Source organism: Candidatus Schekmanbacteria bacterium RIFCSPLOWO2_02_FULL_38_14 (genome assembly GCA_001790855.1).
Taxonomy (GTDB): Bacteria; Schekmanbacteria; GWA2-38-11; order GWA2-38-11; family GWA2-38-11; genus 2-02-FULL-38-14-A.
The window spans coordinates 13530-71200 of record MGDH01000015.1 but is presented as its reverse complement, the minus strand read 5'-3'; the positions used below and the strand labels follow the sequence as shown (position 1 = coordinate 71200).

Annotated in this window: 49 protein-coding genes, 2 tRNA genes and 1 pseudogene (2 of these 52 cut by a window edge); 24 read left to right on the top strand and 28 right to left on the bottom strand. The window is 37.7% G+C overall.

All coding sequences use genetic code 11. The annotated features are described in order from the left end of the window. Nucleotides 1–1165, top strand: the 3' portion of a protein-coding gene (locus tag A3H37_02130) for a glycosyl transferase family 1 (GenBank protein OGL50623.1). It extends 50 nt beyond the left edge of the window; only the last 1165 of its 1215 coding nucleotides appear in the window; its start codon lies beyond the left edge, outside the window; the stop codon is at nucleotides 1163–1165. An 83-nt stretch (nucleotides 1166–1248) separates the two neighbouring features. Here A3H37_02130 and A3H37_02125 read toward each other — a convergent pair whose 3' ends face one another. Both A3H37_02125 and A3H37_02120 read right to left on the bottom strand, forming a co-directional pair. Continuing rightward, nucleotides 1249–2535: a sodium:proton antiporter gene (locus tag A3H37_02125; GenBank protein ID OGL50622.1), complete on the bottom strand. Its 1287-nt coding sequence runs from the start codon at nucleotides 2533–2535 to the stop codon at nucleotides 1249–1251. Nucleotides 2536–2613: 78 nt separating this feature from the next. Continuing rightward, nucleotides 2614–2934 (bottom strand): hypothetical protein, encoded by a 321-nt coding sequence (locus A3H37_02120; protein OGL50621.1) that lies wholly within the window; start codon nucleotides 2932–2934, stop codon nucleotides 2614–2616. Nucleotides 2935–3144: 210 nt separating this feature from the next. Between A3H37_02120 and A3H37_02115 the strand changes: the two genes are divergently transcribed. Then, nucleotides 3145–3543 carry a hypothetical protein gene (locus A3H37_02115; protein OGL50620.1) on the top strand — a complete coding sequence of 133 codons (399 nt, stop codon included), beginning with the start codon at nucleotides 3145–3147 and terminating at the stop codon, nucleotides 3541–3543. 225 nt (nucleotides 3544–3768) lie between these two features. Then, nucleotides 3769–4428, top strand: a complete 660-nt coding sequence (locus A3H37_02110) for a hypothetical protein (protein OGL50619.1) — start codon at nucleotides 3769–3771, stop codon at nucleotides 4426–4428. Nucleotides 4429–4446: 18 nt separating this feature from the next. Here A3H37_02110 and A3H37_02105 read toward each other — a convergent pair whose 3' ends face one another. Further along, a complete protein-coding gene (locus tag A3H37_02105; GenBank protein ID OGL50618.1) occupies nucleotides 4447–5295 on the bottom strand; it encodes a hypothetical protein in 849 nt (282 codons plus the stop codon). A 258-nt stretch (nucleotides 5296–5553) separates the two neighbouring features. Between A3H37_02105 and A3H37_02100 the strand changes: the two genes are divergently transcribed. The 3 genes from A3H37_02100 to A3H37_02090 all read left to right on the top strand — a co-directional run bounded on the left by A3H37_02100 (nucleotide 5554) and on the right by A3H37_02090 (nucleotide 9743). Then, nucleotides 5554–7929: a DNA internalization-related competence protein ComEC/Rec2 gene (locus A3H37_02100; protein OGL50617.1), complete on the top strand. Its 2376-nt coding sequence runs from the start codon at nucleotides 5554–5556 to the stop codon at nucleotides 7927–7929. Nucleotides 7930–8107: 178 nt separating this feature from the next. Further along, a complete protein-coding gene (locus tag A3H37_02095; protein ID OGL50616.1) occupies nucleotides 8108–8944 on the top strand; it encodes a hypothetical protein in 837 nt (278 codons plus the stop codon). Between the two features lie 49 nt (nucleotides 8945–8993). Continuing rightward, nucleotides 8994–9743, top strand: a complete 750-nt coding sequence (locus A3H37_02090; protein ID OGL50615.1) for an NAD-dependent deacylase — start codon at nucleotides 8994–8996, stop codon at nucleotides 9741–9743. Nucleotides 9744–9891: 148 nt separating this feature from the next. Here the strand turns inward: A3H37_02090 and A3H37_02085 are convergent, their stop codons facing one another. The 3 genes from A3H37_02085 to A3H37_02075 form a co-directional block, all read right to left on the bottom strand. Continuing rightward, nucleotides 9892–10644, bottom strand: coding sequence for a hypothetical protein (locus A3H37_02085; protein OGL50614.1), 753 nt, complete (start codon nucleotides 10642–10644; stop codon nucleotides 9892–9894). A gap of 36 nt (nucleotides 10645–10680) precedes the next feature. Continuing rightward, nucleotides 10681–11967, bottom strand: a complete 1287-nt coding sequence (locus tag A3H37_02080) for a serine protease (GenBank protein OGL50613.1) — start codon at nucleotides 11965–11967, stop codon at nucleotides 10681–10683. A 74-nt stretch (nucleotides 11968–12041) separates the two neighbouring features. Next, nucleotides 12042–13019 (bottom strand): family 2 glycosyl transferase, encoded by a 978-nt coding sequence (locus tag A3H37_02075; protein ID OGL50612.1) that lies wholly within the window; start codon nucleotides 13017–13019, stop codon nucleotides 12042–12044. A gap of 127 nt (nucleotides 13020–13146) precedes the next feature. Here A3H37_02075 and A3H37_02070 point away from each other — a divergent pair, with 127 nt between their 5' ends. Further along, a complete protein-coding gene (locus A3H37_02070) occupies nucleotides 13147–13341 on the top strand; it encodes a hypothetical protein (protein OGL50611.1) in 195 nt (64 codons plus the stop codon). Continuing rightward, complete coding sequence (locus A3H37_02065; protein ID OGL50610.1) at nucleotides 13338–14105, top strand: hypothetical protein; 768 nt, start codon at nucleotides 13338–13340, stop codon at nucleotides 14103–14105. Before A3H37_02070 ends, A3H37_02065 begins: the two co-directional genes overlap by 4 nt. Before the next feature lie 8 nt (nucleotides 14106–14113). Here A3H37_02065 and A3H37_02060 read toward each other — a convergent pair whose 3' ends face one another. Both A3H37_02060 and A3H37_02055 read right to left on the bottom strand, forming a co-directional pair. Continuing rightward, a complete protein-coding gene (locus A3H37_02060) occupies nucleotides 14114–14386 on the bottom strand; it encodes a hypothetical protein (protein OGL50609.1) in 273 nt (90 codons plus the stop codon). 140 nt (nucleotides 14387–14526) lie between these two features. Next, nucleotides 14527–14919 (bottom strand): RNA polymerase-binding protein DksA, encoded by a 393-nt coding sequence (locus tag A3H37_02055; protein OGL50640.1) that lies wholly within the window; start codon nucleotides 14917–14919, stop codon nucleotides 14527–14529. 276 nt (nucleotides 14920–15195) lie between these two features. On the opposite strand from A3H37_02055, the gene A3H37_02050 reads away from it, so the two are divergent. The 7 genes from A3H37_02050 (at nucleotide 15196) to A3H37_02020 (ending at nucleotide 23549) form a co-directional block, all read left to right on the top strand. Beyond that, the gene (locus A3H37_02050; GenBank protein ID OGL50608.1) at nucleotides 15196–15438 is read left to right on the top strand and encodes a hypothetical protein; all 243 of its coding nucleotides are present in this window, start codon (nucleotides 15196–15198) and stop codon (nucleotides 15436–15438) included. A 51-nt stretch (nucleotides 15439–15489) separates the two neighbouring features. Then, nucleotides 15490–17646 (top strand): GTP pyrophosphokinase, encoded by a 2157-nt coding sequence (locus A3H37_02045; protein ID OGL50607.1) that lies wholly within the window; start codon nucleotides 15490–15492, stop codon nucleotides 17644–17646. A gap of 189 nt (nucleotides 17647–17835) precedes the next feature. After that, nucleotides 17836–18219, top strand: coding sequence for a hypothetical protein (locus A3H37_02040; GenBank protein ID OGL50606.1), 384 nt, complete (start codon nucleotides 17836–17838; stop codon nucleotides 18217–18219). A gap of 210 nt (nucleotides 18220–18429) precedes the next feature. Continuing rightward, nucleotides 18430–20013, top strand: a complete 1584-nt coding sequence (locus A3H37_02035) for a hypothetical protein (GenBank protein OGL50605.1) — start codon at nucleotides 18430–18432, stop codon at nucleotides 20011–20013. Nucleotides 20014–20437: 424 nt separating this feature from the next. Continuing rightward, nucleotides 20438–21685, top strand: a complete 1248-nt coding sequence (locus tag A3H37_02030; protein OGL50639.1) for a magnesium transporter MgtE — start codon at nucleotides 20438–20440, stop codon at nucleotides 21683–21685. Nucleotides 21686–21734: 49 nt separating this feature from the next. Continuing rightward, complete coding sequence (locus A3H37_02025) at nucleotides 21735–22991, top strand: Mn transporter (GenBank protein OGL50604.1); 1257 nt, start codon at nucleotides 21735–21737, stop codon at nucleotides 22989–22991. Between the two features lie 3 nt (nucleotides 22992–22994). Continuing rightward, a complete protein-coding gene (locus A3H37_02020) occupies nucleotides 22995–23549 on the top strand; it encodes a hypothetical protein (protein ID OGL50603.1) in 555 nt (184 codons plus the stop codon). On the opposite strand, the gene A3H37_02015 is transcribed toward A3H37_02020, so the two are convergent. Continuing rightward, complete coding sequence (locus A3H37_02015) at nucleotides 23536–24498, bottom strand: tRNA dihydrouridine synthase DusB (GenBank protein OGL50638.1); 963 nt, start codon at nucleotides 24496–24498, stop codon at nucleotides 23536–23538. The two genes, A3H37_02020 and A3H37_02015, sit on opposite strands and share 14 nt — an antisense overlap. A 156-nt stretch (nucleotides 24499–24654) precedes the next feature. On the opposite strand from A3H37_02015, the gene A3H37_02010 reads away from it, so the two are divergent. Beyond that, nucleotides 24655–26136, top strand: coding sequence for a hypothetical protein (locus A3H37_02010; GenBank protein ID OGL50602.1), 1482 nt, complete (start codon nucleotides 24655–24657; stop codon nucleotides 26134–26136). Here A3H37_02010 and A3H37_02005 read toward each other — a convergent pair. From A3H37_02005 to A3H37_01975, 7 genes are all read right to left on the bottom strand, one after another. Further along, nucleotides 26133–27299 carry an 8-amino-7-oxononanoate synthase gene (locus A3H37_02005; GenBank protein ID OGL50637.1) on the bottom strand — a complete coding sequence of 389 codons (1167 nt, stop codon included), beginning with the start codon at nucleotides 27297–27299 and terminating at the stop codon, nucleotides 26133–26135. The genes A3H37_02010 and A3H37_02005 overlap by 4 nt on opposite strands. 390 nt (nucleotides 27300–27689) lie before the next feature. Then, nucleotides 27690–28220, bottom strand: coding sequence for a hypothetical protein (locus A3H37_02000; GenBank protein OGL50636.1), 531 nt, complete (start codon nucleotides 28218–28220; stop codon nucleotides 27690–27692). A gap of 58 nt (nucleotides 28221–28278) precedes the next feature. Further along, on the bottom strand, nucleotides 28279–29223 hold the full coding sequence (locus tag A3H37_01995) for a tRNA (adenosine(37)-N6)-dimethylallyltransferase MiaA (GenBank protein ID OGL50601.1): 945 nt from the start codon (nucleotides 29221–29223) through the stop codon (nucleotides 28279–28281). Between the two features lie 83 nt (nucleotides 29224–29306). Next, nucleotides 29307–30422, bottom strand: a complete 1116-nt coding sequence (locus A3H37_01990) for a hypothetical protein (GenBank protein ID OGL50600.1) — start codon at nucleotides 30420–30422, stop codon at nucleotides 29307–29309. Between the two features lie 130 nt (nucleotides 30423–30552). Next, complete coding sequence (locus A3H37_01985) at nucleotides 30553–30927, bottom strand: hypothetical protein (protein OGL50599.1); 375 nt, start codon at nucleotides 30925–30927, stop codon at nucleotides 30553–30555. 84 nt (nucleotides 30928–31011) lie between these two features. Next, nucleotides 31012–31515, bottom strand: a complete 504-nt coding sequence (locus A3H37_01980; protein OGL50598.1) for a molybdenum cofactor biosynthesis protein — start codon at nucleotides 31513–31515, stop codon at nucleotides 31012–31014. A gap of 179 nt (nucleotides 31516–31694) precedes the next feature. Continuing rightward, a complete protein-coding gene (locus A3H37_01975; GenBank protein ID OGL50597.1) occupies nucleotides 31695–33542 on the bottom strand; it encodes a hypothetical protein in 1848 nt (615 codons plus the stop codon). Nucleotides 33543–33678: 136 nt separating this feature from the next. On the opposite strand from A3H37_01975, the gene A3H37_01970 reads away from it, so the two are divergent. Beyond that, nucleotides 33679–34887 (top strand): threonine ammonia-lyase, encoded by a 1209-nt coding sequence (locus tag A3H37_01970; protein ID OGL50596.1) that lies wholly within the window; start codon nucleotides 33679–33681, stop codon nucleotides 34885–34887. A 222-nt stretch (nucleotides 34888–35109) separates the two neighbouring features. Then, nucleotides 35110–40515, top strand: a complete 5406-nt coding sequence (locus A3H37_01965) for a hypothetical protein (GenBank protein ID OGL50595.1) — start codon at nucleotides 35110–35112, stop codon at nucleotides 40513–40515. 88 nt (nucleotides 40516–40603) lie between these two features. Here A3H37_01965 and A3H37_01960 read toward each other — a convergent pair whose 3' ends face one another. From A3H37_01960 to A3H37_01940, 5 genes are all read right to left on the bottom strand, one after another. Further along, a complete protein-coding gene (locus A3H37_01960; GenBank protein OGL50594.1) occupies nucleotides 40604–41593 on the bottom strand; it encodes a peptide ABC transporter ATP-binding protein in 990 nt (329 codons plus the stop codon). Further along, nucleotides 41590–42462 (bottom strand): 5,10-methylenetetrahydrofolate reductase, encoded by an 873-nt coding sequence (locus A3H37_01955; GenBank protein ID OGL50593.1) that lies wholly within the window; start codon nucleotides 42460–42462, stop codon nucleotides 41590–41592. The genes A3H37_01960 and A3H37_01955 overlap by 4 nt, the downstream gene beginning before the upstream one ends. Nucleotides 42463–42497: 35 nt before the next feature. Beyond that, on the bottom strand, nucleotides 42498–43166 hold the full coding sequence (locus tag A3H37_01950; protein OGL50592.1) for a hypothetical protein: 669 nt from the start codon (nucleotides 43164–43166) through the stop codon (nucleotides 42498–42500). 159 nt (nucleotides 43167–43325) lie between these two features. Further along, on the bottom strand, nucleotides 43326–44093 hold the full coding sequence (locus A3H37_01945) for a hypothetical protein (GenBank protein ID OGL50591.1): 768 nt from the start codon (nucleotides 44091–44093) through the stop codon (nucleotides 43326–43328). A gap of 316 nt (nucleotides 44094–44409) precedes the next feature. Next, nucleotides 44410–45114 (bottom strand): hypothetical protein, encoded by a 705-nt coding sequence (locus tag A3H37_01940; protein OGL50590.1) that lies wholly within the window; start codon nucleotides 45112–45114, stop codon nucleotides 44410–44412. A 177-nt stretch (nucleotides 45115–45291) separates the two neighbouring features. On the opposite strand from A3H37_01940, the gene A3H37_01935 reads away from it, so the two are divergent. Further along, entirely contained in the window at nucleotides 45292–45960 is a 669-nt protein-coding gene (locus A3H37_01935) for a hypothetical protein (GenBank protein OGL50589.1), read from the top strand. 29 nt (nucleotides 45961–45989) lie between these two features. Here the strand turns inward: A3H37_01935 and A3H37_01930 are convergent, their stop codons facing one another. Beyond that, a complete protein-coding gene (locus tag A3H37_01930) occupies nucleotides 45990–47069 on the bottom strand; it encodes a hypothetical protein (GenBank protein OGL50588.1) in 1080 nt (359 codons plus the stop codon). 463 nt (nucleotides 47070–47532) lie between these two features. Here A3H37_01930 and A3H37_01925 point away from each other — a divergent pair, with 463 nt between their 5' ends. Both A3H37_01925 and A3H37_01920 read left to right on the top strand, forming a co-directional pair. After that, nucleotides 47533–48576, top strand: coding sequence for a hypothetical protein (locus A3H37_01925; protein ID OGL50587.1), 1044 nt, complete (start codon nucleotides 47533–47535; stop codon nucleotides 48574–48576). A 64-nt stretch (nucleotides 48577–48640) separates the two neighbouring features. Then, nucleotides 48641–48961 carry a thioredoxin gene (locus tag A3H37_01920; GenBank protein OGL50586.1) on the top strand — a complete coding sequence of 107 codons (321 nt, stop codon included), beginning with the start codon at nucleotides 48641–48643 and terminating at the stop codon, nucleotides 48959–48961. A 121-nt stretch (nucleotides 48962–49082) separates the two neighbouring features. On the opposite strand, the gene A3H37_01915 is transcribed toward A3H37_01920, so the two are convergent. The 6 genes from A3H37_01915 to A3H37_01890 all read right to left on the bottom strand — a co-directional run bounded on the left by A3H37_01915 (nucleotide 49083) and on the right by A3H37_01890 (nucleotide 56022). After that, nucleotides 49083–50339, bottom strand: a complete 1257-nt coding sequence (locus tag A3H37_01915) for an adenosylhomocysteinase (GenBank protein ID OGL50585.1) — start codon at nucleotides 50337–50339, stop codon at nucleotides 49083–49085. Between the two features lie 41 nt (nucleotides 50340–50380). Then, nucleotides 50381–51547: a methionine adenosyltransferase gene (locus A3H37_01910; GenBank protein ID OGL50584.1), complete on the bottom strand. Its 1167-nt coding sequence runs from the start codon at nucleotides 51545–51547 to the stop codon at nucleotides 50381–50383. Nucleotides 51548–51586: 39 nt separating this feature from the next. Next, complete coding sequence (locus A3H37_01905) at nucleotides 51587–53341, bottom strand: phosphoenolpyruvate--protein phosphotransferase (protein ID OGL50583.1); 1755 nt, start codon at nucleotides 53339–53341, stop codon at nucleotides 51587–51589. A gap of 124 nt (nucleotides 53342–53465) precedes the next feature. Then, the gene (locus A3H37_01900; GenBank protein OGL50582.1) at nucleotides 53466–53978 is read right to left on the bottom strand and encodes a translation initiation factor IF-3; all 513 of its coding nucleotides are present in this window, start codon (nucleotides 53976–53978) and stop codon (nucleotides 53466–53468) included. Further along, a complete protein-coding gene (locus tag A3H37_01895; protein OGL50581.1) occupies nucleotides 53975–55909 on the bottom strand; it encodes a threonine--tRNA ligase in 1935 nt (644 codons plus the stop codon). Before A3H37_01895 ends, A3H37_01900 begins: the two co-directional genes overlap by 4 nt. Before the next feature lie 41 nt (nucleotides 55910–55950). Further along, nucleotides 55951–56022, bottom strand: a tRNA-Val gene (locus tag A3H37_01890). A gap of 174 nt (nucleotides 56023–56196) precedes the next feature. On the opposite strand from A3H37_01890, the gene A3H37_01885 reads away from it, so the two are divergent. The 3 genes and pseudogenes from A3H37_01885 to A3H37_01875 all read left to right on the top strand — a co-directional run. Beyond that, a tRNA-Leu gene (locus A3H37_01885) sits at nucleotides 56197–56281 on the top strand. A 379-nt stretch (nucleotides 56282–56660) separates the two neighbouring features. Beyond that, nucleotides 56661–57293 carry a hypothetical protein gene (locus tag A3H37_01880; protein ID OGL50580.1) on the top strand — a complete coding sequence of 211 codons (633 nt, stop codon included), beginning with the start codon at nucleotides 56661–56663 and terminating at the stop codon, nucleotides 57291–57293. A 24-nt stretch (nucleotides 57294–57317) separates the two neighbouring features. Then, nucleotides 57318–57671 (top strand): annotated as a pseudogene (locus A3H37_01875) (hypothetical protein); it runs 189 nt beyond the window's last position.

Below are 57671 nucleotides of genomic sequence, written 5' to 3'. Positions count from 1 at the left end.
TGATTTAAGACTTCTTGCGCAGAGGTTGGAGGGTAAGATTATTCAACACATCAATTCTACATCTGTTGGTGGGGGTGTCGCAGAAATATTAAACCGCATGGTTCCGCTATTAAAAGAACTCGGCATTGATTCAAGATGGGATGTGATAAAAGGCGGAGAGCAGTTTTTTGAGGTAACCAAAAAATTCCACAACGCCCTGCATGGCAGGGTTGAAGAAATAACGCAGCGCGATTTTGATATCTTTATGGAAACGAGCCAAAAAAATATAGAGGAAGTAAACACTTATGGTGAAATTGTTTTTGTGCATGACCCACAGCCGATAGCCTTGATAAGGAAGAAATCCAATAACAAGTGGATCTGGCGTTGTCATGTAGATGTATCAAATCCTAATCAAAAGGTATGGAAATTTTTAATGGATTTTATTGTTAATTACGATTCAGCAGTATTTTCCGTTCCAACTTTTTCACAAGCGGTCCTACCAATAAGACAATTTTTGATTTCTCCTTCTATTGATCCATTGAGTGATAAAAATAAGGAATTATCTCCTGAAATTATAGACTCAGTATTGAAAAAGTATGGGATCCTCAAGAATAAACCTATACTTACGCAAATCTCTCGCTTTGATCACTTAAAAGATCCTGTTGGAGTCATAGAGGCTTATAGACAGGTTAAAAAATATATTGATTGCCAGCTTGTATTGGCCGGCGGCACTGCAGAAGATGACCCCGAAGGGATAAAAGTCCTTGAAGAAGTGCGGGAAAAGGCTGAGCAAGACAAAGATATACACGTTTTACTCTTGTTTCATAGCGATATTGAAGTAAACGCGTTACAGAGAGCATCAACTATTATTATACAGAAATCTCTGAAAGAAGGCTTTGGCTTAACTGTTGCCGAAGCCCTTTGGAAGGCAAAGCCAGTGGTTGCCTCCAATGTCGGAGGGATTCCTTTACAGATAAAACATAAATATTCTGGATTACTTTGTCATTCAATTGAGGGAGCTGCTTTTGCCATTAAACAATTACTCAATAGCTCAGAATATTCTAAGAAATTAGGCGAAAATGGCAAGGAGCATATAAAAAATAACTTTTTGCTTACGCGCCACCTTAGAGAGTATATGCTTTTGTTTCTTTCGCTGTATCATCCAGAAGACGTGGTTCATTTATAATTAAAAGGGATTGTTAGGTGAAAATAAGCGGATGGATATTTATGATTTTATCTTGGGCAAAATATTTAACTGTATCTAATTTTTTAGTTAACCCTGAAAAATAGAAGCCATATAAATGCAAAAATCGGTACCAAAATTGGCAAAGAATATTTTATGATATATCCAAAAAAGCTTGGACAATGAACACCTTCCTGCTCAGAGATTGATTTAACCATAAAATTAGGTCCGTTACCTATGTATGTAATTGCGCCAAAGAAGACAGCAGCCACTGAAATAGCCTGAAGATATTTCCAGTGCTGTTCAAGAAATATTACCATATGTGTCTGGTTATCAAGTTGAAGGTCATGCAACCCAAATGATGCACTTAAAAAATTAAGATATGTAGGAGCATTGTCTAAAACACCTGACAAAATACCTGTCCCCCAGAAAAATTGCCCGGGAGTTTCTATCCCAAGTTTTCCTGCATTAATCTGAAGCCAGTCAAGGCAGGGGACCATTGTTGCAAAAATTCCAGCAAAAAGAATTGCAACTTCCTTTATGGGAATAAAATTAAACTTATTCCTTTCGTGTATTTCTTTTCTTGTTGTAAAATATGAACAAATTGCAGCGCCTGCCATAATAGATTCCCTTAATAATACGGGTTTATTAATAAAAACTGCTATGAGGATGAGAATGAGGAATAAGATATTATAAAGACCTAAAACATGGGTTTCTTCGCCTTTAAATTCGACCTCTTCTCTAAGTTTTTCTTTAACTCTTATATAATAGCGATAATCAATTAAGTAAAAAATTATAAGTAGTAAACTTATAGCCAAAAGCCAGGCAGACCAAACCTTATTAATTACCCAAAAGAAAGGGACCCCCTTTAAGTATCCAAGAAATAAAGGAGGGTCGCCTATTGGGGTAAGGGCTCCTCCAATGTTACTCACAATAAAAATGAAAAAAACAACATGGTAACTTGTAAGACGATACTTATTTACCTTTAGATATGGCCTTATAAGGAGCACTGATGCTCCTGTTGTTCCCAAAACATTTGAAACGAGCGCACCAATAGATAACATAATTACATTTGCGTGTGGTGTTGACTGTCCCTTTATATTAATATGGATACCACCTGCGACAACAAAAAGAGAGCCAATTAGGGTGATAAAACTGATATACTCCAGTCCTGTGTGTACCATTCTGGCACTATTTTTTAGAAAAAAAATATAATAAATAATTGCAACAAACCCCAATCCAAAAGAAAAAACAGGATAATTCCTTTCCCACCAGTGCTTATTGATTAAAGGAATAACTGCTATGGAAAGGAGGAGAAAAACAAAAGGGAAAATCATCAAAGGATTAACAGGAATTATTGTAACATTTTCCATTATATTTATCTTTTTTACTAAAAAGAGATTGTCAAAAAATTCATTTTTTGAAATATAATATCAGGTGGCTATCAACTACTAATGAATTACTCTTATTAACGAATGGTTAAATCCGTAGTTTTTCGAAAGCTGATTTAAGACGTCTAATAGTTTGGAGGTTGCCTCTTCTATTTTTTTAACCTGTTCTTCGTTAACACCTAAAAAGTGGATTTCGTCAAGTCTTTCTCTTGCATACTGGATTTCATTCAGGACCTCTTCATCAAAACCTTCATTACCCAATACTTCGTGAATGTCTAAAACAGTTTCAATACAGGAAGTAACTCTTTTTCTTAATTTGTCATCCATGTTTGTTTTCAGTGTTAAAATAAATAGGTCAGGCATCCTGCCTGCCTGAGGCAAGATGCCTCAGCCAAGATTCTTTTGAAATTTCTCTAAAAATAAATGATTTTAAGCTCAGAGTCAAGGGAAAATGAAGTTTGGTGTTTTGAGTAAAATCGTCGTCAGTGAATAGTATTCAGCAGGGGCAAATCTCTGGCAACTTAAATTATAGGCTTTGACTTTAAATAGACTGGCAATTATATTTAAAAAATAAATCTCTTGAAAACGATTATGAGCAGAGAAGAAAAAGAGCAGATAATAACAGCAATAATTATTTTTATTTTGATTGGAACAGGTCTTTACAGATTCTATGCAACGAATAAAGTTAATGATAATGTCGTAAAAGAAAACAGGACAAAAATAGAAGTAATTTATTTAGATGAGATAGAAGAGAACAAAATAGAAGAGAACAGAGAAGCTGGTTTCAAGCCTTTAAAATTAATTAATATAAACGAAGCTTCTCAGGATGAATTGGAGAAACTTCCTGGAATCGGTGAAACGTTTGCAAAAAGAATAATTTCTTACAGGATGACTAATGGGATATTTGCAAGGAAAGAAGAGATAATGAAGGTTAAGGGAATAGGGGAGAAAAGGTACGGGAAGATGAAGGATTTTATTGCAGTGAGGTGATAAGAATTAAGGATTAAGTTGTAAGTATTAAGTAAGGAGTTAATTAGCAGATTGATTCCGGAATAACATTAGAATACAAAGCGTCATTGCGAGGAGTGAAACGACGAAGCAATCTCATTATCAGTGCAAAACTGACAGAAAATCAGTGGGTAGGAATGTCCTGCCTATCGATAGGCAGGGTTTCTAACCCCTCATTATAGGTGCGATTTGAGAGATAGAAGGCTGATGGTTTTAACCGATTTTGACGGAACTGTTACAAAGCGGGATGTCTGCTATCTGCTTCTGGATGAATTTGCTAAATTTAATTGGCAGGAAACAGACAGGCAGTGGGTTGACGGAAGACTAAGCACAGAAGAAGCATATAAAAAACTTCTTAAAAGCATAGATATTACTAAAGAGAAGTTTGACAGGTTTATTGAGACAGTTGAAATAGATGAAGGCTTCAAAGCCTTTTTTTTCGGTTGCAAAAAAAATAATGTCAGAGTTGAAATAGTCAGCGACGGGCTTGATTATTATATCAGGAGGATTCTTGAAAGAGAAGGGCTTGGGGAAATACCTTTTCATTCAAACAGGCTTAACTTTAAAGGCAATGAATGGGTGCTCGAGTTTGATAAAAAAAGCCACAAGCTTTGCCCGAGAAAGGATAATCCCTGCGGCTTCTGCAAGAGAATGGTGGTTGAGGCAAGAAAGAATGAAGGTTATAAGATTATCTTTATAGGTGATGGTCCCTCAGACCGCTGTCCTGCATCCTGCGCAGATATTGTGTTTGCTAAGGGATTTCTGAAAGAATTTTGTGTGGAAAATAAAATTTCTCATTATGAATTTATGGATTTTAATGATGTTAGAAGGCTATTTGAATCTCATAAATTTTTTGTTAAAAGGTGATGTAATATTATTCCCTTTTTACCCTTTCTTTAGGGGTTTTTTAAGGGACAACCCTGCAACTTCCCCGTATATTTCCTCTCTCCTATCTCTCATAAATGTCCAAAGCCTCCTGGCTTCAGTTATTTGGTCTAAATCTATGTCTGCAATTAATATGCTGTTCTTTTCATTGCTGGGACCACAGATAAAATTTCCCTCAGGATTCACGCAGAAACTCTTGCCGTAAAACTGCTGGTGCTTTTCCTTGCCGACGCGGTTTACGCGGAAAATAAAAACATTGTTTGCAATGGCGTTTGAGGAAATTACTTTTTCCCACTTCTGTATTGCAGAAACTGAGTCAGATGCTGTTGGAGAAAAAATGACTTCAGCGCCTTTTACTGCAAGAATTCTTGATACTTCAGGAAAGAAAACATCCCAGCATATCTGAACCCCGATTTTTGCATATCTGGTTGCAAATACAGGAAAACCGAGGTTGCCGGGCTTGAAATAATATTTTTCTTCCCAGTAAGGATGTTCAGGTATGTGGTTTTTGCGGTATTTGCCTGCTATGCTTCCGTCAGCGTCGATTACAACAGCAGTATTGTAATATACGCCGCTTATGTCCTGCTCAAAAAAGGGGCATATGAGGACAATCTCCTTTTCCTTTGCCAGAGCCTGCAGGGTTTTGATTGTTTTCCCGTCTTCTTTTTCAGCAAGGGCAAAGTTATTTTCATTTATCTCATAAGGAAACCATTGGATGTTGAATAGTTCCTGTAATCCGACAATTTTTGCTCCACGCTCTGCTGCCATACGGATCAGACTGATGGTGTTTTCTAAATTTTTGTCTTTATCTTCACTGCATGCAGCCTGAATGCCTGCAATTTTAAACATTAGTTTCTCCTGAAAATTATTATTTGATTACACAGATTAAATTTAAAAATTAGTTTTCTTATATCATCAAAATCTGTTAAAGTCTACTTAAAAGGCTGATGGCTGTGAAATTGCTGTTTCTGAACAAGTTGGAAGTGATGGGTCAGGAATCGTTGGGAGTGATGGATTCGGAATCAGTGAAGTGAATAGTGAAAAGTAGATGCCTGCCTGCGGTAGGCAGGCAAAGCAAAGCTTTGCTATTATAGACTTAAGAAAATTATGCAGAAACTAAGAAGACCAATAACAATAACATTTTTTCCTTTTCTATCCGGGCTTATTTTTAGCCGCATATTTCCAGTGTTCAATGATTTATTCTCATATACCTGTATCCTGTCAGTTATTTTTCTTTCAGGAATCCTTGGCTTAAAGTACAAAAAATCAGTAAAAATATTTTTAATGCTTCTCGCTTTTGCTGTTGGCTGTTTTTATAGTTTTCTTTCAAACGATTTAATTCCAATAAATCATATAGTTCACAAGATTACCTCTGGAGAAGATGCTTTACTTTCCGGAACAGTTGTTTCTATCCCGGAAGAACACAAGGACAGGACTTCCTTTATCCTTGAAGCAGAAAGACTGGAGAAAAAAGATAAAATATTTGCTGTTACAGGCATGGTTCAAGCAAATATATACAAAGGCGGGGGCAATGTAGATTACGGAGACAGGCTGAAGGTCTATGCAAGGCTGGTAGTTCCAAGAGGGTACAAAAATCCGGGAGGATTTGATTACCAGAAGTTTTTAAAATCCAAAGGAATACTTGTTATTGCAAGAATAAAAAATGACCTTTTCATAGCTGATAAAATCAAAGGCGCCGGAAATCCTTTCCTTGAGTGGGTTTATGACTGGAGAAAATTTTTAATAGATAGAATCAATGGGAATTTTGTTACTCCCAATTCCTCAATGCTTGTTGCAACACTTTTTGGAGAAAGAAGCAGCTTAACTGAAGAAATAGAAAAGACATTCAAGCGCTCAGGAACATACCATATTTTTGCCATTTCAGGCTTCAATATCGGGCTTGTGGGCTTTATATTCTATATGCTTTTCAGAATAATTGGCTTTAAACCCTCAATTGCATCATTTCCATCAATAATTGCTGTTGTGTTTTATTCTGTATTAGCAGGAATGCAGCCTTCTGTTAAAAGGGCAATGATAATGACAGCAGTTTATTTTGTTTCAGTAATCATAAGGAGAGAAAATGAAATTTATAACACGCTCTGCATTGCTGCTTTTGTAATCCTTGTGATTGAACCAAATGCAGTTTTTGATGTTGGATTCATCCTTACCTTTGCTGCTACTTTTTTTATAATCTACCTCACACCAAAGTTTAATAATGTTCTGAAATTCATACCCTTCAGGTATATGAGAGGGCTTGTTTCAGCATCCCTGTCGGCACAGATTGGTGTTACTCCGGTTTTAGCTTTTTATTTTAATAGCATCTCTCTTACCGGGGTTCTTGCGAATTTTGTTGCTGTTCCCATTGCGAGTTTAATTTTCGGGACAGGGATTTTCTTTTTATTTTGCGCAAGTATTCCTTCAATGCCGTTGTTTTATGTTGTCAGGGCGCTGGATTTGATGCTTTCATCAATGCTTGAAGTCGTTGAATATTTCAGCAGGCTGCCATTCTCTTATATCAGGGTTTTTACTCCGGGTTTTATTGAAATATCGTTATTTTATATTTTGATATTCCTCATTGTTTATTCAAAAGGGAGAAAAATGGCGCAGACTGTTTTGATTTTTCTTGCAGTCATTCTGACATGCAGTTTCTTCACAAACATTTTTCCGTCATTTGGTTCTGATGAAATGAGAATAACCTTTATGGATGTTGGAGAAGGCGATTCTGTCTTTATAAGATTTCCTGACGGAAAAACCGCGCTTGTTGACGGAGGAGGCACTCGCGATGACAGGTTTGATGTGGGAGGGCAGGTTGTTGCTCCCTATCTTTTCTTCAGCAGGATTAAAACCATAGACTATCTCATTCTTACCCATCCGCATCCGGACCATATGAACGGGATTAAGGCAGTGCTTGATAATTTTAAAGTAAAAAATTTCCGGGAAGGATGCGCAACAGATAACCGCAGTTTAAATTATTCTTTAATCAAGGAAAAAATTCAGAAAGGAAATATTCCTCAAAAAAGGATTATGAGCGGAGAAGAGTTTAAAATTGGCAAAGACATATCAATCCGTTTTTTAAATCCTTCTGAAAAACTATGTGACAGAAAAAACGGGTTTTGGAAGAATATGAATAACCAGTCGCTTGTCTTTCAGGTCATATACAAAAAGGTCAAGATTCTTTTTTCAGGAGATATTGAAAAAGAGGCAATAGAGGATATAATACTAAGGGATGCAGATATTAAAAGTACTGTTATCAAAGTACCCCATCACGGAGGGAAGGTTTCTGGAAATTCTGAATTAATAAAAAAAGTTTCACCAGAAATAGCTGTGATTTCTGTTGGAGCCAACAACCCTTTTGGCCATCCTTCAGAGCAAACACTGGAAGATTACAAAAAATCAGGTGCAAAAATATACAGAACAGATATAAACGGAGCAGTAACATTAAGAACGGACGGATTTAGGGTGTGGGTGGAGACAGTGATGTAAAGGGTTCAAGGATTCAAGGGGTCGAGGGTTCAAGAGGGTAGGAGCAAGTGTAAAAAATTAAAAACTTAAAATGCAAAGCTAAAAACTACAGTTCAAAACTTCAAACTTTGAACTTTAAGTTATCCTGAATCCTTAACCCCTAGACCCCTTGAACCCGTTTTAAGGAATGGTCACACATATGAAGTTTGGTAAATTTGAAATCTTTTCTCTGTCTGACGGAACTTTTAAGCTTGATGGCGGTGCAATGTTCGGCATTGTGCCAAAGGTTTTATGGGAGAAAAAAGAAACTCCTGATGAGAAAAACCGCATAACCTGCGGTTTGAATCCGCTTTTAATCAGAACAGGAAACAGAAATATTCTTGTTGATACAGGGATAGGGGATAAATGGGATAAAAAGCATTATGAGATTTACGGGATAAACAAAGATAAAAATCTGGCAAAATCCCTTTCAGAATTAAACATTTCACCATCAGACATTGATATTGTGATTAACACCCATCTTCACTTTGACCATGCTGGTGGAAATACTGTGATTTCGGAAGGCGGAAAAATTATACCCGCATTTCCAAAGGCAAAATATTTTATACAAAGGGGGGAATGGGATGATGCGCTAAATGCCGGTGAGAGGACAAGGGGGAGTTATCTCAGGGAAAATTTTTTGCCGTTAATGGAGCATAAGAGGGTAGAATTTTTGTATGATGATGAGACGGTTGAAGAGGGGATAAGGGTTATGAAAACCCCGGGACACAACAGGCATCATCAGTCAGTACTCATTGAAAGCGAAGGGGGAAAGGCTTTTTATCTCGCAGATTTAGTTCCGACCATTTCTCATCTTCCAATAACGTGGGGAATGGGATATGACCTTTTCCCTGAAGAGTCAATTGAAATGAAAAAAAAGATATTGAATCAGGCTTTGGCAAAGAAATGGCTTTTGATTTTTGAACACGATATCAGGGCGAGAATGGGATATCTGAAGATAGTGAATGGAAAGATGGAGATTGAGAAGGAGGAATAGAATTTTAAATTGAAAATTGAAAATTTGAAATTGTTTGAAAGGAAAGGGGATGGAATTTTCAAGAGAGTTGATTGAAAGATGCAGGAGAGCAAAATCGGTTGTTGTTCTGACAGGGGCAGGCATTTCTGCTGAGAGCGGGGTTCCAACATTCAGGGGCGAAGACGGGCTATGGAGAAAATACATGGCTGAAGAGCTTGCAACACCATACGCTTTTGCAAGAGATCCAAGGCTTGTATGGGAATGGTATGACTGGAGAAGGCAGATAATTTCCAAATGCCTGCCAAATCCAGGGCATTATGCAATTGCCAAGCTTGAGACTGTTTATCCTGATTTTTTACTAATAACGCAGAATGTTGACGGACTGCACGTAAAAGCCGGAAGCAAAAACCTGAGGGAAATACACGGAAATATCTGGAGAGTGAGATGTACAGGGGAAGAAAGGGTTTCGGAAAACATTGAAGTTCCACTGAAAGATATTCCGCCAATGTGTGAATGCGGAAAAATGCTCAGGCCTCACATAGTATGGTTTGGTGAGTCTCTTGATTCAGAAGACATAAAAATATCCTATGAGGCAATAGAGAAATGTGAGCTCTTTTTTTCAGTTGGAACCTCTGCTCTTGTCCAGCCTGCTGCTTCCTTTGCAATGATTGCAAAGGAGAACAGCGCCTGCGTTGTTGAAATAAACAGGGATCCTACTCCGATATCCGACCTTGTTGATTACTCTGTAATGGGCAGGGCTGGAGAAATCCTGCCAGAGCTTGTGGAGAAGTTAAATAAAATCCTAAATTCTAATATCTAAATCCCAAACAAATCCTAAATTCAAATGTTCAAAATGTTTTCAATTTTGGATTTTTGCCATTTGATATTGTTTACCTGTCTGCGGACAGGCAGGGAATTTAGGATTTTGAGTTTCGGATTTAACGCAACCAAATACTCAAAAAACCCCATTATACCTTTTTTATTCCCTCAATAAACGGTCTGAAAAGGTCAATTGGTATTGGGAATATTGTTGTTGAATTATTGGATGCTGTGGAAACCTCAACAAGGGTCTGCAGATATCGCAGTTGAAGCGCTGCGGGGTGTTCCTGAATCATTTTTGCAGCATCCACAAGCTTTGCAGCTGCCTGAAATTCTCCTTCGGCGGCTATTATTTTTGCCCGTCTTTCCCTTTCTGCCTCAGCCTGTTTGGCAATTGCTCTCTGCATTTCCTGAGGCAAATCTACATTCTTGACTTCAACTGCAGTTACCTTTATTCCCCATGGCTCTGTCTGCTTGTCCAGAATAGCCTGAAGCTGCTGGTTTATTTTATCTCTGTGGGCGAGGAGTTCATCCAGTTCTGACTGTCCTAAAACGCTCCTCAGCGTTGTCTGTGCAAGCTGGGAAGTAGCATAGAGATAATTTTCTACTTCTATAACTGCTTTGTTGGGGTCAATGACCCTGAAGTAAATCACGGCATTGACTTTAACAGTTACATTATCCCTTGTAATTACATCCTGAGGCGGGACATCAGTGGTTACAACCCTGAGGTCAATCCTCATCATAGAGTCTATTACAGGAAAGACCAGAATGACACCGGGTCCCTTTGCGCCGATAATTCTTCCAAGCCTGAAGACGACACCTCTTTCATATTCATTCAGTATTTTGATTGACATAAGGATGTAGAGAAGGACTATTGAAATAAAAATTACTATTCCGTTCATAAAAAATCCTCCATTAAAAGTTTAAAAAAAATACAATTATTTCAACTTTTCCACTTTAAGCAAGAGACCATTTATGCCAGTTATTTTAACCTTCTCCTTCTCGTTTATCTCTTCATCGCTGACAGCATTCCATAGTTCTCCATGGACCATAACCGTGCCTGTTTTTTTTATATCAGTTTCTGCGGACCCGGTTGTCCCAATAAGTCCTTCCTTTCCTGTTGTTGTTTTTTTGGAATGCGCTCTTACGATTGCTCCTACAAGAAAGAAGAATATTGCAGCAATTGAAAGCGCGGCAGGGAGAATTACATTTAAAGAGACTTTTAAAAACGGGTAAGGTGTATCAATTAGCATCATTGAGCCAAGAACAAGGGAAATAATTCCGCCTGTTGTGAGCAATCCGTAACTTGGCACATACAATTCTGTAATGAAGAGCAGTACTGCAAAAAGGATAAGAAACAATCCGGCATAGTTTATCGGGAGAGTCTGCAGGGCATAAAAAGCAAGAATCAGGCTTATGACACCAACAATTCCCGGAAAAATCAGCCCCGGGCTTTTAAGTTCAAAAAATATTCCAGCCATTCCTATCATCATCAGCAGATAGGCAATGTTCGGGTCGGTTATGACCTTGAAAAATTTCTGAGGCGTGGTCATCTCAATATGGTTAACCCTTGCGTTTTTTGCCTTAATCACCTTTTCTCCGGCAGCAGTTATAATTTTTCTTTTGTCAAGCTTTGCAATGAGGTCATCCATGTCCTTTGCAATAAAGTCTATTATTTTTTCTTCAAGGGCTTTTTGTTCTGTGATTGACACGCTCTCCCTTACAGCTTTTTCAGCCCATTCAGCGTTTCTCCCTGTTTTGTTTGCTATTGTTCTTATGTAAGCAGCAAGGTCGTTCTCGATTTTTTCTCCCATTACAGAGTCTTTGTCTCCTCCTCCATCGATGGTTACAGGATGGGCTGCTCCGATATTTGTGCTTGGCGCCATTACAGCAACATGGCTTCCAAGGGTTATGAATACTCCCGCGGAGGCTGCCCTTGCACCGCTTGGAGAAACAAATACCACAATAGGAATTTTTGAAGCCATAATTCCTTTGATAATTAATCTTGTTGAGTCCACCAGACCGCCCGGAGTATCAAGCCGTATTATCAGGCACTCCGCCTTGTCGCCTGTAGCCCTTTCTATGGAAGCGGTGATGAAGTCTGCTGTTACAGGGTTTATGACCCCGTCAACAGTTATGACATCTATCTGAGGCTGGTCTGCTTCAAGAACCGAGAAGGTCAGAAGAAGCAGGAAGACTATAATCAGGATTATTGTTTTTTTCATCTGCCAACACTCCTTTGTCTGAAAAAATTATGCGTGAATTTCAGAAAATTGGCAAGCAGAATCTTCACCTGCTTCTATTCTATAATTTCCCTTATCCTGTATATTGGCTTTTTCTGGGATTCAAAATAGGTCCTGATTTGCATTTCTGCTATAAGGCCAAGGCTTAAAAGCTGTATTCCTGCTAAAATCAATAATACTCCCAGTATGAGAAGAGGCCTGTTAGCAAGAGAGGCTCCAAAAAAAATCTTTTCGAAGGAGAGATATGCGGATATGGCAAATCCCAGCAGAAAGGATATTGCTCCTATTTTCCCAAAAATCTGTATTGGGCGGGTCTGATATCTTCTTAAAAAGGAGACTGTAAAGAGGTCAAGTATAACATTAAGTGTCCTTGAAAGATTATATTTGCTTTTCCCGAATTTTCTTTCGTGATGATTAACAGGCATTTCTGTCACTATTGCACCTTCAAGGCTTGCAAGGGCAGGTATGAATCTGTGGAGTTCTCCGTACAAGGAGACATCCTTTATGACTTCAGTCTTATATGCTTTCAGGGTACATCCATAATCATGGAGTTTTGTTCCTGTTGCATAGCCGATTAACCAGTTGGCTATAAAAGACGGCAACTTGCGAGTAAGGAAAGTATCCTTTCTGTTTTTCCTCCAACCGCTGACCACGTCATAACCCTCATTAAGTCTGGATAGAAGGTTTGGTATATCTTCAGGGTCATTCTGCAGGTCTGCATCAAGGGTAATTATGATTTCTCCTTTTGCGTGGTCAAGTCCTGCGGCAATGGCAGCAGTCTGTCCGAAGTTTCTGCGAAAGCGTATGGCTTTAAAGTATGGGAAATTCCTGCATATCTCCCGCAATACTGTTTCACTGCTGTCTGTGGAACCGTCATCAACAAGTATCACCTCATATTTCTTATTGAGTTCCTGAAGAGATTTGTGCAGCCTGTCAGCAAGATGAGGGAGACTCTCTTCTTCATTGAAAACAGGTATAACAACAGAAAGATAAAGGGAGACATCAGGGATGTTATCAGAAATTCTGTTAGCCATAATTTTTGAATTTTACTAATAGATATAAGGTGAAGTCAAATGAATTTGTGACGGGGGTTTAAGAAGATTTTTGTTGACATCATATAATATATTCTCATATATTATGTAACAATATAAGGGGATTGATATGCCACCTGTAACTATTTATATAAGTGAAAAGGATATGGAGTTGATTGAGAAAATAAGGCATTATGCTGACCGAGAATTAAGGTCATTCAGCAATGTCTGCCTGCTTGCATTCAGGGAATTTCTTGAAAAGCATGCAGAAAAGATTGAGGCACAGAAAATCCTTCCTTTTGCTCAAAAGAATAATAAACAATGACAGAGAGATTTTTCAGATGCATTGAGTGTGATTTGGTAATATGTTTCACCCCTTATGATACCTACCCTGAATATGAATTCAGCAAAGAGGAAGAAGACTTTGTTGAAATTTATTCCAATGACAGGACTCATTTAATAATCAGGCACGCAAAACACAGCATTGAAGAGTTGATTGTTAACAGGGATTCAATGGTTTGCAACAGACCGCATATGAACCCGGTGAAAGAAAGCTATATGGAGGCAACAAACGGGAGAGAGGGCTTTGTCGTCCGGAGATGGAGAGAGAGCGTTAATGCTTCCTGCACCTACCAACTCATACACGGAAGAATAGAACTTAAAAACGAGAAGGCTGAAATTCAGGAAAAAGAGCTCAGAAAACAGATGGAATTTGAATTTAAGAAAATGCATAAAGAAAAAATAGATGCTTTTGTTTCAGCTTACGGGAAAATGGTTTCCGGTTTTAACTTAACCACGTTTGAGGATTATGCAGAAATATATGAGACTGATGATCCTTTGACAGGAATTGGGAAGCTGAATAAAAATACTATGAACGAGCTGGTAAAAATCTCAGAAAAGATATTTAGCCAGAATGAGCTTGAAAGCGTTAAAGAATTTATTGCAGGCAACAATGGTTTTGATGGTGTGATTACGCTGAAGGTTCAGAGAAAATTTGAAATCAGAAAAACTGAAAAGAAAATGGGCGAGATAGTGAAATTCCCTCCAAAAGAAGAACTGATAGACATCAGGAAGGTTGGAAAGCTCTGACTAACTCTTCATTCTTTGATGAAAAATGAAATAAGGATGAGGAAAAAAAGAATTATTGCACAGACTATGTAAGATGTCATAAAGAATGGCGAACTGCCAAAAAGTTCATGCAGCTTTATGCGGTTATGGAAAAACCCCCAGTACAGGAAAAAAACAAGAGAAACAGAAATACAATGTTTATCCTTACCAAACAACATAAATAATGAAATCAAGGCAACGCAGAAAGCCATCTGCCATAAAGGTATTCCTAATTCAATAGCCTTTAAAGCCTCTATATTCATAAAATACCTCCTTGTCTGAGATACCTCTGACGGGAATATGTTTTGATGGATTTTTAGAAAAATATCAAAATGGTTTTTTTGTGGCATTTAACGGGTTTATGTCGGAGATTAAAAGACTGTGAAAGGACTAATAAATCAGTCTAAAGGTTTCTTGCTTTTTCTTCCTTTTCAGCATCTGTCTTGCACTCAATACATAGAGTGGCAACAGGCCTTGCCTTGAGTCTTTTAATACCTATTTCTTTGCCGCAGACCTCGCATATGCCAAAGGTTCCGTTCTTTATCTGTTCCAACGCAAGCTCCATCTTTTTTATCAGCTTCTGTTCTCTTTCTTTAAGCCTTATGAAGAAGTTGCGGTCAGATTCTGCTGATGCCTGGTCACCGGGGTCAGAGTATGTCTCCAGCTCAGGATTCATAGTGCTATTTATTGCTGCCATTGCTTCTCTGATGAGGGTAGCCCTCTGTTCCTCTAAGATTTTTCTTATAGGCTCGTATTTGCCCGCTACTTCTTTTTTTTCTTTTTCGGGCTTTACCAGTTTTGCTGCTTTTGCTGCTTTGCCATGTTTTGCTGCTTTGCCATGTTTTGCTGCTTTGCCATGTTTTGCTGCTTTTACCGGCTTCGCCTTTTTCCGTTTTTTTGTTTTTGGCATATTTTTACTACCATAAAATAAATACAGCGCCACTCCATATAGCGCTGTCACTATTAGCAATAGTTTGATGACATGCTTATATTTTATTCTTATTTTTTATAACTTAGAGGCTTTTCTGTGTCAAGATAAAAAAATCAAATACTGATTTTCTTAAGGTTTTTATTGAAAATCTTAATTTTTAATATATATAGTATAAATAATGCTGCAGCGCTCCTGAGGGCATCAGGAATTCCCTGCAGGGTTGTTGGCGGAATAGTATATTCAGAATATTTCGGAGGGTTTTTGTATCACGTCTGGTGCGAGGCGTTTCTCGGAGAGTGGATTGATATTGACCCGACCTTTGGTCAGATGCCTGCAGATGCAACACATATTGTTTTTTTGAGGCAGAACGCGGAGAGGAATTAAAGCTTTTGCAGCTTCTCGGGAAGTTGAATGTGGATTTGGTGGAGATAGGGTATGATAAGGTGTGAAGAACTGATTGACAAAATAAATTCCTACATAAAGGGCAAAGACGGTTTTTTAATAAGGAAGGCTTACATCTTTTCAGCCAAGGTCCACAGAGACCAGCAGAGGATGTCAGGAGAGCCTTATTTTTTCCACCCCCTTGAAGTAGCAAACATACTTGCTGACCTCAGACTTGATATTCCCACAATTGCCGCAGGGATACTTCACGACACCATTGAGAACACTGAAGCAACCCTAAGCCAGCTCACTGAAATGTTTGGAGAGGAGATTGCGGCGCTTGTTGACGGTGTTACAAAAATAGGAAGGATTGAGTTCACTTCTTCAGAAGAACAGCAGTCTGAAAACTTCAGGAAGATGATTCTTGCAATGTCAAAGGACATAAGGGTTCTTCTTATTAAGCTTGCAGACAGGGTTCATAATATGAGAACCCTCGAGCACCTGCCTCATGAAAAACAGAGAATAATAGCAAAAGAGACTGCTGACATCTATGCGCCGCTTGCCAACAGACTTGGAATAGGGTGGATGAAATGGGAGCTTGAAGACCTGGCTCTCAGGTTTCTAAACTCTCAGGTCTATTATGAGCTTGCAAAAAAAATTTCAAAGAAAAGGAATGAGAGAGAAAAATATATTGAAGAGGTGAGGGGAATAATCCTTTCTCATCTTAAACAGGCAAACCTTGATATTGATGTTGCAGGAAGGCCAAAACATTTCAACAGTATTTACCAGAAAATGATTAAGCAAAATATTTCCTTTGATGAAGTCTATGACCTGCTTGGTTTCAGAATAGTAACAAAATCTGTGAGCGACTGCTATGCAACACTGGGCATTATTCATTCCATATGGACTCCTGTTCCGGGAAGATTCAAGGATTACATTGCAATGCCAAAGGCAAATATGTACCAGTCCCTTCATACTACTGTCATTGGTCCCAGTGGGCAGAGGATAGAGATTCAGATACGAACCAGCGAAATGAACAAGATTGCCGAGGAGGGTATTGCTGCACACTGGGTATACAAGGAGAAAGGAGAGATAGATAATATTCAGAGCGAGAGGTTTAACTGGTTAAGGCAGCTTATTGACTGGCAGGGTGATATGAAAGACCCAAGGGAATTTATGGAAGGGATTAAGATGGACCTCTTCCCTCAGGAGGTATATATCTTCACTCCAAAGGGAGATGTAAAGAGCCTTCCAAAAGGGGCAACCCCGGTTGATTTTGCATACAGCATCCATACTGATGTTGGTCACAGATGCGTTGGGACGAGGGTTAACGGAAAGATGGTTCCGCTGAGGGAGATTTTAAAAAGCGGTGATACAGTTGACATAATCACTTCACAGGTAAAACACCCGAGCAAGGACTGGCTCAAATTTGTTGTTACTCCGCGGGCAAAAAGCAAGATAAAGCAGTTCATCAAGGACGAGGAGGCGAATGAAAGCCTGAAGCTTGGGACTGAAATCTGCGAAAGGGAGTTCAAGAGATATAATCTCAATCCAACAAAACTTTTCTGTTCACAGGAATTTGTGAGGGTTTATGAAAACCTCGGGTTCCATAAAGCAGACCAGTTATTTACTGCCATCGGCTACGGAAGGCTTGCGCCATTTCAGATTGCAAGCAAATTCCTGCCAAAAGAGACTTTGCAGCAGCAGGAGGCAAAAAAAGAATCCCGCATAAGAAGCGCTCTGAAAAGAGTGATGGGCAGGAAAGAAGAAGGGATAAAAATTAAAGACCTTGATAATATACTTATACGGTTTGCAAAATGTTGCAACCCTGTTCCTGGTGATGAGATAAGGGGTTTTATCACAAGGGGAAGGGGAGTAACCGTTCACACTCGCAGTTGCCCTTTTATTAGCAAGATAGACATAGACCCTCAGAGGAGAATAGATGTTGAGTGGGACCTTGCAAAAGAGACAAAAAGACCTGTAAGGATTATTGTGGTTTCAACAGACAAGAAGGGAATTCTTGCAAAAGTCACCTCAGTCATAGCCTCAAACAACATAAACATTACTTCAGCGCAAATCAACACGAATGAGGATAAAAAGGCTACTATGGATTTTGTTCTCGAGGTTGGCAATGTCAAACAGCTTAACAAGACGATTAAAGATTTAAAGGGACTGAAAGAGATAACGCTTGTTGAAAGAGTTGGAGGGTGATAATTTTCTGTAGCTTGCAGGTTGACAAAGAATTCCCTTTTTGTCAGGGCTAAAGCCCTTCGCAATGACGAGCAAGGGACCTGCTCGCAATGACATTCTCGGTCAGCCAGCGTGCAGTGTGGGGTAGTTCGTTCAATAACTGAGGGCTGAAAGCTGATTGCTGAGAGCTTATTCATAAAGGAGGCAAAGGTGAAAAAAGATATTATCCAGACTGATACTGCGCCAAAGGCAATAGGTCCCTATTCGCAGGCTGTAAAGGTAGGTCCATGGCTTTTTACTTCTGGCCAGATTCCAATAGACCCAAAAAGCGGAGAGATAGTTCAGGGCGGAATAGAGAAGCAGACTGAAAGGGTTATGGAGAATATAAAGAATATTCTCATTTTCTCAGGAATGGACCTGAATGATGTTATTAAAACAACCGTGTATCTGAAGGAGATTAAGGAGTTTGCAAAATTCAATGAGGTCTTTGCAAGGTATTTCCAGATAAATCCTCCTGCAAGGGCAACAGTTGAGGTGTCAAGGCTTCCAAAGGATGTCGGGATTGAGATAGATGCAATTGCGTATAAGGATTGAAAATTTAGGATTCGAGGGTTCGAGGATTCAAGGGGTCGAGTGAAATGCTGAAGAATTATAAAGAATTAAAGGTCTGGCAGAAGTCCTATCAGATATGTTTAGATATTTATAGAATAACAAAAGATTTTCCAAAAGAGGAGAAATACGGTAGAAAATAAACCCTTGACCCCTCGAATCCTAGAACCCTTTTTAAACCTACAGGAGACAGATATGAAAATAGTTACTGCGCAGGAGATGAGAGAGATTGACAGAAAGGCTATTGAGGGATGGGGGATACCCGGAGTCATTCTTATGGAGAATGCCGGATTGAGCGTTCTCTCATGTATTGAAGAATATTTTGGGGATTTGAGGGGTCTGAGAGTTACGATTGTTGCAGGCAAGGGAAACAATGGCGGTGATGGCTGCGTTGTTGCAAGGCATATTAAAAACAGCGGAGGGGAGCCGCTGATAGTTCTCCTTGCTGAGAGAAAAAACATAAAAGGAGATGCAAGGATAAATCTTAAAACTGCAATCAAAGGCGGGATAGACGTCATCGAGGTTTCAGGCAAGGAGAGGTTTAGCTTAAAAGTTAAAAGAATTATTGAGGACAGCGACATAATAGTTGATGCAATATTTGGAACAGGGTTGTCTGAAGGGGTAAAAGGTTTTTACGGAGATGTCATAGAATACATCAACGGGCTGGAGATTCCGGTTGTCTCAATTGACCTTCCTTCAGGGATTTCCTCTGACACAGGCGAGATTATCGGTCCTTCAATTGCTGCAGACCTTACAGTTGCGCTCTGTCTTCCAAAGATTAGCCTTGTAAGCTACCCTGCTGCAAGATTTGCAGGGGTTGTTGAAATTGGGGATATCGGGATTCCTGTAAAAATCATAGATGAAAGCAGGATAAAGACCTTCCTGATAGAAGAAGAAGAGATTGCAGGGCTTTTAAAACCAAGAAGAGAGAATGCACACAAGGGGGATTTCGGGCATGTTCTTGTCATTGCAGGTTCAACCGGAAAAACAGGTGCAGCTACAATGACAAGCGAGGCTGCATTGAAGTCCGGCGCAGGGCTTGCAACCCTTGCAATACCTGAGAGCCTGAATCCAATTGTTGAGATGAAGCTAACAGAGGTGATGTCTCTTCCTGTTCCTGAAACATCTGAGAAGACTTTTTCAAAAAAGGCTGAGAAAATTATGCTGGAGTTTTCCAGAGGGAAAACAGTTGCTGTTATTGGTCCGGGTATTTCAACAAACACAGAAACCTGCGAGGTTGTCAGGAGTCTTATAAAAAAGCTTGATGTTCCGGTTGTTCTTGATGCTGACGGGATAAACGCTTTACAGGGTGATGCAAAAATTTTAAAATCTGCAAAAAAAGATGTTGTGATAACTCCACATCCCGGAGAGATGGGCAGGCTTTGCGGGCTTTCAGCAAAGGAGGTTCAAAAGAACAGAATTGAAGTTGCAAGAGATTTTGCAAGAGCAAACAGAGTTTATGTTGTTCTTAAGGGGAAAAATACAGTGGTAAGCGGACCTGACGGAACTGTTTTTGTTAATCTTACAGGCAATCCAGGAATGGCTTCAGGCGGGGCAGGGGATGTGTTAACCGGAATGATTGCAGGGTTTATCTCACAGGGGTTTTCTCCTATTGATGCAGCAAAGGCAGGAGTTTATCTTCACGGTCTAAGCGGTGACATAATGGCAGAGAAAAGAGGTGAGATGTCGCTCACAGCAATGGATATTCTTAAAGGAATTCCAGCGGCTATAAGAGAGATTCTTTCTCAGAAGAGCATGAAAATAGTCAGTCAAGGATAAGTTTCGCGGGAATGACAATATGAAAAATATACTCAAAAGCCACATGCGGAAGCACGGGGTTATTTGATCTCTCTCGGTCAGGTTTAAATGAACCCCGTTAGAAGTTTTAAAAACTTCTAACGGGGTGAACATAGTGTTTTCCAATAGCCACTTAGGATAGCATCATTTCTGCTTTCCCAAGTGTTGCATTTCATTGTTGAACCGGCGAAGGCTTGAATACGTTCCGTTAATGGACGGGGAAAAGGCTCTTTTCCCGGATTTCAAGTTTAAACTTTCCTTTTTATCAATTGTCTGTTAAAATAATCCGCATATAACAATTGCTGTGCAGAATGTTAAAAGGTAATCTCCGCTTTAAAAGTGTTTTTCTGTTTATTGCCTGAATGAAACAGATAAAAAGGAGAAAGCCGTGTATTTTGTCGGAGATATTTTTGTAAGCGAGGTATTAAAAAAGCCTGTCCTTGACAGGGCAGGTGAAGAGGTCGGCAGGATAACTGATTTTCTTGTAAGGACCGGCGAGGTCTTTCCAAGAATTGAATCAGTTGTAGTTACTTCAAAAAAAAGAAACCACATCCTCATACCTTTCGAGAACATAAACCTTTTCAACAAAAGAATCATTTCAGTAAAAAACTTTTTGAGCGAGCTTGCTGAGCAGAAGGCAAAAGAAGAAGACCTTCTGATATGCAGGGACCTTCTGGACAAGCAGATTGTTGATGTGTACGGGGTAAAGATTGTAAGGGTAAATGATATAAAGCTTGGTGATATTGAGGGGAATCTCTGTCTGATTGCAGTTGATGTGGGGTTTAGCGGGATTTTGCGCCGTCTCAGCATTGAGCATATCGGAAAGCAGCTGTGGGGGCTTTTTGGCTACAGCATTTCATCAAAGCTCATAAGCTGGAATTTTTTACAGCCGATTGAGCCGAAACTTACAAAACTTACACTGAGAATTACAAGACAGAAAATCTCCGAGCTTCACCCGTCAGATATTGCTCACATCATAAGCCAGGTGTCGTTGAACGGAAAGACCGCGCTTTTTAATTCTCTTGACCTTGAAAAAGCAGCAGAGGCTCTGCACGAACTTGAGCCCGGGACACAGGCAACAATCATAGACAGGATGGACGAGGAAAAGGCGTCTGATATTCTTGAACGGATGCATCCTGATGAAGCTGCTGACATACTCGGGGACCTGTCAGAAGAAAAGGCTCAGGAGCTTTTGAATAAGATGGAAAAGGAAGAAGCAGAGGATGTTCAGGAACTCCTTGAGCACGAGGAAGATACAGCAGGAGGCCTGATGACAACTGAATATCTGGGATTCACAGGAGATATGACTGTCAGTGATGTTTTCAAAAACCTGCGCCTGATGTCTCCTGATGTGGAGATGATTTATTACATTTACATCATTGACGACATTGAGCATCTTCTTGGGGTGCTTTCGATGAAGGATTTGATTCTTGCCAGCCCGATGGCAATTATTTCAGAGATTATGAGAACCAAGATTAAAACAGTGAGCCCTGGAACAGACCAGATGAAGGTTGCAGAGCTTATCTCAAAATACAACCTCTATGCTGTTCCTGTTGTTGATGAAGAGAATAAAATGCTTGGCATAGTAACAGTTGATGACATTGTTGACCTTTTGCTCCCTCCATCTTCAAGAAAGAAACGGCAGCGGACGTGAAAATACAAAGCGAACATATTCCCGGCAGCTTGTTGCAGGAAAATAGAATATGAAACTGAAAATATTTTCAAGGCTGAGAAGAAACAAGTTCATAATATTTCTGGCAATACTTGGTCCCGGAATCATTGCATCAAATGCTGGCAATGATGCAGGAGGGATTGCAACTTATTCCATTGCCGGAGCCCGTGAGGGGCTCAGGTTTTTGTGGCTTCTGTTTCTAATAACATTCATTCTTGCAATTGTGCAGGAGATGTCAGCAAGGATGGGAGTGGTGACAGGAAAGGGGCTTGCAGACCTGATAAGGGAGAGGTTTGGAGTGAAAATAACTCTTTTATCAATGCTCCTTCTTCTTTTTGGAAACCTTGCAGTGACAATTTCAGAATTTGCAGGGATTGCCGCTTCCCTTGAGCTTTTTGGAGTGAGCAGGTATATTTCCGTTCCCCTTGGTGCGCTGCTGATATGGGCGCTCGTTGTCAAGGGGAGCTATAGAGGTGTTGAAAGGGTAATGCTTTTTTTTTGCATTATTTATGCCTCATACATTGTTTCAGGAATTCTTGCAAAACCGCAATGGCTCCACATTATGTCACAGCTTGTTACCCCGAATTTCAGGTATGACCCCAAATTCATAAATCTTTCCATAGCGGTAATAGGAACAACCATTGCTCCGTGGATGCAGTTCTATCTTCAATCAGCAGTTGTTGACAAGGGAATAAAGGTTGAGGAATATAAGTATGCAAAAGTGGATGTTTACTTAGGCTCTTTTGTCACAGACTTCATTGCATTTTTTATAGTTGTTGCAGCAGCTACGACTCTCTATGCTAATCAGGTGGATATAAATTCCGCTTCGGATGCAGCCCTTGCACTAAAACCTCTTGCCGGAGAGTACTGTTTTATCCTTTTTGGAATAGGGCTTTTAAATGCTTCAATACTTTCAGCAATAATCCTCCCGCTCACCACAGCCTATGCTCTGTCTGAGGCTTTTGGATGGGAATCAGGGATTGGCAAGAAATTCAGCGAGGCGCCTCAGTTTCTGAGCTTTTACACTGTTTTCATAATCATAGGGGCATTTTTTGTTATTGTTCCAAGTTACAACTTGATTACGATAATGTTCTTTGCGCAGACGGTTAACGGAATACTCCTTCCAATAATTCTATTCATAATGCTCAGGCTTATCAATGACAGGCAGATAATGGGAGAGCATGTGAACAGCAGGTTCTCCAATATTCTTTCAGGAGGAACAGCGATAATGCTGGTTATTCTTACTATTCTTCTTATTGTCAGCACATTCAAGCCAGACCTTTTCTGATTTATGAAAAATAGTTGTAATTTTCATTACAGAAAATCTATACGATTGAAAGGGTATGATTATTCAAACAGCGGTATATATTTTATTACTATTTGCACAAAAGACAGAGAATTATATTTTAAAAAATTTTCAGAATTAAAAGAAATCCTGAAACAGCAATGGCAGAAAATACCAGAAAAATTTTTTAATATCCAATTGGATGAATTTATCATTATGCCAAACCATATACATGGAATAATAACTGTAGGGGCAACCCTTGCGGTTGCCCAAAAGAAGAGGGCAGGCGCAAGACCTGCCCCTACAATTGGTGAAATCATTGGAAGATTTAAATCATCATGTGTTAATGATTGGATAAAATATATTGACGAAAACAAATTAAATTTGAATGGCAAATTCTGGCAACGGAATTATTATGAACATATTATCAGGAATGAGAATGAATTAAATAAAATAAGGGAATACATACAGAACAATCCATTAAAATGGCATCTTGACAGAGAGAATCAAGAGAAAACAGGGAATAATCCGTTAGAGGATGCAATTTTTAAATGTAGCTGAAAAAAACTTTTATGGCAGACAATATTTCTTCTTTTCTGTTCATTAAATAAATCTTTTTCCTTAACTGACAGCTATCCTGAAACCCCTTTGTGTACCATGCGATATGTTTTTTTATCAGGTCTGTTCCTCTTCTTTGCCCCAGGAATTCAATTGAGAGGTTGAAGTGGTCAATTATGGTTTTTTCAATCTCTGTCTTCAAGGGTTCATCAGGAATTTTTCCGGAATCAAGATATTCCCTTATTTCCCTGAATATCCATGGCCTTCCCATTGAACCCCTCCCAACCATTGCCGCGTCACACCCTGTTTCCTCAAACATTCTCCTGGCATCAAGGCAGGTGTTAATGTCCCCGTTTCCAATTACAGGAATTTTTATTTTCTGTTTTATTTTTCTTATCAGAGACCAGTCGCTCCTGTCGCTGAACATCTGCTCTTTTGTCCGCGGGTGGATTGTGATGGCATCCACTCCCTCATCTTCTGCAATCAGCGCGATTTCAAGCGCATTTATGTTTTTGGAGTTCCATCCTGAACGGATTTTTATTGTAAGAGGCAGAGAGACAGCCTTGCGAACCTTTTTCAAAATCTCTTTTATCTTTTCAGGGTCTTTCATCAGTGCCACGCCTGAGCCGGATTTTATTACCTTCCTGACAGCACATCCCATATTTATATCAATTCCATCAGGCTTCAGTTCCTGAACGATTCTTGCAGCCTCAGCAACGGAGTCAGGGTTTGAGCCGAAAATCTGGAAGATTATTGGCTTTTCTTCAGGAGCTGTTCTTAGAATGTCAAAGGTCTTTTTCCCATCCCTTATCAGGGCTTCAGAACTTGAAAGCTCTGAGAACACGAGTGTGGCACCAAACCTTTTTGCAATGAGGCGGAATGGCAGGTTTGCGATTCCTGCCATTGGCGCAAGAAATATATTTCCTGATAATTTTAAGCTCCCAATTTTTATTTCTGATACTGGCATAAAAATCCTTCAACATAGTCCCTGTCACATCTTTTAACCATTTTTAAAATTTCTTGACTCAGTGAAATTTTCTATAGTAACCTATAGCAGAGGTTTCAAAGATAACAAAGTAAATTCAGGATTTTTTTATGGAGGATATGTATGTTCAAAAAGTTTTTCCTGATTTCAACCTGCCTGTTTTTTTCTGTTCTTGCCGGACTTGCCAGCGCTGACATCGACATCTACAAGCTTCCAAATGATGCCGGGAAATTATCAATAAACGGAGAAGTGAGGTTCAGGTATGAGTACAATGACTGGTTTGCTACGCAGGCAAGTTCTGCAAATAATGACTACTGGTTCATGTTTAACCGCACAAGGCTTGGATTGAAATTTGATTCAAAATACATAAGCGCCTATGTTCAGGGACAGTATGTGCACCTTATTCACCTTCCTGATGACGGGATTGCTCCTGCTCCTGCAGGCGCATTGGGAGTTGGTCCGACCTATTATGCAAGCAATACAAGCCAGGGTAAAAGCCCGCACGGACTGGTATTGCGCAGCGCATACATTGATCTCAAAAATGTTTTTGACAGCGGTGTTTCAACAAGGCTGGGAAGGTTTGATTACAGCGATGGGCTTGAGGTCATAACTGATGACCCAAAAATTATGTGGGTGAAAAGAAACAGGGTGGGAGAAAGGCTCATAGGTGCTTTCGGGTATTCTGCAGTAACAAGAGCCTTTGACGGGTTTCAGGTTGGTTATGATAACAGCACTATGAACCTTACTGTGATGGGTTCACATCCGACACAGGGAGGCTTTGAGATAAACGCTTCAAAGGATATGGAAGATATAAAGCTTTTAAGCACATCTCTTACTGTGAAAAAATCCGCACTGGTTCCAAACGGGGAAGAGAGGCTCTTTTACATCTACTATAAGGATGACAGGTCAAAGGTTCCAAGGGTTGATAATACAGGTCTTGTCTCAGACAATGCTGATATTGAGATAAACACTTTTGGCGCTAACTTTGTTGGTGCTTATGATTTCGGACCCGGACAGGTTGATGTGATGGCATGGGGAGCAGTTCAGTTTGGCAGATGGTATCAGCAGGACCACAAGGCTTTTGCAGCAACTGCAGAGGCAGGTTATCAGTTCACAAAAGTTCCGTGGAAGCCATGGCTCAGGGTTGGTTATTTTGTAGGGTCTGGGGATAACGATACCAATGACGGGGACCACGAGACATTTTTCCAGCTATTGCCCACTGCAAGGTCCTATGCCAGATTTCCTATATTCAATATGATGAACAATGAAGACACCTCAGGAATGCTGATAATTAAACCGCTTGATAACCTGACAGTCAGGTCAGATTTTCATTTGCTTCGTCTGAAAGAGAAGAATGACCGCTGGTACTCAGGCGCAGGCGCAACACGTGAGGGAGGAATGATTTTCGGATATGCAGGAAGGCCAAGTAATAATAAGAAAGACCTTGGCAAACTTCTTGATGTACAGGTTGACTATGATATCTTTAAGTTTCTGACTCTCACAGCCTACTATGCGCACTTCTTTGGCGACAGGGTTGTACAGAAGATATTCACCGAAAAGAATGATGCAGATTTTATGTATTTTGAAACAGTGTTTAAGTTTTAATGGTGCAAGATTTTTTTCATCTTCCTGAACACCTCAAGAACATGTTCAAGATCTTTTGCAGTGTGGTTTGCCATTGGAGTAACCCTGAGACGCGATTTGCCGTTCGGAACAGTCGGCGGACGGATGCCCGGGATAAAGATTCCGTTGTCATATAAATAGCTCATTGCCTTCATTGTTTTTCTCTCGCTTCCAAGCAGTACGGGTATTATCTGGGTTTTTGTGTTCATAGTGTCATAACCCATAGAATCAAACCCTGCTTTCAGGAAATTTACATTCCTCCAGAGTTTCTCCTTAAAGTTAAGGTTGCTCTCTATTGTTTCAATTGCAGCAATTGACGCTGCAAGCGATGACGGAGGAAGGCCTGTTGAATAGATGAAGCTCCTTGCCCTGTTAATCAGGTAGTCGGTGAGCTTTCCTGAACCTGCAATGAAACCGCCAATGCTTCCAAGAGCCTTGCTCAGAGTTCCCATATAAATGTCAATTTTTCCTTCTATGCCGAAATATTCTGCTGAGCCTCTTCCATTCTTTCCAAGAACTCCTGTTGCGTGGGCATCGTCGACCATAAGTATGGCATTATATTTTTCAGAAAGCTCAAGGATTTCGGGCAGGGGCGCAAGGTCGCCGTCCATGCTGAAAATGCTGTCCGTGATTATAATGCGCTTCTGATATTTTTTTGCTTCCCCGAGCCCTTTTTCAAGGACTTTAAGGTTTTTGTGCGGATAGATTAAGGTTTCAGCCCTACTAAGACGGCATCCGTCAACAATGCTTGCGTGGTTGAGTTTATCTGAAAAAATTATATCATTTTTTCCTGCAAGGCTTGAAATAGTTCCAATATTTGCAGCATAGCCGGATGAAAAAACAAGAGAGGATTCACATCTTTTAAAACCAGCGATTTTTTTTTCAAGCGAATTGTAAAGAGCTGTGTTCCCTGAGATTAGACGTGAGGCTCCTGAGCCTGTGCCGTATTTTTTTAAAGCCTCAACAGATTTTTTTTTGATGTAGGGGTGGTTTGCAAGGCCGAGGTAATTGTTTGACGAGAGGAGAAGGAATCTTTTCCCTTCGATTATTACTTCCGGGGACTGTGGACTCTCAACTGCCCTCAGTACTCTGTGAAGATTATCTTTTTTAAGACGGAAAAGTTCCTTATCAAGATAATAAGTCAGGCGTTCAAAGTGCCTTGAGTTTAAGTTTAAGGTTTCAAGCTTCATGCTGTATGGTAATAAAGATTTTACTCAATTATAAAGTATATTCTAAGTTTATCCTCTACAACTTACAACTTAATCTTTTATAGAATATTTTAAAAGTAATAAAATGTCATTGCGAGGAGCAAAGCGACGTGGCAATCTCACCTTATAGTCTTCAGCACTCAGCTATCAGCTTTTTGTTAAGATTGCGGAGTTTATCCCGAGCGAGATTGCCTGCCTACCGTCAGGCAGGCTTCAGGGCTAAAGCCCTTCGCAATGACGAGCGAGGGACCTGCTTGCCTGCCTGCGGTAGGCAGGCAATGACAGTGGATAAGTTTTTCTATATCCTATTAAATGCTGGAGCTTTTATCAGTAGTCAAAAAAAAGATATTTTCTCCATTCTTTGTTGTGGTTGCCAATGTTCCTGATTATCTGAAGATAGATTGGCAGGTTTGGGGTTTTTGGTTTTTTCAAAAGGAACATCTGAGCCTCTTCGGGTGTTTTATTTCCTTTTTTCTTGTTGCAGGGAATGCAGGCGCTTACAACGTTGTCCCAGCTGTTCCATCCACCCTTTGATTTTGGGAGAACATGGTCAATTGTCAGTTCCTTTGGCTTGAACTGGTCCCTGCAGTAGTGGCAGGTGTAGTTGTCGCGGAGGAATATATTTTTCCTGCTGAATGTGATGAGCTTGTAAGATATCTTGATATATCTGTTGAGCCTTATCACTGCTGGCACTTTCACAGTGGTTGATGGAGAACGATAAATTCTGTTTGTATATTCCTCAGGAGTTGCAACACCGCCTAAAACAAGAACAATTGCTCTCCTGACATCACAGATATTGATGGCTTCGTAACTTGTGTTTAATACAAGAACCGAATTGTTTGAAAAATAATGATACATAGCAGTTTTTTGAAAAAATTTATTAGCAAACCAGAAAATATTTTGCAAGCTTTTTTTCTTATGGACAGCAAAAAGCTTCCATTCTTTCTTTTATTTCTTTGGCTGGAGCTTCAATATCATCGCCTTTTAAATCAATCCATACAACATCAGGTTGTGCTTTAAACCATGTGAGTTGTCTTTTTGCGTAGTGCCTGGCGTTTTTTTTAATCAAGTTGATTGTTTCAGACAAATTATACTTACCATTAATATATCCAATCATTTCTTTATAGCCGAGGCTTTTAAGTGAGTTTAAATCATAACTATAACCCATTTCAAGCAAGTTTCTGACTTCTTCTTCAAACCCGGTTTCAATCATTTTATCAACCCTCGCTTCTATCCTTTTATTCAGTTCTTCTTTCTCTCTCCTGAGGCAAAAGTACAGGTATTTGTATCTAGGCTTTCTGAATCCGTGTTGGCTCTGGAAAAAGGAAGTCGGTTTGCCTGTTATGAGAAACACCTCAAGCGTCCTTAATATTCTCTGAGTGTCTGTTGGCTTTATTTTTTGTGCACTCAGAGGGTCAGTCTGCTTTAATTCAGAATAAAGGTTTTCAATTCCTGATGACTTTACTTTTAATTTTAAGTCATTTCTGATTTTTAAATCTTTTGGAGGTGAATGGAAAAGTCCAAAAATTAAAGCCTTTATATAAAGCCCTGTCCCGCCAACTATCAGAGGAAATTTTTTTTCTTTTAAAAGATTTGCAATAACATTATCAGTTTCTTCAACATATCTACCTGCATCATACTGTTCATCAGGGTCAACTATGTCTATCAGATGATGTTTGATTAGTTTCCTATCATTTAAAGATGGTTTTGCTGTACCAATATCAAGATATCTGTAAACCTGCATTGAGTCGGCATTTACTATTTCAAGGTCAAGTTTTCTGACAACTGATAATGCAATCTGAGATTTTCCTGATGCAGTGGGGCCTGAGATTATAATAATGCTTTTGTCGGAAGGGTTCAAAAATTTCCCCGTCCCCCCTTTAGAAAAGGAGGGCAAGGGGGGATTAGAGTTATTCTTATACATTTTACTTAACCCACAGAATCTTAATTAGCTCGTTGACTGATTTTTGATAATCTTGGTTTCTTAAGTGCATCAAAAACTGAAATAATAAAAAAAATAAAGGCTACAAAGCTCATTGGATAAAAAAGATATTTTATGCCGTAATAATCAATAAACCTTCCGGTAACTAACGGACCAATTATACTACCTAAACCATAAGAAAAAGAAAAAGCGGAGTTTGCCGCACCAATCTTATTCTTTGGAATGAGGTCAGCAATTAATGCAAGAGCAACAGGGTAAAGTCCTCCTGCGATAAAACCAACCCCTGAGATAAGTAAGATTATAGAAACAAAACCATTTAAAACGTTAAATAAAAAAATTGTTACAGCCAGTAAAAATGAGAAGATATATATGGTGGGAAATTTTCCAAATCTATCTGCAAACCTTCCGGAAGGGATTGGAGAAACCATTGCTCCAATGGCAAAGACTGTGAATACTATACCCAAATATGTTCCTTTTATGTTCATTGAGTCCAAATACAAAGAGAGAAATACTCCTATGCAGACTTCTACAAAAGCATAACACATTGCTGCAGCAATTGGAATTTTTAGTGCATTGAGAAAATCTTTGAAGCTATATATCTTGCTCTGCACTTCAATTTTTGTATCCTTAAAATAGAGTAAATTTATTAATGCTGCCAAAATGAATGAGGTGGAACATAAAAAGAATGGGAGATATATATTGATTGAATAGAGTGTTGCACCAATAGCCGGGCCCCCGGCAAATCCAAGTCCGAATACCAAAGCATAATAACTGGTATTTTTTGCCCTATTCTCAGGAGAGGAAAGTATGTTTATGGCAGATTCTGTGGCAACAAAAAGGGATGCTGTGCTTATACCATGCAAAGCACGGATAATGTAAAAAGCATTAACAGTCTTTACATATGGTACAAACATTATACTTACAGCATAGGATAATAATCCAATAAACATAATTTTTTTTGAGCCTATCTTATCAACTTTTTTCCCACAGAAGGGGGTTAAAATAGTAAAAAACAGAAAATATGTTGCGCCTATTTGTCCTATACTTGCGAGAGATGAACCGGTATTTTTTATAATCAAAGGAATAAGTGGAGTAACAAAGCTCATTCCAAATCCCATGAGAAGAACTGTTAGCAATATTGGGAGTAGACCTTTATCCAGTTTTAATGATGCCATGTTGAAATGTTAGAATGTTCTAAAGTTAGCATGTTAAAATGTTACAAAGTTTGAATGTTGGAATGTTGGCATGTTATGTGTTGGAGTATTTTTTTAAGTATTGAATAAATTTACCAATCAGATTTGATACGTAAATGCATTTTTGCAAGACTTCATTATATTGGCTTTCATCAAAATAATTAAGTTTCCTACCTAAATACAGTAAAGTTCTTACTTCTCCTGCTGAACCTTTGGCAATGTAAAGAAAATAAATGAATTCTTTTTTTGTTTGCCTTTCAAATCCTTCAGCAATATTTGATGCAATTGAAACAGATGCTCTTTGAATTTGCTCTTTTAACCCGTAGTTCTTGGAAAATCTTTCAAGTTTTGTTATTTTATAAATTATTTCTGCTAGACTACAAGCTTCTTTCCATGCTTCTATTTCCTCAAATCTTTCAATTTTCCCCATTTCTTCTTGACTTTCTAACATGCCGACATTTAAACTTTTAAATATTCAAGCATTCAAACATTTTAACATGCAACATTCCAACAATCATCTGTTCACTTCCCATATCATATGGGAGAGTTCAGGAAGGATTAATTTGTTCATTGCAAGCTTTACAGCGCTTTCTGACCCCGGCAATGAAATTATTATCTTTTTATTCAAAACTCCTGCACACGCTCTGCTCATAATGGCAGATGAACCGATTTCTATATAACTTAAATAACGAAAAAGTTCTCCGAAGCCCGTCAAGCGTTTTTCTAAAATGGCATCAACTGCTTCAAATGTTGAATCTCTAGAAGATATGCCTGTGCCACCATTTATTATTATAGCTTCAACATCCACTTCCAATGATTCATTTCTTGCAAATTCGCAGACAAGATTTGGTTCATCTTTTAAAATCACATAGCCAATAACATTGTGTCCATTTATTTTCAAAATGTCTGATATAAATTTACCGCTTTCATCTGTATCAGGAGTTCTTGAATCACTTACAGTAATTATAAAGCATTTAACAGAATTTTTAGCTTTCTCTTTATGGTCTTTATGTCCCATAAAGGACTCCTTATCAAAACTCTAATAATCAAAATTCAAAACAGTTTAGAACATTTGAATTTAGTGGTTCGACAAACTCACCATGCTGAGCAAAGTCGAAGCATTGTTTAGGATTTAGGATTTTTTATAAAATAACAAATACTATAATCGATAGCAAGCAGAATTTGGGAAGGGCAAGCTTATCTTCTGAGGAATCTTTTTTCGATTTCGGTGATCTTCAGTTCAAATATTGCTGGTCTTCCATGTGGACAAAAATCAGAAAATTTTATTCTTTCCATTTCTTTTAGAAGAAATTTCATTTCATCAATTTCCAGTTTCTGGTTTGCTTTCACAGCGCTGTGGCAGGCAATTGATTTCAGAATGGAATCTTCAAATACACGCATGTTTTCCTTTCTGCTGTAAGAACTCAAATCGTCAATTAAAGCAAGAATAGCTGATTTTGCATATTTTTCATCAAGAAGAGAAGGAATGCTTTTTATTATAATTGTGTTTGCTCCAAATTCTTCTACCTCAAAACCACAAGCCAAAAGGTTTTTTTTGTGTTCGTTAATAAGATGTTTGTCACGAAAGCTTGTATCTATGGTAAGAGGAAAAAGCAGGGGTTTGACTTCCAAACTATTTTCAAGAACCTGTTTTTTTAAATTAAAATATAATATTCTCTCATGCGCTGCGTGCTGGTCGACAAATACTAATGAATCACTGGATTCTGCAATAATAAAAGAATTTTTTATCTGTCCTAATATTCTTAAATCTAAAAGTGAAATATATGGCAGAAGATTGGAGTTGTTGTATCCATTTTTTGATTCTTCTGTCCTTAAATATTCTTTAGGCTCAACAGGGAAATATTTGTTTAGAATTTCAGAAACATTGTTATTTTGCTTATCAAAGGTTATTTTCTGAAAAAGGTCTGATTCTTTATCGAAAGATATAAATTCAGGATATTCCTTTGGTGCAATAAATTCTTTTCTGCTCACAAAAGATTTTACAAGTCTGTTTTTATCCAAGGTTTCAGATATTGTTTTTGAAATCAGAGAGTGAATTTTCTGAGGCTTTGCAAATTTTATTTCAACTTTTGCAGGATGAGTGTTAACATCTATTTGTGATGGCTCTATTTTGAGAAACAGGAAGACAGAAGGATACTGCTCTCTTGGTATAATCGATTTATATCCTTCCATAATAGCATGAAATATTGTTCTATCCTTTATGCTTCTACCGTTTACAAATATATACTGGTCTGTTCTTGAGTTTCTCAATAAGTCTGGTTTAGATATGTATCCTTCAAGTACAGTGGTTTCATCTTCTGATTTAATCTGTAATAAATTTTCTGAAAATTCATTTCCGAAGATAAATTTGATTCTGGTTATAATATTCTCTGACTTCTGAAGATTTATCATTTCTCTGTCATTATGGGAAAAGCAGAAAGAGATGAGAGTATTAGACAGCGAAAGGCGCACAATCGTGTCATTGATATTGTTTAATTCAGTAGTAGCTGATTTTAAAAATTTCAGCCTTGCGGGGGTATTGTAAAAAATATTTCTTACTTCTATCTCCGTTCCTTCAGAAATTCCGGTTTTTGAAACACTGATGATTTTGCCACCGTCAGCATCAATTTTTGTTCCGCTTTCATAATTTTTTGTGCGGGTTTTTAATGTTAACTGTGATACAGAAGCTATGCTTGGAAGGGCTTCACCTCTGAAACCGAGAGTGCTGATGTGGTCAAGATCTTTCTCTTCGTTTATTTTACTTGTAGCATGTCTTTCAAGAGAAAGAAGAGCATCAGACTCGCTCATTCCGATTCCATTATCAACAACTTTTATTGATCTTTTGCCGCCATCTTTTATGAAAACAGAGATTTCAGCGCTTGAAGCATCTATTGAGTTTTCAACGAGCTCTTTTACAACTGAGGATGGTCTTTCTATAACCTCTCCTGCCGCGATTTTGTTGACTAAGTTATTTGGAAGAATATGTATGAGATTAACCATGCTTAAAAGAAAATTAACAAGAGGGATTTTATTTGTCAAATACAAAGTAAGACTTTAGATTTGTATTGATTCAAACAATTAATAGATTATATATTCTAAAATATTTAAAACATTAAACTTTTTAAGAATTTTAAAAAACAAAAAATTGTAAAAATGTAAAAACACTTTTCAGGAAGATAATATGATTTCAGTAAAAGATATTGAGCAGGCAAAGAAAAGATTGAAAGGCATTATTAATGAAAAGAATTTTATAAAATCTGAGATTTTAAGTGACTATTTTAAAACTAATATTTATCTGAAGCTTGAGAATTTGCAGAAAACAGGGTCTTTTAAAATAAGAGGATCATTTAACTTTATTAGCCAGCTTACAAAAGAGGAGAAAGTAAGAGGGGTAGTAACAGCTTCAGCAGGAAACCATGCACAGAGTGTTGCTTATGCATGCTTATCTTTTGGGATCAAAGCTACTGTTGTGATGCCTAAAGGAACTCCATTGACTAAAGTAAGGGCCTGCAAATCTTTTGGAGCAGAGATTATTTTTAATGGCAGTACCTATGATGATGCATATGAAAAAGCAATGGAAATCTGCAAAGAAAAGAATCGGGTATTCATTCATGCTTTTGATGATTACGATGTGATAGCAGGACAGGGGACTATTGGGATTGAAATACTTGAGCAGGCAGAAGACATTGATATGGTTATTGTTCCAATAGGCGGAGGAGGATTGATATCAGGAATATCTGTAGCAATTAAAGAGAAAAATCCTTCAGTGAAAATAATAGGAGTAGAAGCAGAAGAGGCAGCATCAGCTTTTTTCTCAAGAAAGATGGGGAAGGTTGTCCATCTTCCTATGGTAAAAACAATTGCAGACGGAATCGCTGTAAAATCTGTAGGGACAAAGACTTTTCCAATAATAGAAAAGTATGTAGATGAAATTGTTACTGTTAATGAGGAGGAGATTTCTGAAGCAATATTGATGTTTATGGAACAGGGAAAATTAACAGTAGAGGGAGCAGGTGCAGCACCATTGGCAGCCCTTTTAGGAGGAAAGGTTAAATTTGAAGGGAAAAGAGTCGTGCTGGTTATTAGCGGTGGAAATATTGATGTTAACATGGTGTCAAGAATTATTGAAAAAGGTCTTCTGAGGGCAGGAAGGTTTACGAGAATTATAATAGATATCAATGATATTCCAGGAGCACTTGCAAAAATTGCAGAAATGTTTGGAATTGCAGAAGCAAATATACTTCATATTGTTCACGAGAGAGCAGCATTAAATATTCCTTTTGGAAAAACACGGGTAAAACTTGATTTAGAGACAAAGGGATTTGACCACATAAAAGAGATAATAAATATTCTGGAATCAAAGGGTTTTAATGTTTCTATTGAAAAATGAATCTTTACGTTAAATGGCAAAAAACTAACATTAACCGTTAAAGTTATAACGCTTTTTTTAATCTTTCCAACAAAATTCTAAACTTAAATTTTCTGCTAAAAATCAATAAAATCAACTACAAACATCTCTAAAATAAAATTTTTTCTGATTTGGCATAGAAATTGCAAATAGCCATTAAAATATTTTTTCAAAGTTAGAAACTTTTTTTTAGGAGGTTTTAAAATGATACAAAAAATGACTCAAAAAAGAACTTTTAGTATTACAACATTGATTGTGCTGACATTTTTCTTTTTATCAAGCTTAGGACTGGATATTGTAAGAGCTAATGAATATTCAAATGAGAATGGAAATAATGAAAGTTCTTTTGCTTTGCATGGAAATATCAAAGGAAATATTCCTGTGGGGGTAAAGCTTAGAGTCGGTTTGATAAACAGGGTAACCGGAAATGAAATGGTTTCTGTTTTAGCAAATGAAGATGGCGACGGAAAATACAGTCTTTCATTGCCTGAAAAAGTAGGGAAAGAGGAATTAAGCCTTATAGGTGAGGATTTCCCTGATTCAAGAAGCCAGAATGTAATGGTAGCTGATTATGATGTAGTTTTATATGGTGATGAAGACAACTCAGGAACATTTGACAAAGATGAAGAAATAGGTGGAGTCCTTGATGCATGGGTATCATTTTATGAAGGAGGCATTTCTGATGATGAACCATTTTTTAATGGATGGAACAAGGCAGGAACCTTTATTGGTTTTAGCCAGAACTTTGATGATGAATTTGATATTTCAATTCCTGCCTCTTTTATTGGAGTAAATAAAAAGGCATCAAAATATCAGACTAACAATGATAGAAGTAAAAAGAAATCAATATTGGTTGTAAAAAAATCTAAATCCAGGAAGGAAGCCAAGAAAGAGAAAGCAAAAAAATCTGAAAAAAAAGCACCTCCTCTAAGGATTGTGCCAAAATCTAAGATTATCGAACTGGGAGATGAAATTGCATTTGAAGCAATAGCAAAAGACCCTGAAGCTGATATACTCTGGGCAATTGATAATGATGATGGAACTCTTGGTGAAGTAGACGAAGACGGGATTTATATATCGCCTGATGTGATGCCAAAAGCTAAAATTATAACAGTAAGAGCATATTTAGTTAATGATGAAAGTGTTTTTGCTCTGGCAAAGGTAAAGTTTAAACCAGTAGTTGTCAAAATAATTCCAACATCAGCAACAGTGCCTGTAAATGAAAATACAATTTTTTCAGAAATTGTTACAGGAACATTTAATACTGATGTTATATGGTATGTAAATAATATTGAAGGTGGAAATGAGAATGTCGGTATTATTGATTATGGAGTTTATACAGCACCTTCCACAGTTCCAAGCCCTTCAAAGGTAAAAATTAAAGCTGTAAGTGTTGTTGATACATCAAAATCTGCTACAGCAGAAGCTATAGTTGTAAATAGTCTAAGCGCAAAAGACAAAATTTTATTTCTGAAGCTTTCAGGTCCAAAACAGATTTTGATTGGTGCAACAGAGACTATTACAGCTTCTGCAAAAACAAAAAGCAAAAAAACTATTCCCCCAGTAGGAATAGAGTATTTCATAGACGATGAAACAATCGCATCTATAGTAACTAATGATGATGGCACTGCTTCAATAACAGGGCTTTCTGAAGGTAGTGTAGAAGTAATTGGAAGCACAGAAGAAAAAGACAGCAGTCCTTTAAAAATAGACGTAGTAAAAGAAATTAAAAGTGAAGCAGATTCTCTTATGATATCAGGACCAAGTTATTTAACTGTAGGCTCCAATGCTGTTATTACAGCTTCAGCCAAGAATAAAAAAGGAAACTTCTTGCCTATTTCTAATGTTTCCTACTCTTCAGATAATACTAATATAATCTCTGTTAAAGCTGATGCAAATGGCAATGGATTTGTAAATGCTTTAGCTGTTGGTGAGGCAAAAATAACAGCGACTTCCGGGAATTTAACAAGTAATACACTTAAAATAAAAGTTACTGAATCAACCGGGGAAACCGGAGCTATTGCTTCCCTGAAGGTATTTGCACCCTCTGTTTTACCTGTTGGTGTTAGTGCCCCACTAAATGTTCTTGCAAGAGATGCTAATGGAAAGCCAGTACCTCCAATCGGGGTTAACTATGTTTCCAGCAATACATCTGTAGCAACAACATCTGTTGATGCAAGCGGTTCAGGGAATGTTTCTGCAATTGCTGAAGGGGAAACACAGATAACTGCTGAACTTGGGACTGTAAAGAGTGACCCAGTTACATTGAAGGTAGTTGGTAAAATTGGTGGTGGTATTGGAGGTTTTGACCAAATAGCATTTATTAACCTCCAGGTTCCTCCTTCAATGGAAATTAATCAGACACTTCCTATTTTTGTAAATGCAAAGAATTCTTATGGTATGCCAGTACCGACCGCAGGGATTTCTTATTCCTCAAGCGATACAAATATAGTAACAGTAAAAACTGACTATACTAATAACCCAGTTATTACTGCTAATAGTCAGGGCGAGGCTGATATAACTGCAAGTGTGGGTACTATTCAAGGAAAGGCACATATTGTCGTAAAAGCACAAAGTAGTGGAACCAGTGCTGATGTTGCTTTCCTGGATATGCCGTATCCGCCTCCACTGAATGTTGGTCAGACCTTTACCGTGTTTGTGATGGCACGTAATTCCTTTGGAATGCCGATGCCTGTTCCATTTGGCATAGAATACAGTTCAGAGGATACATCCAAGGTATCAGTATCCAAAGATCCGGGTAACAATTTGGTGCTAAATGCTCAAGCTGAGACACCACTCAATCCAGTCAAGGTAGTTGCCAAAATTAATGGTGCGGAGAAGGCTTCTATAATGGTAAAGGTTAATCCTTTACCTACAAGTGGATTTGGTGATGTGGCATTTCTTGATATGCCATATCCACCTCCATTGAATGTAGGTCAAACTTATACAGTGTTTGTGAACGCGCGGAATCAATATGGAATGCCTATGCCTGTGCCATTCAATATAGAGTATTCATCAGATAATCCTGCGGTTGTGACTATATCAAAAGATCAGGGTTTCAATGCTGTTTTGTATGGGGCAGGTGCTGGAGAGACAGATATTCATGCCAGTGTAAAAAAATCTGATGGGTCTGTTGTCATGGCTAATGCTGTACATGTTAAAGTTGCAGCAACATCTACCGGTGGTGGTCAGGCAATGTTCTTGGATATGCCTTTCCCACCTCCATTGACAGTAGGACAGACTTTTACCTTATTTGTTAAGGCATTAGATCAGAGTGGTAAGTCAGTGTCTCTTGCAGGTATAGCATACACAACGGATAAGCCGGCAGTAGTTTCTGTTAGCTCTGATTTTGCCAATAATGCAGTGTTGACAGGAATGGGCGCTGGTACCGCAAACATTACGGCAACTCTTGGTACTCTCACGAAAACTGTTACTGTTACGGTAAATACCTTTACTGGTGGAGGTGGTCAGATAGCATTTTTAGATATTATGAATCCACCACCTCCTACGATGAAAGTAGGAGAGTTTTTTCAACTAATTGTTATGGCAAGAAGTCAGTATGGTATGCAGGTTCCATTAGGACCGGGTTCAATATTATATACTTCATCAAATTCGGGTGTAGCAAGTGTTATGCCTGATCCGGCGAATAATGGAAATATTAACGCAATTGGTCAAGGAGAAGCTGATATAACTGCTGCTCTTGCTACAAATACTTCTATATCAAAGACTGTTCATATCTCGGTTATACAATCTACAGGTGGAACAAGCCAGGTAGCTTTTCTGGACATTCCTTTCCCACCTCCATTGAATGTAGGACAGAGTTTTACTCTATTTGTTACAGCCAGAGATATGTATGGTAAGCCTGTTCCAGCAACCGGTATAACTTACAGCTCAGACAATCTATCAATAGTTGGAGTAGTACCTGATTTTGCAGGAAATGCGATACTGAATGCCCTGAGTGCTGGAAAGGCAAAAATAAAAGCTGTTCTTGGAAATATATTTAAGGAAATTGAGGTTACTGTTAATCAACCAACAGGCAGTTTTGGAGAGATTGCATCTCTGTTTCTTCCATCTATGCCACCAGTTTTTGTTGGACAACAGTTTGTAATGCCTCCTGTTACAGCTAAAGATGCAACAGGCATGATTGTTCCAGCAAGTGGTGTGAAATTTGAATCAGGTGATACAAGCAAGGCAATGGTTTTTATTGACCAAGGTGGAAATGGAGTTATCTTTGGTGTGTCAGCAGGAACAGCAAACATAACTGCCTCTATTGATACTCCATTGGGAAATCATATAGTAAGTAATGTCGTTCAGATAACAGTTGTTAGTGGAACAAGTACTGGTGGTGCGGTTGCATTTCTTGAAATTTCAGGGCCACCATCAATTATGACTCAGGGGACAGTTGCTCCATTAGCTGTGAAGGCAAAGGATTCAACTGGTGCTCAGGTTCCACCTCCAAGCGGTATTACCTATGAGAAAGAACCTGCAGGGATTATTGATGTTTTTACTGATAGCACAGGGTTTACCAGTGTAAAAGCTATAGGCGCTGGTACAGCTACATTAAAAGCTATTAGTGGAAGCATTACAAGTAATATCCTAACTATACTGGTTCAGGGTAGTTCAACAGGCGGTCAAACTAATGTTGCCAGCTTACAGCTTCAGGGTCCTTCCTCTATTAAAGTAAACGAGCAGGCAAACATTCAAGTTATTGCAAAAGATAGCTTTGGTAATATTGTGCCTCCTCCAACAGGAATTACTTTCAATTCTAACAGTCCAGCTATTGCAGAAATCGTAACAGACTCGTTTGGGAACCCTATACTTAAAGGAAAGACTGTGGGTAATGCTTCTATCACAGCAACTCTTGGAACAATTGTCAGCACTCCCTACAATGTGAGTGTTGTAAGTGAGACAGGAACACAGGGTCAGGCTCCATCTATAAAAGGAGTTTTTGTGAATAACCTTCCAGTGACGAACGCAAACGCAGGAACAATAATAGAAGTTCGAACTTCTTTTCCTGGTGCTCAGGGAACTCCTACTGAAGTCGGTTACAAGATAGGAGGAATTCAAGCAGGTTTCACTATTGGTGGACTGCTGAACTCTACTGACCAGACTTACAGTGTAAACGTTACTATTCCGCCATCAGGTGTAAGCGGCCCAGTTGGTATTCTAGTAACATGGAAGGGAGTTTCAAGCCAGCCCTTTAATTTCACTGTGAATTCAACCTCACCGCAGACACCGACAGTAAAAAATAATACCCTTCTTAACCACTTCAGTGGAGCAGGGAACTTTGATTTCTCAACGGGAGCTGAAGTTACACTTGCTTCAGGGCAGGGAGATTTAGAGTTTGCTGGCATACCTTCAAGTCCAGAACTCCGTGGTGTTGCTTTTGATGGAGGAATACTGGATGCAGGAGTAGTTACTCTTACCCAAATGACAACTCCACCTACAACTGGATTTGCCTTTAATGTAATTCCTGTGGCAAATCATGGTTATTGGGTTAAAACAACAGAGGGGAAATTTGCTAAGCTTGTAATTAAGGTTTTAAACTCTGCTCCTGATGCTTCAGGAAATGCTACGTCTGTAAACTTTGAGTGGGTTTTTATGAACTAAATAGGAATAAAAGCAAAAATTAAAGGCATCCCGATTTATCGGGATGCCTTTTTTATTTCTTTTTAAATCTGGACAAAAGCTGGCAGATTTATAATTTTATCTTAGCCTTAAAACATGCCACAAGATGCCCTGGATTAATTTCTTCTAAGGGTGGTTCTTCTTCAAAATGCTCAGGCTCAGCAATCGGACATCGAGGGGCAAATTTACATCCCTTTGGCAAGTCCAATGGACTGGGAACAGTTCCTGGAATTGTAGAAAGCCTTCCCCTTATTTTTCCATTATTACCTTCTTTTTTAACTGATACTAATAGTCCTCTGGTATAGGGATGCAACGGATTTTCGAATATTGTATAAACATCAGCATATTCCACAATTCTTCCTGCATACATGATAGCAACACTCTGGCAGACTTCAGCAACAACACCCAAGTCATGAGTGATTAAAAGAACAGACATCCCAAAATCGCTTTTAAGTTTGCTTATTAGCTCAAGGATTTGGGCTTGAATTGTAACATCAAGAGCTGTTGTTGGTTCATCTGCAAGGAGAAGTTCAGGATTGCAGGAAAGTGCCATGGCTATCATAACCCTCTGCCGCATTCCTCCACTCATCTGATGAGGATATTCCTTGATACGTTGTTCAGGAGAAGGAATACCTACTTTTTTTAACATCTCAATAGTTTTTTGATAAGCATCTTTTTTTTTCAGTTTTTGATGTAGTATGATTACTTCTGCTATCTGATTTCCAATGGTAAAGACCGGATTTAGAGAAGTCATCGGCTCCTGAAAGACCATAGATATTTTATTTCCTCTGATTTTTCTCATTTCTTTATTTTCAAGTTCTAAGAGGTTTTTGCCTTCAAAATAAATCTTACCGCTTACAATTTTTCCTGGAGGGCTTGGAATTAATCGTAGAATAGAAAGGGCTGTAACACTTTTACCACAGCCTGATTCTCCTACAAGTCCTAATGTCTCTCCTCTTTTAACTTCAATATTGACTCCATCAACAGCCTTAATAGTTCCACTGTTTGTTATGAAGTGGGTTTTAAGATTTTCAGTTTTTAAAAGAATTTCTTCTTTCATTTGCCAAGATTTAATCTTTTTATGATTTCAGGTATTAGGTCTTCCCACCCAAGCGCCATGAAATGAATACCGTGGCAGAAGTCTTGAATTCCTTTGATTATGGATACTGAAATTTCAATACATTCCTTTCGTTTATCATCTGCTTTTTCCATACGTTCAATGATATCATCAGAGACACATACGCCAGCTATTTTTTCATTCATATATCGAGCCATTTTAGCAGATTTCAAAAGAACAATTCCTGCCATTATAAAGACATTGAGGTGTTTTGTTTTTTCAATGAATTGTTTAAATTTTTCAGAGTCGTATATAGCTTGGGTTTGAAAAAATGAGGCACCTGCTTTTACTTTTTTTTCAGCTTTGATAATTTCAGGTTCTATCGGGTCTGCCCCAGGATTGATGGCTGCTCCTAAAAAAAAATTTGGTTCTTTCATCAATTTGTTTCCTACGAAGTCGTGCCCTCCTTCAAGGGTTTTTGCAATCTGAAGAAGCTGGACAGAATCAAGGTCGAAAACTGGTTTAGAATCAGGATGGTCTCCTAACTGTGGGTGGTCACCTGTAAGAATAAGGACATTCTCTATACCAAGTACAGAGGCGCTCAAAAGGTCTGATTGAAGGGCTATGCAATTCCTGTCACGACAGGTGACCTGAAAGATGACTTCAAATCCCTTTTCTATTAGAAGATGGCATGACGCAAGTGAGCCAAGACGCATTACAGCGCTCTGTTGGTCGGTAATGTTTAATCCGTCAACTTTGCCTCTTAAAGATTCTGATATTTCAAAAATTTTTGAAACATCAGTTCCTTTTGGTGGCTCCACTTCAGCCGTTAGAACGAATTTCCCTTTTTCAAAAAGATTTTTTAAGCTCATCAAATGGAAAATAAGATTTAAGATAATGTATGGAATTATATCATTATATCTTCTCTGATTATTTTTCTTGGTATACCATTATCAATTACAGATCTTTTCTTTGGAGGAATTATTTCTGTCATGAGATTAATTTTACCAATAAGCTTTAACCTCTTATAAATTAATTGCCATGCGCAATCAATATCTGGATTAACTTCACATTTACTATTTTTACTTCCGCCGCATGGACCATTTAAAAGGCTTTTTGAACATCTTGAAATCGGGCAAATACCTCCGGTTAAGTCTAAAATACAATCTCCGCATGACCTGCACCTTTCTGCCCAGATTCCATGTTCAACAGGCGCTCCTATAAATGTTGTGTTTAATCCCGGAAAGGTTATTTTTTCTGGAAAGAGTTCGGTTAAAGTCTGAGCTCCAATTCCGCATGCAAGAGATATAATAACGTCACTTGAGGAGATGAGTTTTTTTAACTCATTAACAAATTCTTTTTCACATTGCCTTTCTACAGTTATTTCTTCGATGGTTATTTTCTTGCCATTAAGTTTTCTTGATATTCTTAAAGCAGAAGCCAGAATTTTTACCTGCTTTTCTCCTCCTGCAAAGCACACTGCTACGCATGTACCACAACCGACAATAAGAATTCTTTCATATCCTTCTATCATTTCAAGGATTTCTTTGATTGGCTTTCTTTCTCCAACAATCATCAAATCTCCTTCTTGAGATTTTAATTTTAACAACATTACTTCAACTTAACAGCTTTTTGCAACTAAAAACTGAATAGATTATTTTATTTGTAAATTCAAGCTGTTTATGCACAAATTGTGGCCTGATTGACAATAAGTCAATTTTATAGTTTAAACTATTTAACGTACAAATAAAGAGAAAAGGTTTTTAACTTTTTCAGGGGGGGAAGTATAAACCTTATGGTCATTTATAACAGCTTCTGGTATTGTTTGAACCATATCATAGGCTTCATCAGGGGAAAGTATTTTGGAGACGGCATTAAGGGCTTTAGAAAGAATTGGTGGCCTTGATTCCTTAGAATGAGCATCGGAGGCAATAATCTGAACAAGGCGGTTAATTATCATTTTTTTTGCTGTTCTCTTTGCCTCATATCCGAAATCCCCTGTTATGCTCATGGCAGTTACTTGCGCTAAAGCACCATCTTTTATATAGTCATAGAGAAGATTTGGAGAGCGTTGGAAAAGATAATTTCTTTCTGGATGACTTATTATAGGTATTAAAGAATTATTAATCATTTTTCTTAGAAGTTCTTTTATTTTATCGTGGAGAAATTGTGATGGTAGTTCAATGAGTACGTATCTTGTACCATTTATGGTAAGAAATTCATTTGATTTTATTCTCTCAACAATTTCATGGGAAATATGAAGGTCAGCACCTGAAATTATTTTTAAGTTTATGTTGTTGCTAGCAAGATAATTGTTTAAGTTTCTAATTTTGTTTAGAATATAATATGAAGTAGGTTGATATAACCCTTCAAGAAAATGTGGGGTTGCCACTATAGTTTTTATCCCATCGTTTTCTGCAATATCTGCCATTGCAAGGGATTCTTCTATACTATTAGGTCCGTCATCGATTTCAGGTATTATATGACAATGAATATCAATCATACTTTTTTAATATAAAGTAATTTTTTAAAAGTAAAGGGTAAAAGAGATTTCTGTCTACTGTTAAAGATTAATTACTCTGATTACACCAATCGGTAGTATTTAAATATTATAGATTGAAAAAGTTAGACGCAAAAAGACTTTTCAGGATAATTTCTTTATGTATTTTACGCTCCTGATGGGATACCTGAAGGGAAATGGTTGCGAATCATAAGAAATCTTAGATATAAATCAAGAAGATAACAGGTCAATTTTTAATATAGTATTGGAATTAATCCAATGTTTGATACAAATCTGATTCGATTGGTTAATTAAATGCTTAATATCTTTTGAACTGACAGTCGGTTAAGCCGCAAATAGTACATTGTTTAGGTATGTGCTCTTTCAATTTTCCCAAATATACACAAAATGAAACAGATTTTTTAGGAACCATCATAAAAGAGTTTGTGAGACTTACATTTATTTTTTTAGCATTTATAATATTAAAAATATTTTCCTGCTCACTAAGTTCGAAGTTTCCATATCCTGGGCTGAAGCGCTGGCTTGTATGTAATCCGAATTTATTAGCTTTTTCACAAATGAGAAAGTTAATCTTATTTGCAATATCTTCAACAGCAACTGAGCCAATCGCGTCAAGGATTAGTGCCTCTGTATAAGAACCTTTATCATTAAGTATTGTAACCTCTTCATCTATGGATTTCCCAAGAGTACAAAGAGCAATAGCCATTTTTTTGATAGAGGATATAAACTTTCTGAAAGATTTTACATTGAGATAGTTTTTATCTTGAAATGAAATTTTTTCTTCTTCTACCTCTGCAACATCTTTAATAACATATAGTGCTTTAGGATTTATCAGATGTTGAGCCTGAGCAATTTTATCATCAATGATTTCTTCGAGCTTGGGCGTGAGTTTTTTGTTTTCACCCTTGACTCCTGAGAGGCGATAGATTTCGCTTCTATTAATGGTCAAAGGTATTTCTGTTACGAGCTGGAGGCCATAAGGGTTTATTTTAGTGATTTTCATAGCTAACAAACTTGGATACATAAAAATATTATTGACTTATAAATTTAATGAAGTGTAATTATTTGAATCCCATGGGTTTGTCAAGAAGGACATCCATTTTTTAAAAATGAAATAGCAGTATCTGCTCTGCAAAGCAGTTGATGCGAGGAGTATCCCAATTTTTAGAGGAGTGCTGAAATGAGGAAAAAGAGATTAGTACTATTGAGTATTTTTGCTATAGCACCCCTGTGTGTGCTGTTTCTAACAATGAGTTCTGCAAAATATTATAATCTTGAAACAGATGCTTCAGAAAGGAATAAGGAATTCATTTTAAAGGAATTGAAGATGGAAAATAGTGTTCTTGATTTGAGCCAACCAAGCGGTGGTGAGATTAGTGGTTTAGTACTTAACCAGAAAGTAGGGGAAAGACCAACTTTTACATTTTCCTATTCAAAGCTTGGAAAGATACCTAAAACTAAAGAAGCTAAGGTAGTATTTTCAATTAATGGGACAGGAAACGACAAAAGGTCATTAGAACTCTCTGGCAGGATTAAAATAAAGGTTGATAGAATGGGAAAGAAGTTTATAAAAGTATCAGTAGTAGATAATGATTTTATTTTTAGCGGTACAGATTCTGCTGGTACCACTGTATCAGGTACAATGTTTGCTACTGATGCCTTTACTGCCTCTGGTAAGATGTTTTCTATCCATTTCGCTGTACTCTTTAGTGGCTTTGAAAGTGAACTTGGGACAATCGAGAAAGAAGTTGGTGTGTATACATGGTCATTTAAAATTACAGGGATGCGGCAGAGATATAGAGGTCGATCTTTTACAACTCTCAGCGGAATTCTCAACGTGGTTGAGTAAAATAAGTAAAAATTGAGAAATTAATAAGATCAGGTAATATCTTCAAATTCTGGTAGTGCCGAGCATGAACGGCACCGAACACATCCTGCAAGAGAATTTTGCCATGAAAGATTGTTTTCTTTTAATAGTCTGCTGACACTTTCATATATCTCAGTTAGTTTATCAGGGTCAATTGATCTTTTAAAACTTAAAGGGGTATTTGGAACCGGATGAAGTGGGACAATATAAGGATAGACTCCCATTTCACAAAGCATTTTGCTTCCTTCTAAAATTGAGTCTGTGCTTTCTCCGATTCCTGTTACTATGAAACTGCTAACCTGATTTCTTCCAAATACATTTACAGCTTCTTTCCAGAATATTTTGTAGGTTTCAATATCAATCCTGTTTTTTCCGGGAAGTATTTCGCTTCTTACTTTCTTATCAAAACTTTCTATGTGGATTCCAATTGTGTCAGCCCCTGCATCGTATAGGTCCTTAATACTTTTGATATTTCCATTTGGAGATACCTGTATGTGAATAGGAATACCTGACTTTATTTTTATTGCTTTTATACAATTGCAAAGATGTTTGGTAAGCCCTTCAGGATTTTTTGAAGAGCCAGTTGTTAGTGTAAAAAAACTAATGTCATCATAAGTTTTTGCATACCATGCAACTTCAGCAAGGTCTTCAGGCAATTTAACAGGGATAGTACTATTATTTTCTAAAGAGAACTCAATTGCGCAGAATTTGCATTGCAAGCCTTCTCTCCATAAATCACACTTCTGAAAAACAGTAGTGGCAATGCATTTGCATCCGTGAAAAAGGGCTATTTTGTAATAGGGAACTCCTTTTGCAGTTTTCTGATTATAAAAATTAGGAGTTTTTGGGAATAGGATATCAGTAATATATTCATCTGATTTGAAAAGTTTAAAGATTTCAGAGTCTTTTTTTATTTCATAAGGTGAAGATTCAGTCAGAAATTCTGTTACAGGGGCATTAATTGGAATTTCTTCGATTGAAAAAGTTATATTTGAAGCAGGTCCTGCCCCCGTAGCCCTTATTTTTTCCTGAAGGTTACCTATCTTCACACCATAAAACTGTAAGTCAACCTTTAACTTCTTGGTATCCATAGATTTTATAGATTAAAATAATTTTTATGCTTATTATCTTGTACGGTTAGCATAAAATTTTGATATAGATAAGTCATTTAATCTAAGAATGTCAAGGAAAGAAAAATATTTTAGTTTTAGGCAGGAGTTGTTATTAATAATTGTAAAAAGCTAAAAGCAATGTTCTTATAAATCAATCTATTGAAAAGGAATAGTTTTGTTGAAGGTTTAAATTTTAAGATTTAGAAAATGTAAATTATAAAATGAAACATAGAAAGTAATGTTGCCTCCATTGAGAAGGTGTTCAGGAAAGGTGAAGGGGTTTATTTTTTCCTTCCCAAGTATCATGTTACAGTTTCTTTTGCGTGAAATTGGAGGCAGCATCAAATTATAAATAGCTTGACATATATACAAAAAAATTATTATGAAAAAAAATCTTTACTGCAACAAGTTCACATTTTTAATCTGAGGTAATAAAATAATAATGAGTAAAATTTTAATTACCGGAGGGGCGGGATTCATAGGAAGTCATGCAGCAGAATATTTTTCAAAAAACGGCTATGATGTCGTTGTTTTTGATAATCTTTCAAGGGCTGAATTGCTTGGAAAAGATGAGAGAAATGCAAGGTTTAACTGGAATTATTTAAAATCATTAAAAAAAATAAAACTGGTAAAAGGGGATGTCAGGAGTTTTGAAAGTTTAAAAAGAGCTGCATCAGATGCTGAGATAATAATTCATGCAGCAGCCCAAACAGCAGTAACAACATCCGTAGTAAATCCTGAACCTGATTTTTCTGTAAATGCGGCGGGTACATTTAATGTATTGGAAGTAGCAAGAAGATTAAAAAAAAGACCATCAATAGTTTATTGCTCTACAAACAAAGTTTATGGTCACAATGTTAATAAAATAAAAGTTTTTGAAGAAAAGACAAGATACAGATTTGATGATAAGTATAAATTTGGAATCCCTGAAAGTTTTTCAATAGACCTCTGTGAGCATACACCATATGGCTGTTCTAAACTTACCGGTGATATCTATATGCAGGATTTCTCTCACCAGTATGAATTGAAAATTGGTGTTTTTAGAATGTCATGCATATACGGAACAAGGCAGTTTGGAGTTGAAGACCAGGGATGGGTTTCGTGGTTTGCAATAGCTACTATGATGAATAATCCAATCAGAATATATGGGGATGGGAAACAGGTCAGAGATGTTTTGTTTGTAACTGATCTTATCAGGGCATATGAGGCGTTTTTAAAAAGTGATATTCAATGCGGGGTTTTTAATACTGGTGGCGGATATACCAAAACCCTTTCACTTTTAGAACTTCTGGATATATTAGAAAAAACCACAGGAAAAAGAAGTTTATTAGAATTTGGAGATTGGAGGCCAAGCGATCAAAAAGTGTATATTTCAGATATTTCTAAAGCAAGAAGGGAACTTGGCTGGAAACCAGAGATTGAACCCAAAAAAGGCGTATTAAAGTTAGTAGAATGGGTTAAGGAGAATAAAAAAATATTTTCTTAATTCTACAATCAAAAGAATTCCTCAAATCTCTGTTACGGGATAGTTTGTTGATAAAGGAGGATAAATGGGAAGAGAGATTGAAATTACTGAAAAAAACTTTGAACAAGAGGTTTTGAAATCGGATATTCCGGTACTGGTTGACTTTTGGGCTACCTGGTGTGGACCATGTAGAATGGTAGCACCTGTAGTTGAGGAAATTTCTGAAGAATATTCAGGTAAAGTTAAGGTTGGAAAGTTAAATGTTGATGATAATCCCTCTATTGCTTCCAAATATAAGGTTATGAGTATTCCCACGCTTATGCTTTTTAAAGGTGGTGCAGTTGTGGATCATCTCATTGGTGCACAAAGCAAAGTCCAGATAAAGGCAATGATCGATAAAGCCTGATAATATGAAAAATTCTTGGAAAAACAATTAATAAAATAAAAGGGTTCAAGCATTAAATTATTTTTTAATATACTTGAACCCTTTTATACTTGCTTAGTAATTTTAGCTCTAATCTTTGTTATCAGGTTCCCATTTCCCAAGAGGAGAGGTAATGTTGCTGTTCTTTTGTCAGATTATCTATTTTGATTTCCATTGATTTTAATTTAAGTCGTGCAATCTCAGCGTCAATTTTCTCAGGTATTTTATAAACCTGACGTTGCAGGTTCTTACTGTTTTTTGCGAGATATTCTGCTCCCAAAGACTGATTGGCGAAGCTCATATCCATAACACTTGAAGGATGTCCCTCTGCGGAGGCTAAATTGATTAATCTCCCTTCTCCAAGAACATTTATTTTTCTGCCATCTTTTAATGTGTATTCCTCAACAAATTCTCTGACTATTCTTTTTTTCTTTGCCAGATGGTTAAGTCCTTTCAGATCAATTTCAACATTAAAATGTCCGGAGTTTGCAACAATTGCCCCATCCTTCATTTTTGGGAAATGTTCTTTTCTAATTACATTTATATCTCCGGTAAGAGTAACAAAAAAGTCACCAATCTTTGCAGCCTCCGCGATCGGCATAACATCATAACCATCCATAACTGCTTCAATGGCTTTTAATGGGTTTACTTCAGTTACAATTACTCTTGCACCCATGCCATTTGCCCGCATTGCAACTCCACGACCGCACCATCCATAGCCACAGACAACGAAACGTGAGCCTGCTATCATCCTATTTGTAGCACGCATAATACCATCGATTGTACTCTGACCTGTTCCATATCTGTTATCAAAAAAGTGCTTGGTATTTGCATCATTTACTGAAATAACAGGAAACATTAAGACTCCTTTTTCAGCCATGCTTCTTAATCTTATTACTCCTGTAGTGGTTTCCTCTGTTCCTCCAATAATATTTTTTGCCAAATCTTTTCTTTTTGTATGTACCTCTGACACCAAATCAGCTCCATCATCCATTGTAATATGTGGGTTGAAGCCAAGGATGCTGTTTATATGTTTATAATATGTTTTATTGTCTTCACCTTTTATGGCGAAAGCAGGTATGTTGAAATCCCTTACAAGCGATGCTGCCACATCATCCTGCGTGCTTAATGGGTTTGAGGCACATACTGCAACAGATGCCCCGCCTGCTTTCAGAGTTATCATTAGGTTTGCTGTTTCTGTTGTAACGTGCAGGCATGCGCCTAATCTCAGACCTTTAAGGGGTTTTTCTTTTTCAAATCTTTTTTTAATGAGATTCAGTACCGGCATTTCCTGATTTGCCCACTCAATGCGAAGCTTTCCAATTTTGGAAAGTCCTAAATCTTTGACATCATAATTCACTAATTTACTCCTTTTTACTTATTTTGATTTATGCTTTTACGTTAGAATCCCGCTGCCTTCCTTATTTCTTCAGCCTTATTTATTTTTTCCCATGTAAACTCAGGTTCATTTCTTCCAAAATGTCCATAAGCAGCAGTCTTTTTATAAATAGGACGTTTTAAATCAAGGTATTTAATTATACCTGATGGAGTTAAGTCAAAAGTATCTCTTACAATTTTTCTAAGTTCAGCAAGAGAAATTTTTCCGGTATTGAATGTATCAATCATAATGGAAACAGGCTCAGCAATTCCTATTGCATATGCCAACTGTACTTCACATTTTTTTGCAACACCTGAAGCTACAATGTTTTTTGCAATATGCCTTGCCATATAGGAAGCAGACCTGTCAACCTTGGATGGGTCCTTTCCGGAAAAAGCTCCGCCACCATGGCTTCCAACCCCCCCATAAGTATCAACGATTATTTTTCTTCCTGTTAACCCGCAGTCGCCCATAGGCCCGCCAACTACGAATCTTCCGGTTGGATTTATGTAAATTGTCGCATCATTCTCATTGAAAAGCCCTTTAGGCATAACAGGTTTTATTATTTTTTCAATAATATCTGCTTTCATTTCTTTTGGAGTGATATCAGGACCGTGCTGTGAAGATACTATTACCGTATCAATCCTTGCAGGCATTCCATCAACATATTCCACTGTTACCTGTGTTTTTCCGTCTGGCCTGAGGTAATTTAATACATTGTTTTTTCTCATTTCTGATAATTTCAGAGCCAGCTTATGTGCGAGTGATATTGGCATTGGCATAAGCTCGGGTGTTTCATCGCAGGCATATCCGAACATAAGTCCCTGGTCACCTGCTCCCTGAGGTTTGGCGTCTGATGCATCTACTCCCTGAGCTATATCAGGTGACTGCTTATCAATCGAGGTAAGAACTGCACATGTTTCGCAGTCAAATCCGTATTTAGCCCTTGTATATCCTATCTCCCTGATAGTTTCCCTTGCTGTTTTAGGAATGTCTATAATTGCTTTTGTAGTTATTTCTCCTGCTATAACTACCATTCCAGTGGTTACCATAGTTTCGCAGGCAACCCTTGAATTAGGATCTTGACTGATAACAGCATCTAAAACAGCATCAGATATCTGATCTGCTATTTTATCTGGATGCCCTTCTGTTACAGATTCTGACGTAAATAAAAAATCTTTTCTGCTCACAGTAGAACTCCTCTAAAAAAGTTGTAGTTATTTGTTGATTTAGTTGAATATGAACTTGTTGTGAAATTTATTTTTTATTTCCTTTTTCACATAGTCTTCTATCTCCTTTGAAGTTTTTAGGGTAAGAGCATGGTTTGCAATTCTTTTTGCTTCTTCTAAAGTAATAGCTCTTATCATTTTTTTTATGGTTAAGATAGAGCTTGGATTCATGCTTAGTTCATCAATACCTAAGCCAATAAGGATTAAACTATATAATGTTTCACCTCCCATTTCACCGCATAGACAGGTTGGGATGCTTTCTTCTTTTGCTGAATCTATTACATTTTTTATTAATCTTAAAATTGCAGGATGAAGCGGGTCGTAAAGATATGCTACTTTTTCATTTACGCGGTCAATAGCGAGTGAATACTGGATCAGGTCATTTGTTCCAATACTGAAAAAATCGACTTCTTTTGCAAGAATATCTGCAGTCAGGGCAGCGGTTGGGACTTCAATCATTATTCCAACCGGAATGTTTTCGTTGAACGGTTTTCCTTCTTTCCTTAATTCTTTTTTGCACTCTTCAAGTATTGAATTGGCTTTTGTTAATTCATTGATTCCAGAAATCATAGGATACATTATTTTCAGGTTGCCATAAATACTTGCCCTCAAAATTGCTCTTAGCTGAGTTTTGAAAATCCATGGTTGGTCAAGGCAGAACCTTATAGCCCTGAGACCCATAGCAGGATTCATTTCTTCTGCAAGGTCCAAGTGGGAAAGGAATTTGTCGCCTCCTAAGTCAAGAGTGCGAAGAATAGCAGGAAGTGGTGCAATTTTTTTTGCAACAACTCTGTAGTTTTCAAACTGTTCTTCTTCAGAAGGAAGAGTTTTTCGGTTTAAATATAAAAATTCCGTTCTGTACAACCCTATTCCATCAGCACCATGGTCTGTAACAGCATCAATTTCTTTTGACAGTTCGATATTAGCAGTTATGTTTATTCTTTGACCATCCAAAGTCACTGCAGGTAAATCCTTTAACTTATAAAGGTCCTGCTGAAAAACATTAAATTCAATTTGCCTTTCTAAATAGGTTTGATATGTGTGCTCATCCGGATTTATCAGAACTTCTCCAGAGTTTCCGTCAACAATAATATTATCTCCGTTTTTAGCATAGTTAGTTATATTTTCCAAACCTACGACAGCAGGGATTTCCAGGCATCTTGCCATAATAGCTGTATGCGAGGTTTTACCACCAATATCAGTGGCAAAGGCAGTTACCTTGTCTTTCTGCATCTGGGCTGTGTCTGAAGGGGCAAGGTCATGAGCAATAACTATAACCTTTTCTTTAATGTCTGATATACTTTCATGTTCATGTCCCATAAGGTTTGCAAGTATCCTTTTACCAAGATTATCAATATCAGTTCTTCGTTCTTTTAAATATTCATCATCAAAGCTAGAAAAAATATTGACCAGATCCCCGATAGATTCTGAAAGAGCCCACTCTGCATTCATTTTCTTATGCATTATGTTTTCTGTAACCTTTTTATGAAGCGTTTCGTCCTGAAGCATCAATATTTTGGCATCAAAAATGTAGACATGTTCCTGCCCGAGAGCCTTGGAAAGACGTTCCTTGATGCTTTTAATCTGACTGATTGAAAGATTGATTGCTTCTTTAAAACGCTGAATTTCTTTTTCTTTCTCGTGTTCTCCAAGCCTATACTTCGGAATTGATTCAATTTCACGGTTTAGGAGATAAGCCTTTCCGATTACTATTCCTGGAGAAACACCTATGCCTTTAAATGCTTTTTGAATCATTTGTCCTGGTTGCTCTAAAAGATCATTGGCAAATAATTAGTTTATTCTCGTTAGAAACCTGAAGATGATAAGAAATTAGACTATTAAAGAACCAAACTATTTATATTATCCAGTTATCTTTTCTTTAGTTATGTTTTGGGCTCAGAATCATAGTCATGTTACTTCCTTCAAGCCTTGGAGGTTGCTCAATTACACCAAGTTCCTTTACAGCGTCTGCTATTTTCCCAAGTATTTCTCTTCCAATATTGGTGTAAGCCAACTCTCTTCCATGGAACATTACTATAACCTTTGCCTTATCACCTAACTTCAGAAATCTTTCTATATGCTTTGTTTTAAATTCGATATCGTGTTTTTCTGTTTTAGGCCTTAACTTTACCTCTTTGACATGGAAAATCTTTTGTTTCTTTCTTGAATCGTGTGATTTCTTTTTCTGCTGAAATAAAAATTTACCATAGTCCATAACTTTGCATACAGAAGGGTTTGCTGATGGAGCTATTTCTACAAGGTCTAACCCTTCGTTTTGGGCAATTTTTAATGCTTCAGCAGGTGTAAGGATTCCAAGCTGCTCACCTGATGATGAAATTACTCTTATCTCCTTAGCAATTATTTTCTCATTGACTCTTACTCTTTTGATTATACTATATCACCTCCTGGTAATAGTTTCTTTGAAGTAATATCGTTATTAATCATTCTGATTACTTCTGAAATGGGGGTAGAACCTAAGTCTCTTCCGTCTCTAAGCCTTACTGAAACTGTTTCTTCTTTTTCCTCCCTTTTTCCTACTATAAGAAAATAAGGAATTTTCTGAAGCTGTGCTTCTCTGATTTTGAATGAAATTTTTTCATTTCTTGAATCAAATTCGCAACGGATTCCTTCATTGATTAGCAAACTTTTTATTTTCTCTCCATACTGGTCTACTTTGTTGGTAATTGTCAATATTCTTGACTGAACCGGAGCAAGCCAGGTTGGGAAAGCTCCAGCAAAATGTTCTATTAAAATCCCAAGGAATCTTTCCATTGAACCCAGTATTACACGATGGAGCATTACAGGCCTGTATGGTTTTCCATCGTGGTCTGTGTAGGAGAGGTCAAATCTTTCAGGAAGAGCAAAATCACACTGGATTGTTGCACACTGCCATAGTCTTCCAAGTATATCTTTAAGTTTTATATCTATTTTAGGGCCATAAAATGCTCCCTCTCCAACACATGTCTCAAATCCTAGCCCTCTTTTATTAAGGGCAGAAACCAGAGCATTGGTAGCTCTTTTCCAATCCTCATCACTGCCAATGGATTTTTCAGGTTTTGTGCTTAATTCTAATATATATTCAAATTTAAATATTCTCATCACATAATCAACAAAGTCAATAATTCCTGAGATTTCATCCTGAAGTTGTTCAGGAGTACAAAGTATGTGAGCATCGTCCTGTGTGAACCCTCTTACTCTAAGCAACCCATGAAGGACACCGGATTTTTCATGGCGGTGAACAGTTCCAAGTTCAAAAAACCTTAAAGGTAGGTCACGATAGCTCCTTGTCTTGCTCTTGTATATCAGCATATGGGAAATACAGTTCATAGGTTTTATTCCGTAAGTTTGTCCTTCTATTTCTGTGAAATACATCATCTCACGGTAGTTGTCATAATGCCCTGATTGTTTCCATAGGTCTAATTTTAAAAGAGTCGGACCAATTACTATCTGATATCCTCTTTTCAGGTGCTCTTTTTTTTCAAAATCTTCAAGCATTGTTCTGAGCATTGCACCTTTTGGGTGATATACAACCAGACCAGGCCCAATTTCATCATGAATGCTGAAGAGTTCAAGCTCTTTTCCAATCTTTCTGTGGTCTCTTTTTCTTGCTTCTTCTAAGTTTTTTAAATAGTTTTCAAGCTCTGAGGAATCAAAAAAGGATATTCCGTAGATTCTCTGAAGCATCTGTTTTTTTTCATTGCCCCGCCAGTAGGCTCCGGCTACACTGAGAAGTTTGAATGAGGAAACAAATGAGGTTTTAGGAATGTGGGGCCCGCGGCAAAGGTCTGTGAAACTTCCCTGCTCATAAACAGTAACCTCTCCCTGAGGAATTTCTTCCAAAAGCTCAACCTTATAGATTTCACCTTTTGACTGGAAATATTTTATTGCATTTTCTTTTTTAAATATATTTTTTTTGAACGCAGAACCTGACCTGATTATTTCTTCCATTTTATTTTCTATTTTTTCAAGGTCCTGTGGAGTGAAAGGGGTAGTTCTGTCAAAGTCGTAGTAGAATCCGTTTTCTATTGCCGGACCAATTGCGACTTTGGTTTCAGGGTAAAGTTCCTTAACCGCCTGAGCCATTATATGGGAAGTGCTGTGGCGCAGGATTTCAAGGCCTTCCTGAGAGTTTTTTGAAATTGTCTCTAAGGATATGTTTTTGTCAACTATATAACTTAAATCCTCAAGGGCACCATCAACCTTGCATGCAATGATATTTTCCAAGGATTTTGAATTAATAGAAGAAAGAATTTCTGCTACTGATTTTCCTGATGAGACTGTGTGTGTTCTGCCATCCTCAAGGGCGATCTGGACTTGACTCATAAGATTTATTTTCTCTTTTTTCTCCTCATAAAATTAATTAATAGGCACGAGGGGTGTCGAACCCCTGGCCTCTGCCGTGTCAAGGCAGCACTCTACCGCTGAGCTACGTGCCTATTCAGATTTTGAAATATACAAAAGTACTTTTAAAAAGTCTATATTTTTTTGCAACATTACATTTTAACGTTGCTATTAACCGCTGTTGTTTTTAACTTGCTAATGCAGGTCATAAAAAAGAATTTGACTTTTAATTTTATTGTCTATAAGAAAAGGCATTGAAACAATTTCTTGCCGGGATGGCGGAATTGGTAGACGCAAGGGACTTAAAATCCCTCGGAGCTTAGCTCTGTGCCGGTTCGATTCCGGCTCTCGGCAATTAAGATATATCTCAGGAAGTCCAAATCAATCAAACTGCCTTGTACCAGATTGCTTCAATTTAATAAATCGCTCCAGCGGACGCGATACAACCGCGCCGCTGATTTGGGGCTTTATACCTACTGATTGTACAGAAATTAATTAGGCCTCATTTATACAATATACGACCTGCTTCCTGAAAATCGTTAAGTTTTGCAAGAGGATTGAAGGAGTTAACATTTTCTCTTTTAACAAGCTCTAAGGAAAAGCAAGAATTCAAAATTATAATTGACAGCGAGCAAATAGCATGATTAAGAACTGTCTTAGTGGCGAAATTTTCAGAACTAACTTCAACCTCTGAATAGGTAAGTTATTTTCGACTCTTTTCTGAAAGAAACTGATGAAAATTTACGATATCTCAGTTCCTATTTTTGAGGGGATGCATGCATGGCCAAGAGACCCGAAAGTCAAGATAAGACCAAACCGCCAGATTTCAAAGGGAAGTTCCTGCAATGTGTCGCGCATTTCATTTGGGTCTCATACCGGTACCCATGTAGATGCTCCTTACCATTTTCTTAAAAAGGGGAAGAAAATGGATGAAATTCCGCTGGGGATTTTTATAGGAAAGGCATGGGTATTTGAAATAGATGCTGAGAAGAAAATCAATATAAAAGATATTAATAAACTGAATTTGGAAGGAAAAGAGAGAGTTTTATTCAAGACAACAAACTCTAAAATCTGGGAGAGAAGGAAAAAATTCTTTAAGGAATTTGTTTACATAACTGATAAGGCAGCTAAATTTATTGTAGAAGCAGGAGTTAAACTGCTTGGAATAGACTACCTCTCTGTTGAGGGTTTTGGGATACCAGGCGCTCCTGCCCACCATATATTGCTGGGAAACGGAGTCATTCTCCTTGAAGGGATTAATCTTTTAAAAGTTTCACAGGGAGAATATGAGCTTATATGCCTGCCACTTAAAATTAGTGGAGGAGATGGCGCGCCTGCAAGGGTGATTTTGAGAGAAATAAACTGATTTAATGAAAAGGAGGATCTGTTAATGGAACTCACTCCGGAGTTGAAAAAAGAAATTCTTGATTCCTATATGAAGGGATTGGGCCTTGAGCCTGCAAAACCGAGCCGTGAAGAGCTGGAAAATGAAATTGTAAATTATCTTAAATTAAACAATGTCTGTGTTCTTTGTACTGTAAATAAAGAAGGTGTGCCAAGGGCAACAGCAGTTGATTACAAAAATGACGGAATGACAATTTACATAATGACTGAGGGGGGAGGAAAGATTGATAACATCAGGGAAAATTCGAGAGTTGCACTGAGCATATATTCTCCGCATAGAACTATGAGGGCTGTGAGGGGAATAAATTATGAGGGAGAGGCAAAAATCTATACTGTTCAG

What these genes read in the sequence shown, in the direction of transcription:
- A3H37_01935 (OGL50589.1), top strand. Translation starts at nt 45,292, where the DNA reads ATGAGGAAAAAGAGATTAGTACTATTGAGTATTTTTGCTATAGCACCC.
- A3H37_02095 (OGL50616.1), top strand. Translation starts at nt 8,108, where the DNA reads ATGAAGTTTGGTAAATTTGAAATCTTTTCTCTGTCTGACGGAACTTTT.
- A3H37_01930 (OGL50588.1), bottom strand. Translation starts at nt 47,069, where the DNA reads ATGGATACCAAGAAGTTAAAGGTTGACTTACAGTTTTATGGTGTGAAG.
- A3H37_01970 (OGL50596.1), top strand. Translation starts at nt 33,679, where the DNA reads ATGATTTCAGTAAAAGATATTGAGCAGGCAAAGAAAAGATTGAAAGGC.
- A3H37_01905 (OGL50583.1), bottom strand. Translation starts at nt 53,341, where the DNA reads ATGATTCAAAAAGCATTTAAAGGCATAGGTGTTTCTCCAGGAATAGTA.
- A3H37_01880 (OGL50580.1), top strand. Translation starts at nt 56,661, where the DNA reads ATGAAAATTTACGATATCTCAGTTCCTATTTTTGAGGGGATGCATGCA.
- A3H37_02100 (OGL50617.1), top strand. Translation starts at nt 5,554, where the DNA reads ATGCAGAAACTAAGAAGACCAATAACAATAACATTTTTTCCTTTTCTA.
- A3H37_02025 (OGL50604.1), top strand. Translation starts at nt 21,735, where the DNA reads ATGAAACTGAAAATATTTTCAAGGCTGAGAAGAAACAAGTTCATAATA.
- A3H37_02075 (OGL50612.1), bottom strand. Translation starts at nt 13,019, where the DNA reads ATGGCTAACAGAATTTCTGATAACATCCCTGATGTCTCCCTTTATCTT.
- A3H37_02070 (OGL50611.1), top strand. Translation starts at nt 13,147, where the DNA reads ATGCCACCTGTAACTATTTATATAAGTGAAAAGGATATGGAGTTGATT.
- A3H37_01945 (OGL50591.1), bottom strand. Translation starts at nt 44,093, where the DNA reads ATGATTGATATTCATTGTCATATAATACCTGAAATCGATGACGGACCT.
- A3H37_02115 (OGL50620.1), top strand. Translation starts at nt 3,145, where the DNA reads ATGAGCAGAGAAGAAAAAGAGCAGATAATAACAGCAATAATTATTTTT.
- A3H37_01955 (OGL50593.1), bottom strand. Translation starts at nt 42,462, where the DNA reads ATGAGCTTAAAAAATCTTTTTGAAAAAGGGAAATTCGTTCTAACGGCT.
- A3H37_01965 (OGL50595.1), top strand. Translation starts at nt 35,110, where the DNA reads ATGATACAAAAAATGACTCAAAAAAGAACTTTTAGTATTACAACATTG.
- A3H37_02065 (OGL50610.1), top strand. Translation starts at nt 13,338, where the DNA reads ATGACAGAGAGATTTTTCAGATGCATTGAGTGTGATTTGGTAATATGT.
- A3H37_02105 (OGL50618.1), bottom strand. Translation starts at nt 5,295, where the DNA reads ATGTTTAAAATTGCAGGCATTCAGGCTGCATGCAGTGAAGATAAAGAC.
- A3H37_01895 (OGL50581.1), bottom strand. Translation starts at nt 55,909, where the DNA reads ATGAGTCAAGTCCAGATCGCCCTTGAGGATGGCAGAACACACACAGTC.
- A3H37_02035 (OGL50605.1), top strand. Translation starts at nt 18,430, where the DNA reads ATGAAAATAGTTACTGCGCAGGAGATGAGAGAGATTGACAGAAAGGCT.
- A3H37_01925 (OGL50587.1), top strand. Translation starts at nt 47,533, where the DNA reads ATGAGTAAAATTTTAATTACCGGAGGGGCGGGATTCATAGGAAGTCAT.
- A3H37_02110 (OGL50619.1), top strand. Translation starts at nt 3,769, where the DNA reads ATGGTTTTAACCGATTTTGACGGAACTGTTACAAAGCGGGATGTCTGC.
- A3H37_02125 (OGL50622.1), bottom strand. Translation starts at nt 2,535, where the DNA reads ATGGAAAATGTTACAATAATTCCTGTTAATCCTTTGATGATTTTCCCT.
- A3H37_02080 (OGL50613.1), bottom strand. Translation starts at nt 11,967, where the DNA reads ATGAAAAAAACAATAATCCTGATTATAGTCTTCCTGCTTCTTCTGACC.
- A3H37_02045 (OGL50607.1), top strand. Translation starts at nt 15,490, where the DNA reads ATGATAAGGTGTGAAGAACTGATTGACAAAATAAATTCCTACATAAAG.
- A3H37_01950 (OGL50592.1), bottom strand. Translation starts at nt 43,166, where the DNA reads ATGATTGTTGGAGAAAGAAAGCCAATCAAAGAAATCCTTGAAATGATA.
- A3H37_02085 (OGL50614.1), bottom strand. Translation starts at nt 10,644, where the DNA reads ATGAACGGAATAGTAATTTTTATTTCAATAGTCCTTCTCTACATCCTT.
- A3H37_02020 (OGL50603.1), top strand. Translation starts at nt 22,995, where the DNA reads ATGAAAAATAGTTGTAATTTTCATTACAGAAAATCTATACGATTGAAA.
- A3H37_01960 (OGL50594.1), bottom strand. Translation starts at nt 41,593, where the DNA reads ATGAAAGAAGAAATTCTTTTAAAAACTGAAAATCTTAAAACCCACTTC.
- A3H37_02060 (OGL50609.1), bottom strand. Translation starts at nt 14,386, where the DNA reads ATGAATATAGAGGCTTTAAAGGCTATTGAATTAGGAATACCTTTATGG.
- A3H37_02010 (OGL50602.1), top strand. Translation starts at nt 24,655, where the DNA reads ATGTTCAAAAAGTTTTTCCTGATTTCAACCTGCCTGTTTTTTTCTGTT.
- A3H37_02090 (OGL50615.1), top strand. Translation starts at nt 8,994, where the DNA reads ATGGAATTTTCAAGAGAGTTGATTGAAAGATGCAGGAGAGCAAAATCG.
- A3H37_01920 (OGL50586.1), top strand. Translation starts at nt 48,641, where the DNA reads ATGGGAAGAGAGATTGAAATTACTGAAAAAAACTTTGAACAAGAGGTT.
- A3H37_01985 (OGL50599.1), bottom strand. Translation starts at nt 30,927, where the DNA reads ATGGGGAAAATTGAAAGATTTGAGGAAATAGAAGCATGGAAAGAAGCT.
- A3H37_01980 (OGL50598.1), bottom strand. Translation starts at nt 31,515, where the DNA reads ATGGGACATAAAGACCATAAAGAGAAAGCTAAAAATTCTGTTAAATGC.
- A3H37_02000 (OGL50636.1), bottom strand. Translation starts at nt 28,220, where the DNA reads ATGTATCATTATTTTTCAAACAATTCGGTTCTTGTATTAAACACAAGT.
- A3H37_01990 (OGL50600.1), bottom strand. Translation starts at nt 30,422, where the DNA reads ATGGGATTTGGAATGAGCTTTGTTACTCCACTTATTCCTTTGATTATA.
- A3H37_01940 (OGL50590.1), bottom strand. Translation starts at nt 45,114, where the DNA reads ATGAAAATCACTAAAATAAACCCTTATGGCCTCCAGCTCGTAACAGAA.